The sequence below is a fragment of the Caulobacter sp. FV1ye6ST genome, from assembly GCF_058681225.1.
On record NZ_CM178733.1, the window covers coordinates 1174908 to 1232115 of the forward strand.

52 protein-coding genes and 1 riboswitch (2 of these 53 only partly in view) are annotated in these 57208 nt (G+C 68.2%); of the genes, 40 read left to right on the forward strand and 12 right to left on the reverse strand.

All coding sequences use genetic code 11. From position 1 onward, the window contains the following. The 4 genes from ACW175_RS05795 to phaH form a co-directional block, all read left to right on the forward strand. Nucleotides 1-157: the final stretch of a helix-turn-helix transcriptional regulator gene (locus ACW175_RS05795; protein WP_492103668.1), read on the forward strand. Its footprint begins 827 nt before the window's first position; 157 of the gene's 984 nt are visible here — the last part of the coding sequence; its start codon lies off the left edge, out of view; the stop codon is at nucleotides 155-157. Between the two features lie 10 nt (nucleotides 158-167). Further along, nucleotides 168-989, forward strand: coding sequence for a 23S rRNA (adenine(2030)-N(6))-methyltransferase RlmJ (rlmJ, locus tag ACW175_RS05800; RefSeq protein ID WP_492103669.1), 822 nt, complete (start codon nucleotides 168-170; stop codon nucleotides 987-989). Further along, nucleotides 986-2269 carry a chromate efflux transporter gene (chrA, locus tag ACW175_RS05805; RefSeq protein ID WP_492103670.1) on the forward strand — a complete coding sequence of 428 codons (1284 nt, stop codon included), beginning with the start codon at nucleotides 986-988 and terminating at the stop codon, nucleotides 2267-2269. Before rlmJ ends, chrA begins: the two co-directional genes overlap by 4 nt. A 90-nt stretch (nucleotides 2270-2359) precedes the next feature. Then, entirely contained in the window at nucleotides 2360-3079 is a 720-nt protein-coding gene (phaH, locus tag ACW175_RS05810) for a phasin PhaH (protein WP_492103671.1), read from the forward strand. Here phaH and ACW175_RS05815 read toward each other — a convergent pair. Next, a complete protein-coding gene (locus tag ACW175_RS05815) occupies nucleotides 3076-3393 on the reverse strand; it encodes a heavy metal-binding domain-containing protein (protein ID WP_492103672.1) in 318 nt (105 codons plus the stop codon). The genes phaH and ACW175_RS05815 overlap by 4 nt on opposite strands. A 181-nt stretch (nucleotides 3394-3574) precedes the next feature. On the opposite strand from ACW175_RS05815, the gene ACW175_RS05820 reads away from it, so the two are divergent. Beyond that, on the forward strand, nucleotides 3575-4039 hold the full coding sequence (locus ACW175_RS05820; RefSeq protein ID WP_492104902.1) for a DUF4112 domain-containing protein: 465 nt from the start codon (nucleotides 3575-3577) through the stop codon (nucleotides 4037-4039). Between the two features lie 42 nt (nucleotides 4040-4081). Further along, nucleotides 4082-4540 carry a DUF4112 domain-containing protein gene (locus ACW175_RS05825; protein WP_492103673.1) on the forward strand — a complete coding sequence of 153 codons (459 nt, stop codon included), beginning with the start codon at nucleotides 4082-4084 and terminating at the stop codon, nucleotides 4538-4540. A gap of 13 nt (nucleotides 4541-4553) precedes the next feature. Here the strand turns inward: ACW175_RS05825 and scpA are convergent, their stop codons facing one another. Both scpA and ACW175_RS05835 read right to left on the reverse strand, forming a co-directional pair. Further along, complete coding sequence (gene scpA, locus ACW175_RS05830; RefSeq protein ID WP_492103674.1) at nucleotides 4554-6707, reverse strand: methylmalonyl-CoA mutase; 2154 nt, start codon at nucleotides 6705-6707, stop codon at nucleotides 4554-4556. A 4-nt stretch (nucleotides 6708-6711) separates the two neighbouring features. Beyond that, nucleotides 6712-8103, reverse strand: coding sequence for a methylmalonyl-CoA mutase family protein (locus tag ACW175_RS05835; protein ID WP_492104903.1), 1392 nt, complete (start codon nucleotides 8101-8103; stop codon nucleotides 6712-6714). Nucleotides 8104-8357: 254 nt separating this feature from the next. Here ACW175_RS05835 and ACW175_RS05840 point away from each other — a divergent pair, with 254 nt between their 5' ends. From ACW175_RS05840 to ACW175_RS05860, 5 genes are all read left to right on the forward strand, one after another. Beyond that, the gene (locus tag ACW175_RS05840; RefSeq protein WP_492103675.1) at nucleotides 8358-9365 is read left to right on the forward strand and encodes an NAD(P)H-dependent flavin oxidoreductase; all 1008 of its coding nucleotides are present in this window, start codon (nucleotides 8358-8360) and stop codon (nucleotides 9363-9365) included. Nucleotides 9366-9469: 104 nt separating this feature from the next. After that, nucleotides 9470-10210, forward strand: coding sequence for a DUF2793 domain-containing protein (locus ACW175_RS05845; protein ID WP_492104904.1), 741 nt, complete (start codon nucleotides 9470-9472; stop codon nucleotides 10208-10210). Between the two features lie 33 nt (nucleotides 10211-10243). Then, a riboswitch (yybP-ykoY riboswitch) is annotated at nucleotides 10244-10354 on the forward strand. A gap of 84 nt (nucleotides 10355-10438) precedes the next feature. Then, nucleotides 10439-11014, forward strand: a complete 576-nt coding sequence (locus tag ACW175_RS05850) for a TMEM165/GDT1 family protein (protein ID WP_492103676.1) — start codon at nucleotides 10439-10441, stop codon at nucleotides 11012-11014. A 48-nt stretch (nucleotides 11015-11062) separates the two neighbouring features. Continuing rightward, a complete protein-coding gene (locus ACW175_RS05855; protein ID WP_492103677.1) occupies nucleotides 11063-14656 on the forward strand; it encodes a hydantoinase B/oxoprolinase family protein in 3594 nt (1197 codons plus the stop codon). Beyond that, entirely contained in the window at nucleotides 14641-15138 is a 498-nt protein-coding gene (locus tag ACW175_RS05860; RefSeq protein ID WP_492103678.1) for a low molecular weight protein-tyrosine-phosphatase, read from the forward strand. The genes ACW175_RS05855 and ACW175_RS05860 overlap by 16 nt, the downstream gene beginning before the upstream one ends. Nucleotides 15139-15189: 51 nt before the next feature. Here the strand turns inward: ACW175_RS05860 and pelA are convergent, their stop codons facing one another. The 4 genes from pelA to ACW175_RS05880 all read right to left on the reverse strand — a co-directional run bounded on the left by pelA (nucleotide 15190) and on the right by ACW175_RS05880 (nucleotide 19209). Further along, the gene (pelA, locus tag ACW175_RS05865; protein ID WP_492103679.1) at nucleotides 15190-16497 is read right to left on the reverse strand and encodes a pectate lyase; all 1308 of its coding nucleotides are present in this window, start codon (nucleotides 16495-16497) and stop codon (nucleotides 15190-15192) included. A 93-nt stretch (nucleotides 16498-16590) separates the two neighbouring features. Further along, nucleotides 16591-17754 carry a glutathionylspermidine synthase family protein gene (locus ACW175_RS05870; RefSeq protein WP_492103680.1) on the reverse strand — a complete coding sequence of 388 codons (1164 nt, stop codon included), beginning with the start codon at nucleotides 17752-17754 and terminating at the stop codon, nucleotides 16591-16593. Next, nucleotides 17754-18512, reverse strand: a complete 759-nt coding sequence (locus ACW175_RS05875; protein ID WP_492103681.1) for a PspA/IM30 family protein — start codon at nucleotides 18510-18512, stop codon at nucleotides 17754-17756. Before ACW175_RS05875 ends, ACW175_RS05870 begins: the two co-directional genes overlap by 1 nt. 25 nt (nucleotides 18513-18537) lie before the next feature. Beyond that, on the reverse strand, nucleotides 18538-19209 hold the full coding sequence (locus ACW175_RS05880; RefSeq protein ID WP_492103682.1) for a YjfI family protein: 672 nt from the start codon (nucleotides 19207-19209) through the stop codon (nucleotides 18538-18540). Between the two features lie 155 nt (nucleotides 19210-19364). On the opposite strand from ACW175_RS05880, the gene ACW175_RS05885 reads away from it, so the two are divergent. From ACW175_RS05885 to ACW175_RS05900, 4 genes are all read left to right on the forward strand, one after another. After that, a complete protein-coding gene (locus ACW175_RS05885) occupies nucleotides 19365-20012 on the forward strand; it encodes a YjfK family protein (RefSeq protein WP_492103683.1) in 648 nt (215 codons plus the stop codon). Between the two features lie 17 nt (nucleotides 20013-20029). Further along, nucleotides 20030-20443, forward strand: a complete 414-nt coding sequence (locus ACW175_RS05890) for a DUF350 domain-containing protein (RefSeq protein ID WP_492103684.1) — start codon at nucleotides 20030-20032, stop codon at nucleotides 20441-20443. A gap of 11 nt (nucleotides 20444-20454) precedes the next feature. Continuing rightward, nucleotides 20455-21090 carry a DUF1190 domain-containing protein gene (locus tag ACW175_RS05895; RefSeq protein ID WP_492103685.1) on the forward strand — a complete coding sequence of 212 codons (636 nt, stop codon included), beginning with the start codon at nucleotides 20455-20457 and terminating at the stop codon, nucleotides 21088-21090. A gap of 136 nt (nucleotides 21091-21226) precedes the next feature. Beyond that, a complete protein-coding gene (locus tag ACW175_RS05900; RefSeq protein ID WP_492104905.1) occupies nucleotides 21227-21721 on the forward strand; it encodes a hypothetical protein in 495 nt (164 codons plus the stop codon). A 10-nt stretch (nucleotides 21722-21731) separates the two neighbouring features. Here ACW175_RS05900 and ACW175_RS05905 read toward each other — a convergent pair whose 3' ends face one another. After that, complete coding sequence (locus ACW175_RS05905; protein ID WP_492103686.1) at nucleotides 21732-22469, reverse strand: copper homeostasis protein CutC; 738 nt, start codon at nucleotides 22467-22469, stop codon at nucleotides 21732-21734. A gap of 55 nt (nucleotides 22470-22524) precedes the next feature. Between ACW175_RS05905 and ACW175_RS05910 the strand changes: the two genes are divergently transcribed. From ACW175_RS05910 to ACW175_RS05950, 9 genes are all read left to right on the forward strand, one after another. Continuing rightward, nucleotides 22525-23553 carry a glycosylasparaginase gene (locus ACW175_RS05910; protein WP_492103687.1) on the forward strand — a complete coding sequence of 343 codons (1029 nt, stop codon included), beginning with the start codon at nucleotides 22525-22527 and terminating at the stop codon, nucleotides 23551-23553. A 101-nt stretch (nucleotides 23554-23654) separates the two neighbouring features. Continuing rightward, entirely contained in the window at nucleotides 23655-24518 is an 864-nt protein-coding gene (locus ACW175_RS05915) for a dienelactone hydrolase family protein (RefSeq protein ID WP_492103688.1), read from the forward strand. Between the two features lie 214 nt (nucleotides 24519-24732). Next, nucleotides 24733-25740 (forward strand): purine-nucleoside phosphorylase, encoded by a 1008-nt coding sequence (locus tag ACW175_RS05920; protein ID WP_492103689.1) that lies wholly within the window; start codon nucleotides 24733-24735, stop codon nucleotides 25738-25740. A 217-nt stretch (nucleotides 25741-25957) separates the two neighbouring features. Next, the gene (locus tag ACW175_RS05925) at nucleotides 25958-26311 is read left to right on the forward strand and encodes a MarR family transcriptional regulator (RefSeq protein ID WP_492104906.1); all 354 of its coding nucleotides are present in this window, start codon (nucleotides 25958-25960) and stop codon (nucleotides 26309-26311) included. 13 nt (nucleotides 26312-26324) lie between these two features. After that, nucleotides 26325-28343 (forward strand): FUSC family protein, encoded by a 2019-nt coding sequence (locus ACW175_RS05930; RefSeq protein ID WP_492103690.1) that lies wholly within the window; start codon nucleotides 26325-26327, stop codon nucleotides 28341-28343. Next, nucleotides 28340-28549, forward strand: a complete 210-nt coding sequence (locus tag ACW175_RS05935; RefSeq protein ID WP_492103691.1) for a DUF1656 domain-containing protein — start codon at nucleotides 28340-28342, stop codon at nucleotides 28547-28549. Before ACW175_RS05930 ends, ACW175_RS05935 begins: the two co-directional genes overlap by 4 nt. Nucleotides 28550-28551: 2 nt before the next feature. Then, on the forward strand, nucleotides 28552-29433 hold the full coding sequence (locus ACW175_RS05940; RefSeq protein WP_492103692.1) for an efflux RND transporter periplasmic adaptor subunit: 882 nt from the start codon (nucleotides 28552-28554) through the stop codon (nucleotides 29431-29433). Beyond that, the gene (locus tag ACW175_RS05945) at nucleotides 29430-30848 is read left to right on the forward strand and encodes an efflux transporter outer membrane subunit (RefSeq protein WP_492103693.1); all 1419 of its coding nucleotides are present in this window, start codon (nucleotides 29430-29432) and stop codon (nucleotides 30846-30848) included. The genes ACW175_RS05940 and ACW175_RS05945 overlap by 4 nt, the downstream gene beginning before the upstream one ends. A 55-nt stretch (nucleotides 30849-30903) precedes the next feature. Further along, nucleotides 30904-32883, forward strand: coding sequence for a TonB-dependent receptor (locus ACW175_RS05950; protein WP_492103694.1), 1980 nt, complete (start codon nucleotides 30904-30906; stop codon nucleotides 32881-32883). 6 nt (nucleotides 32884-32889) lie between these two features. Here ACW175_RS05950 and ACW175_RS05955 read toward each other — a convergent pair whose 3' ends face one another. After that, entirely contained in the window at nucleotides 32890-33540 is a 651-nt protein-coding gene (locus ACW175_RS05955; protein WP_492103695.1) for a Crp/Fnr family transcriptional regulator, read from the reverse strand. Nucleotides 33541-33668: 128 nt separating this feature from the next. On the opposite strand from ACW175_RS05955, the gene ACW175_RS05960 reads away from it, so the two are divergent. The 15 genes from ACW175_RS05960 to ACW175_RS06030 all read left to right on the forward strand — a co-directional run bounded on the left by ACW175_RS05960 (nucleotide 33669) and on the right by ACW175_RS06030 (nucleotide 50178). Beyond that, a complete protein-coding gene (locus ACW175_RS05960; RefSeq protein WP_492103696.1) occupies nucleotides 33669-35699 on the forward strand; it encodes a toll/interleukin-1 receptor domain-containing protein in 2031 nt (676 codons plus the stop codon). Next, entirely contained in the window at nucleotides 35699-36103 is a 405-nt protein-coding gene (locus tag ACW175_RS05965; RefSeq protein WP_492103697.1) for a hypothetical protein, read from the forward strand. The genes ACW175_RS05960 and ACW175_RS05965 overlap by 1 nt, the downstream gene beginning before the upstream one ends. An 11-nt stretch (nucleotides 36104-36114) precedes the next feature. After that, nucleotides 36115-37854, forward strand: coding sequence for an adenylate/guanylate cyclase domain-containing protein (locus tag ACW175_RS05970; RefSeq protein ID WP_492103698.1), 1740 nt, complete (start codon nucleotides 36115-36117; stop codon nucleotides 37852-37854). A gap of 275 nt (nucleotides 37855-38129) precedes the next feature. Then, nucleotides 38130-38324, forward strand: coding sequence for a hypothetical protein (locus ACW175_RS05975; protein WP_492103699.1), 195 nt, complete (start codon nucleotides 38130-38132; stop codon nucleotides 38322-38324). A 175-nt stretch (nucleotides 38325-38499) separates the two neighbouring features. Further along, nucleotides 38500-38850 carry a hypothetical protein gene (locus tag ACW175_RS05980; RefSeq protein WP_492103700.1) on the forward strand — a complete coding sequence of 117 codons (351 nt, stop codon included), beginning with the start codon at nucleotides 38500-38502 and terminating at the stop codon, nucleotides 38848-38850. Between the two features lie 75 nt (nucleotides 38851-38925). After that, complete coding sequence (locus ACW175_RS05985; protein WP_492103701.1) at nucleotides 38926-40740, forward strand: PAS domain-containing hybrid sensor histidine kinase/response regulator; 1815 nt, start codon at nucleotides 38926-38928, stop codon at nucleotides 40738-40740. A gap of 160 nt (nucleotides 40741-40900) precedes the next feature. After that, nucleotides 40901-41227: an STAS domain-containing protein gene (locus ACW175_RS05990; RefSeq protein WP_492103702.1), complete on the forward strand. Its 327-nt coding sequence runs from the start codon at nucleotides 40901-40903 to the stop codon at nucleotides 41225-41227. Continuing rightward, the gene (locus ACW175_RS05995; protein ID WP_099576301.1) at nucleotides 41224-41589 is read left to right on the forward strand and encodes a response regulator; all 366 of its coding nucleotides are present in this window, start codon (nucleotides 41224-41226) and stop codon (nucleotides 41587-41589) included. Before ACW175_RS05990 ends, ACW175_RS05995 begins: the two co-directional genes overlap by 4 nt. Further along, nucleotides 41586-43553 (forward strand): chemotaxis protein CheA, encoded by a 1968-nt coding sequence (locus ACW175_RS06000; RefSeq protein ID WP_492103703.1) that lies wholly within the window; start codon nucleotides 41586-41588, stop codon nucleotides 43551-43553. The genes ACW175_RS05995 and ACW175_RS06000 overlap by 4 nt, the downstream gene beginning before the upstream one ends. Nucleotides 43554-43564: 11 nt before the next feature. Beyond that, complete coding sequence (locus ACW175_RS06005) at nucleotides 43565-44050, forward strand: chemotaxis protein CheW (RefSeq protein ID WP_492103704.1); 486 nt, start codon at nucleotides 43565-43567, stop codon at nucleotides 44048-44050. Nucleotides 44051-44073: 23 nt separating this feature from the next. After that, nucleotides 44074-45759, forward strand: a complete 1686-nt coding sequence (locus ACW175_RS06010) for a methyl-accepting chemotaxis protein (protein ID WP_492104907.1) — start codon at nucleotides 44074-44076, stop codon at nucleotides 45757-45759. A 171-nt stretch (nucleotides 45760-45930) separates the two neighbouring features. Further along, a complete protein-coding gene (locus ACW175_RS06015; protein ID WP_492103705.1) occupies nucleotides 45931-47727 on the forward strand; it encodes a methyl-accepting chemotaxis protein in 1797 nt (598 codons plus the stop codon). Further along, nucleotides 47727-48212, forward strand: coding sequence for a chemotaxis protein CheW (locus ACW175_RS06020; protein ID WP_492103706.1), 486 nt, complete (start codon nucleotides 47727-47729; stop codon nucleotides 48210-48212). Before ACW175_RS06015 ends, ACW175_RS06020 begins: the two co-directional genes overlap by 1 nt. Nucleotides 48213-48224: 12 nt before the next feature. Continuing rightward, on the forward strand, nucleotides 48225-49082 hold the full coding sequence (locus tag ACW175_RS06025; protein WP_492103707.1) for a CheR family methyltransferase: 858 nt from the start codon (nucleotides 48225-48227) through the stop codon (nucleotides 49080-49082). 4 nt (nucleotides 49083-49086) lie between these two features. After that, nucleotides 49087-50178, forward strand: coding sequence for a protein-glutamate methylesterase/protein-glutamine glutaminase (locus ACW175_RS06030; protein WP_492103708.1), 1092 nt, complete (start codon nucleotides 49087-49089; stop codon nucleotides 50176-50178). 195 nt (nucleotides 50179-50373) lie between these two features. Here the strand turns inward: ACW175_RS06030 and ACW175_RS06035 are convergent, their stop codons facing one another. Next, nucleotides 50374-52098 (reverse strand): methyl-accepting chemotaxis protein, encoded by a 1725-nt coding sequence (locus ACW175_RS06035; RefSeq protein ID WP_492103709.1) that lies wholly within the window; start codon nucleotides 52096-52098, stop codon nucleotides 50374-50376. A gap of 156 nt (nucleotides 52099-52254) precedes the next feature. Further along, a complete protein-coding gene (locus ACW175_RS06040; protein WP_492103710.1) occupies nucleotides 52255-55284 on the reverse strand; it encodes a TonB-dependent receptor domain-containing protein in 3030 nt (1009 codons plus the stop codon). 282 nt (nucleotides 55285-55566) lie between these two features. Between ACW175_RS06040 and ACW175_RS06045 the strand changes: the two genes are divergently transcribed. Continuing rightward, complete coding sequence (locus ACW175_RS06045; protein WP_492104908.1) at nucleotides 55567-56178, forward strand: TetR/AcrR family transcriptional regulator; 612 nt, start codon at nucleotides 55567-55569, stop codon at nucleotides 56176-56178. 16 nt (nucleotides 56179-56194) lie between these two features. On the opposite strand, the gene ACW175_RS06050 is transcribed toward ACW175_RS06045, so the two are convergent. Further along, nucleotides 56195-57208: the 3' portion of a spinster family MFS transporter gene (locus ACW175_RS06050; RefSeq protein ID WP_492103711.1), read on the reverse strand. The gene runs 273 nt beyond the window's last position; only the last 1014 of its 1287 coding nucleotides appear in the window; its start codon lies off the right edge, out of view — the gene reads right to left on this strand; the stop codon is at nucleotides 56195-56197.

Sequence of the window (57208 nt, forward strand, 5' to 3'; positions counted from 1 at the left end):
CTCGGTTACAGTGACCTTCCGCGCCGGCGGCATGCGGGAGCTGGCCTGGCACCTCTTCACCTGGGGCGACGCCGTCGAGATCGTCGCGCCGCGAGTGCTGAAGGATAAGATGGTCGAGGAGCTGCGCGAGGCTGGTCGGGCGCACGGGGCGTGGTAGGAGCGGTCGCATGAACTACCGACACGCCTTCCACGCCGGCAACTTCGCCGACCTGCACAAGCACGCGATCCTGCTGGCCATGCTGTCGGCCTTGGGGGATCAGAGCGAGGCGCTCTCGGTGATCGATACCCATGCGGGGGCGGGCGGCTACGATCTCTCCGGCGAGATGGCCCGCCGCTCGGGAGAGGCCCAGGCGGGAATCTTTCGGTTGAAGGCGGCGGGCGATGCGCCGGCGGTGTTCGGTCCGCTGCTGAAGGCCGTAGCCGACATGAATGGCGGCAAGGATGGCGACCTCTATCCCGGCTCGCCGCTGCTGATGGCGCGCGCGCTGCGCAAGGTCGACCGCTATGTGGGCTGCGAACTGCGGCCGGACGACGTGGCGTTGCTGCGCAAGAGCCTGGCGCCGTACGCCAACGCCCAGGCCCTTGAGGCCGACGGCTACGCCGCCGCCGTGAACCAGGCCGGCAAGGGCGGCCGTCCCTTCATCGTCATCGACCCACCGTTCGAGCGGCCGGACGACTACCAGCGGATCGTGGCCACGGCTCGCGACGTCCTGGCCCGCGCGCGCGACGCGGCCCTGGCCATCTGGCTGCCGATCAAGGACCTGGAGACCTTCGACGCCTTCCTGCGTGGGATGGAAAGCGTCACGGACCGGCTGCTAGTGGCGGAACTCCGCCTCCGGCCGCTGACGGATCCCATGAAGATGAACGGCTGCGCGATGGTGATGATCGGCGCGCCGGCCTCGGTCGACGAGGCGGCGGCGCGGGCGGGCGACTGGATCGCCGCGCGCCTGGGCGAGACCGGCGGCCGTTCGCGCGTCTGGCGGACGTGACGAGCGGCCCGCCCAGCTTCGCAGAGGCCGTCCGCGTCTGGCTGAAGGTCGGACTGCTGGGCTTCGGCGGTCCCGCCGGCCAGATCGCGCTGCTGCATAGAGAAGTCGTCGAGGCCCGGGACTGGATCGATGACGAGGAATTCGCGCGGGCCTTGAGCTTCTGCATGCTGCTGCCGGGTCCCGAGGCGCAGCAACTGGCCACCTGGCTGGGCTGGCGGATGCACGGCGTCCGCGGCGGCGTCGCGGCGGGCCTGTTGTTCGTGCTGCCAGGCCTTCTCGTGGTGCTGGGCCTCTCGGCGCTCTATGTCGTCCACGGCCGATCGGACTGGGCCGGGCCGGTGCTGCTGGGGCTGAAAGCGGCGGTGGTCGCCCTGGTCCTGCGGGCTTTGCTGAAGATTGGCCAGCGCGCGATCAAGGACCGTACGGCGGCGGCCGTCGCGGGCGCGGCCTTCGCGATAATGGCCTTCACGACCCTGCCGTTTCCTTTGGTGATCATTTGCGCGGGCGCCGTGGGGTGGCTGACGGCCAAGGGCGGTGAAGGGGAGGCCGCTCCGCCGCCGCCGCCGCCGAAGGGGCAGGCGAGAACCGCGTTCATTTGTCTGGCGCTGTGGCTGGCGCCGATCGCCCTGGCGTGGCTGGTCGCGCCGAACTCCGTCCTGGCGTGGATGGGCCTGACCTTCGGCGGCCTCGCGGTCATCAGCTTCGGCGGCGCCTATGCGGCCCTGGCCTATGTCGGGCAGTCGGCCTCCGCGCTGGGCTGGCTGTCGGCGACCCAGATGCTGGACGGCCTGGGCTTGGCCGAGACCACGCCTGGGCCGCTGATCCTTTTCTTCGTCTTCGTCGGCTTCGTCGGCGCCTTCCAGACAGCGCCGGTCGACTGGGCCTGGGTCCTGGCCGTGCTGGGCGGGTTGATGGCGGCGTGGACGACCTTCGCGCCGTCGTTCCTGTGGATCTTCGCCGGCGGGCCCCTGTTCGAGCGCTGGGGGCGCCGGCCCAAGCCCGCCCGGGCGCTCGCCATGATCTCGGCCGCCGCCGTCGGCGTGATCGGCCAGCTGGCCCTGTGGTTCGCCATCCACCTGCTTTTCCGCGGCGGACAGACGATGGAGGTGGCGGGCCTGCTTAGCGTGATGCTGCCTGATCTCGGGAGCTTGAACTTGGCCGCCCTGGGCCTGACCATATTGGCGCTGGCGCTGACCTTCGCCACGCGTCTGCCGATGCTGGCGATGATCGGCGTGATGGTCGCGGCGGGCGCGCTGTTGAAGGTCGTTGGAGCAAGTTGACCTAAGGTCAAATTTTTGCGCTTGCGAACGAATTTTCCGTGTTATGCTGCATTGCAATAGATCGCGATTGCCAGCCCAACGGAGCGCGCCATGGTTTCGATCTTCTCCTTCCTTCCCGCCTACAAGACCGACAAGGTCGAGCCCGAGACCGCGCCCCACGTGGTGATCGGCGCCGCCTCGCCGCTGTGGTTTATGTTCGGCGGCGCGGCCGCGGCCGGCGCCACCTACTGGTGGTGGGCCAATCGTTGGCGCGAGGCGGTCAATCTCGAGTCGCTGATGGCCCTGGCGCCCGAGCCCGTCGCCCCGCCGGTCGAGTCCTTGGCCGTGCTGGAGGCGCCGCCGGAGCCTGTGCTTGAGGCCGTGACCGAACCGGTCGTGGACGCCGTCACCCTGGTGGCCGAGGCTACCGAGACGGTCCTCGATGCGACCCAGGAGACCGTCGAAGCGGCCGCCGAGCCGATTGTCGAGACCGTGGTCGCCGCCAACGAGGACGTGGCGGAGGCGGTGGTCGAGCCTGTCGTCGCGGCTGAACCGGTCGTAGCCGAGGCCGCCAACAGCGTCGTCGAGGCCGTCGAGGCGGCGCCCGCCGCCGTCGAAGCCGCGCTCGACGACCTGACCAAGCTGGTTGGCGTCGGCCCGAAGCTGGCCGCCTCTTTGGCCGAGCTGGGCGTGACCAAGTTCAGCCAGATCGCGGCCTGGACACCGGACGAGCTGGATTCGTACGACCAGCTTCTAAACCTCAAGGGTCGCGCCGTGCGCGAGGCCTGGATCGCTCAAGCCCAGCGATTCGCGGCGCCCGCCGAGGATTAAAGAACGACGGCCGTCCCGGACACCGAGACCATCATCATCTGGGCGTTCGGGCCGACGGTGTTGTAGTCGAGGTCGACGGCCAGGATGGCGTTGGCGCCGACCTTCTCGGCTTCCTTGACCAACGCCTTCATGGCGTCCTCGCGGGCGCGGGCCAGCACCCGCTCGTAGGACTTGGAGTGGCCGCCAATGAAATCGCGGATGGCCGCCATCAGGTCGAGCACGACATTCGCGCCCAGGATCGACTGGGCGTAGATCGCGCCCTTGTACTCCTGGACCGGGTGTCCCTCGATGAACGGCGTGGTGGTGATCAGCATCCGGGATTCCTGGCGCATCGTAAGGTTAACTTAGGCGCAAACGTCGCCGTCCGCGAGGGGCTCCCCAGAAAAGCGAGCCTTTCGATCACGACGTTCGCTCGAAAGGGGAATCTGGCGGTGAGCCCTTCCTGCGAGGCCGTGCTTGGGGCAGATTGCCCGCGTTTACCGCGTCCGGAGCCGCCTGGTGATCTTCGCGAAATCGCACGTCGAACTGCACAACATCCGCAACAACGTGGAGCGGGTGAAGAAGCTGTCCGACAACGTCGTGGGCGTCGGGCCTCTGGGTATCGGCCTGGACGGCCTGCTGACCTGGATCCCAGGGGCGGGTGAGCTCTACAGCCTGGGCGCGGGCGGCCTTATCGTGTTCGACGCCGTGCGGGCGCGGGCCGCGCCGATGATCGTCATCCAGATCTGCGCCATCATCCTGATCGACACGGTCGCTGGCTCGATCCCCGTGGCCGGCAAGGCGATCGACGTGCTTTTCACGGGCCACAAGTGGTCGGCTGACATGCTGACCAAGCACATGGACGACACGATCTATTTCGAGGGCTCGCGCAAGGACGTGCAGGGCACCCAGGAGTATCGCGACCTGCTGGCCAGCATCCAGGCGGGCAAGGAAAGGCGCCGCGTGGTTTTCCTGGGCTAGGCAACTTCACAACCAACTTGCGGGCGGAGCGTTCAGGGAAACATGACCGACGACATCTCCGTCTCCTCCGCCTATGCGGACAGCCACGCGGGCCGTCGCGCCAAGGCCCATCGTGCCTGGCGTTCGGCCGAGACGATCAAGCGCATCTCCGACCGACTGATCGGCATTGGCCCCATTGGCCTGGGCCTGGACGGCGTGCTGGCCTGGGTGCCAGGCGTGGGCCTAGTCTACGGCTTGGGCGCGGGCGGCCTGTTGATGTTCCATGCCGTCCAAGGCGGCGCGTCGGCGGGCACCTTACTGCGCATGGGCGCCTATCTGGCGATCGACAACATCTCGGACACCGTGCCCGGCCTGGGCTGGGCGATCGACACCCTGTTCCCCGGACACCTGATGGCCGCCAAGGCGCTGCAGAAGGACATCGAAGCCCGCCACGGCCTCCCCGAGGAGATCGCCTTCGAGCGCTCCCAAAAGAAGCGCGGCCTGTTCGGTCGCAAGACATAGCTGGACGAGAGGGCTACGCCGCCGTTTCCTGGCTGTAGCCGAGTTGGACGTTCAGCTTCTCCAGCACCTCGATGGCGGCCTCGGCGATGACCGTGCCGGGGGGAAAGATGCTCGCGGCGCCGGCGTCGAGCAGGGCCTGGAAGTCCTGGGGCGGGATCACGCCGCCCACCACCACGACAATGTCGGAGCGGTCGCGCCTGGCCAGCTCGGCCTTCAGTTCGGGCACCAGGGTCAGGTGTCCGGCGGCTAGCGACGAGGCGCCGACCACGTGGACGCCGGCCTTGATCGCCTCGTCGGCGGCCTCGGCGGGGGTCTGGAACAGCGGGCCGATCTCGACCTGGAAGCCGAGGTCGGCGAAGGCGCTGGAAATCACCTTCTGGCCGCGGTCGTGGCCGTCCTGGCCCATCTTGGCGACCATGATACGCGGCGGGCCGCCGTGGGCCTCGCGGAAGGCGGCGACCATGGCGCGGGCGCGCGCCGCCTTGGGGTCGGCGCCGGCTTCCTTGCCATAGACGCCCTCGATGGCCTGGATCACGGCGCGGTGGCGGCCGAAGACCTTCTCCATCGCCAGGCTGATCTCGCCGACCGTGGCCTTGGCGCGGGCGGCGTCGACGGCCAGGGCCAGCAGGTTGCCCGTCCCGCGCGCGCCGTCCTCCAGCGCCTTCAGCGCCGCCTCGGTCGCGGCCGGATCGCGCTCGGCCTTCAGGCGCGCAAGCTTTTCCAGTTGCTGGGCGCGGACCGAGCCGTTGTCGACCTTGAGCATCGGGATCACATCCTCGACCTCGGGCTTGTAGCGATTGACGCCGACCACGCTCTGACGATTGGCGTCGATCCGGGCCTGGGTCTTGGCGGCGGCTTCCTCAATGCGCAGCTTAGGGATGCCGCGCTCGATGGCCTTGGCCATGCCGCCGGCCGCCTCGACTTCCTCGATGTGCGCCAGGGCCTTGCGGGCGAGGTCGTGGGTCAGGCGCTCGACATAGTAGCTGCCGCCCCAGGGGTCGGCGACGCGGGTCGTGCCGCTCTCCATCTGCAGGAACAGCTGAGTGTTGCGCGCGATGCGGGCCGAGAAGTCGGTCGGCAGGGCCAGGGCTTCGTCCAGAGCGTTGGTGTGCAGGCTCTGGGTCTGACCGTTGACTGCCGCCATGGCCTCGACGCAGGTGCGCGAGACGTTGTTGAAGACGTCCTGGGCCGCCAGCGACCAACCGCTGGTCTGGCTGTGCGTGCGCAAGGACAGCGAGCGGTCGTCCTTGGGACCGAACTCGCGCTTCATCAGGCGCGCCCACAGCAGGCGGGCCGCGCGCATCTTCGCGACCTCCATGAAGTAGTTCATGCCGATCGCCCAGAAGAACGACAGGCGTGGCGCGAAGGCGTCGATGCTCATGCCGGCCGCGACGCCGGCGCGGGCGTATTCGACGCCGTCGGCCAGGGTGTAGGCCAGCTCCAGGTCGGCCGTCGCGCCGGCCTCCTGCATGTGATAGCCGCTGATCGAGATCGAGTTGAACTTGGGCATGTTCGCCGAGGTGAAGGCGAAGATGTCCGAGATTATCCGCATCGAGGGCGCGGGCGGATAGATATAGGTGTTCCGCACCATGAACTCTTTGAGGATGTCGTTCTGGATCGTCCCCGACAGCTTGTCGGGACTGACGCCCTGTTCCTCGGCCGCGACGATGTAGAGCGCCAGGATCGGCAGCACCGCGCCGTTCATGGTCATCGACACGCTCATCTTGTCGAGCGGGATGCCGCTGAAGAGCGTGCGCATGTCAAGGATCGAGTCGATGGCCACGCCGGCCATGCCGACATCGCCCTTCACCCGCTCGTGGTCGCTGTCATAGCCGCGGTGGGTGGCCAGGTCGAAGGCCACCGACAGGCCCATCTGACCGGCCGCGAGGTTACGGCGGTAGAAGGCGTTGCTGTCATCGGCCGTAGAGAAGCCGGCGTACTGGCGCACCGTCCACGGGTTGGTCACATACATGGTCGGGTAGGGACCGCGCACATAGGGCGCGACGCCGGGATAGCCGCCGGTGAAGTCCAGGTCCGCCACGTCGTTTGCGTCGAAGGCCGGGGCGACGGAGACACCTTCGGGCGTGTTCCAGGCCTCGCCTTCCGGCGCCGCGGCGGAGGCGACTTCCGCGAAGTCGATGGTGGTGAAATCGGGGAACTTGCTCACGGGCTCAGGCTCCCTCGAAGGCGGCGGCGAAGCGCACCGGCGTCAGGGCCGGGCAGTGACTGTCGGGGCCGGGCAGGCGAACGTCGGGACTGGCCACCGCGAAGGCGGCCGCGTCGGGTGTCTCGACCTCCGGCGCCTTGTCGTCGGCGTTGGGGAACACCGTGACCCCCAGGATCTTGCGGCTCTTGTCGGCGAAGGCGGCTTCCTGGAGGTCGCGAGTCCTGGAGACCGCGTCGGCGACCAGGCCGCTTTCCAGCGCCTTGATGATCCCGCCGGCCGCCTCGATGGCCTGGAAGCTGATCCAGGCGGCGTGGGCGATCTGGTCGGTCAGGCTATCAAGATACCAGGCCCCGCCGGCCGGATCGGCGACGCGGCCCAGATTGCTCTCTTCCATCAGGACGAGCTGGGTGTTGCGCGCCTGACGACGGGCGAAGGCGGTGGGCAGCCCGATGGCGTCGGTGAAGGCGTCCAGCAGGATGACGTCCGCCCCGCCGACCGCGCCGGCGAACCCGGCCGAGGTCAGGCGCAGCAGGTTGGTCCAGGCGTCGGCCTTGGCCAGCATCCGCCGCGAGGATCGGGCTTCGATGGTCGGAGGAACGGTGACGTCGCAGGCTTGCGTCAGTCGCGCCCAGATCGCCTTGGCCGCGCGGACCTTGGCGACGCCGGTGAAATATTCGCCGTCCAGGCTGACGCCCAGCACGATGCGGCCGAAGGCGTCTTCCATAGAGAGGCCCTGCCGGACCAGCGCCTTGGCGTAGGCGAGGGCGGACGCCGCCATCAACGCCAGCTCCTCGGTGTTCGAACCGCCGGCCTCATGCGCCGCGCGGCCGGTGGCCAGGAACAGGCTGGCCTTGACGTAGGTCTGGGCCAGGCGCGAGCCGACCGTTGCGGCGCTGAAGACGTGGCTCTCGATAGGGCCGGGACTGACGCCTATCTGGGCGAAGGCTGTCAGCGGATCCAGATGAAACGCCAGAGGCGCGTTCGGCGCGGCCTTGGCCAGAGCGCCCAGCCAGTCGGCGGCCTTCGGACCCAGATAGCCCGCGTCCAGGGCGACAGGGGCCAGGTCCAGCATCACGCCCGACAGCGCCGTGGAAAGGTTATCCGCCGAGCCGACGGCCACACCGTTCAGGCCGGTCGGATCGACCTGCAGCAGCACCGAGGCCGCGCCGTTCTCGAGATCGGTCAGGACGTCCTTGGCCGTGTGGAGCGGATCTGGGTGGGCCGCGCGCGTGCGCAGGTCCCAGGGGCGGTCGGGATCACGGGCGCGCAGGTCGCGGGCCACGGCGACGCCGTCTTCCGCGGTGTAGAGCGGCTGGATCGTCAGGCCGTCGGGCGTCTTGACCGTCAGGGCTTCATCGAAGCTCTGGCCCTTCAAGGTCTTCTCGACCAGGGCCATCCAGCGGGCGCGGGTCGCCGCGTCGCCTTGGGCGCCGAAGTCCTCGGCCAGGGGCGTGGTCGCCACGGTCAAAGCGTCTCTCTCCTGCGGTGCAGCATTTTTGTCTTTTGAACGGTGATGCGCTCCTGCCCTTACGGCCGTCAAGCCTCGCAACCGGTCTTCTCTCGCCTTGCATCCGAGCCAAACGCGCGTTTAATCTGATCGGTGATCACATATTCGGCGCCTCAAGCCGATCTCCAAAGGGGAACTTCTCCATGGCTCTGCCGCCGATCCTGCGCGACCGCCTGCGCCTGCCGGTCATCGCCTCGCCGCTATTCATCATCAGCAATCCGGACCTTGTCATCGCCCAGTGCAAGGCCGGCATCGTCGGGTCGTTCCCGTCGCTGAACGCTCGTCCGATCTCGCAGCTGGACGAATGGCTGCACCGCATTACCGAGGAACTGGCCGCCCACGACAAGGCCCATCCGGAGGCGCCGAGCGCGCCGTTCGCGGTCAACCAGATCGTCCACAAGACCAACAATCGGCTCGAGGAAGACATCGAGCTGTGCGTCAAACACAAGGTCCCGGTGGTCATCACCTCGCTGGGGGCCCGCGAGGATCTGAACCAGGCGATCCACTCGTACGGCGGCATCACCCTGCACGATGTCATCACCGACCGCTTCGCCCGCAAGGCCATCGAGAAGGGCGCTGACGGCCTGATCCCGGTCGCGGCCGGCGCCGGGGGCCATGCCGGCACCCTGTCGCCGTTCGCCCTGATCCAGGAGATCCGCCAGTGGTTCGACGGGCCGGTGGCGCTGTCGGGCTCTATCGCCTCGGGCCGTTCGATCCTGGCCGCCCAGGCCATGGGCGCGGACCTGGCCTATATCGGCTCGGCCTTCATCGCGACCGAAGAGGCCAACGCCATTGAAGGCTACAAGCAGGGCATCGTCGAGGGGCGGGCCGACGGCATCGTCTATTCGAACCTGTTCACCGGCGTGCACGGCAACTACCTGCGCGCGTCGATCGTCGCCGCCGGCCTTGATCCGGACAACCTGCCGGTCAGCGATCCGTCCAAGATGAGCTTCGGCTCGGGCGGCAACCAGGAGGCCAAGGCGTGGCGCGACATCTGGGGCTCGGGCCAGGGCATCGGCGCGATCGACAAGGTGCTGCCGGCCGCCGAACTCATCGCCAAGTTCGCCGAAGAGTACGAGCAGGCGAAGGCCGAGCTGGTCGCCAAGACGGCGCTTACCTCTGGAAATCACTTGGCTTTCGCCGCCGAATAGGCGGGTGAGTTACGGGGACGGAGCAGGCTTCGTCCCCGGCCTTCGCGGCGACGCGATTCTGGAAGCGAACTCAACCGCTTCCGGAGCCGCACATGCCCGATCCCATTTTCAGCGACGTCACGCCCCGCCTCGGCCTGCCCTATGTGGTGGCTGCCCAGGCCCAGAAACACATCCCCATAAATGAGAGCCTCGCCCGGCTGGATGGACTGGTGCAACTGGCCGTCGAGAGCTGTTCGGTCTCGGCGCAGCCGGCCAGCCCGCCGAGCGGTGGCGTCTGGATCCTGCCGGCCGGCGCCGCGGGCGCGGCCTGGGCGGCGCAGGCGGTCGGGGCGCTGATGCGCTTCGAGGCCGGCGCCTGGGAGGCGCTGACGCCGACCGAGGGCGTGATGGCCTGGGTCAAGGACGAGAACCAGATGGTCGCCTTCGACGGCGCGAGCTGGACGCCGCTGTCGGCCACCTTCCGAAGCCTCACCGCCGCCGCCTCGCCGGGCCTGGCTAACACCCGGCTGGAAATCCTGGAGCAGGAGGTGACGCTGTCCGGGGCCTCGACCGCGACCAGCATCGCCATCCCCAACCGCGCCATCGTGCTGGCGGTCTCGACCCGGACCACGGTCGCGATCACCGGCGCGGCCTCGTACAACTGCGGCGTCTCGGGCGAAGCGAGCAAGTTCGGTGGCTCGCTGGGTGTGGCCAAGAATTCCAGCAACATCGGGGTGATCGGACCGACGGCTTTCTACGCGGACACGCAGGTGCTGCTGACGGCGGTCGGCGGCAACTTCGTGGCAGGCAAGGTTCGGGTGGCGATCCACGTGCTGCGGTTCGACGCCCCCGCTTCCGCGGCCTGACGCGTTGACGGCGGCGGCTCAGGCGGCTACACGCCCCTCACCTTTGGGGAGTAGCCGCCCGCATCCATCAGCGGGCCCCGCCGTCAACATACTTGCTTTTTCGGAAGCATGGCGCGGGGAAGGGAAGCGAGTTCGAGCTTCCTTGGCGAGACCAATGGCGCCGATTTTCATCCGGGCCGGGTGGACGTCGACGCTATTGGCATGCGCCCGGCCCGGAGGATTATTTCAGTGGAAGCCCTGCTCGTCTCGACCCTGGTCGTGGCCATCGCCGAAATCGGCGACAAGACCCAATTGCTGGCCATCATCCTGGCCACGCGGTTCAAAAAGCCCGTTCCTATCATTCTCGGCATCCTGGTCGCCACCCTGGCCAACCACGCCTTGGCCGCCACGGCCGGCTACTGGGTGTCGGATTTCCTGAGCGGCGCCTGGTTCAAGTGGGCCATCGCCATCTCGTTCATCGCCATGGCCGCCTGGGCGCTGATCCCCGACAAGGCCGATGACGAGGAAGGTCAGGGCGCCAGCCGCTACGGCGTCTTCGTGACCACGGCCATCGCCTTCTTCCTGGTCGAGATGGGCGACAAGACCCAGATCGCCACCGTCGCCCTAGGCGCCAAGTTCCACTCGATCTTCTGGGTCGCCGCCGGCACGACGCTGGGCATGATGCTGGCCAACGTCCCGGCCGTTTACCTGGGCGAGGCCGCGACCAAGATCGTGCCGCTGAAGTACGTGCGCATGGGCGCGGCGCTGATCTTCCTGTTGCTGGGGATCTGGCAGGTGGCGGAGCTTACGGGGCTGTTGAAGTAGGCGTCCCAGCCGCTATGAGGGGATGGAGCCAAGGAGTTCCGTCCCCTCATGACCGCCAACCCTGATGTTCCGCGCGGCTGGGAATTCTGGATCGACCGGGGCGGTACGTTCACCGACATCGTGGCGCGGCGACCGGACGGGGCGCTGGTCACTCACAAGCTGCTGTCGGAAAATCCCGAGCACTATGCCGACGCCGCCGTGGCGGGCGTGCGGGCGCTGCTGCCGGATGGCGCGATCATCGACGCGGTGAAGATGGGCACCACCGTGGCCACCAACGCCCTGCTCGAGCGCAAGGGCGAGCCGACCGTTCTGGCTATTACCAGCGGCCACGCCGACGCCCTGCGGATCGGCTATCAGGCGCGGCCCAAGCTGTTCGAGCGCCACATCGTCAAGCCGGAAGCGCTCTACGACCGCGTCGTCGAGATCGAAGAGCGGATGAGCGTCGAGGGCCAGGTGCTGCGTCCGCTGGAAGAGGGCGCGGCGCGGGCCGGTCTGCGGGCGGCCTTCGATGAAGGCTTCCGGGCCATCGCCATCGTGCTGCTGCACGGCTTCCGTTTCACCGACCATGAGGCGCGGGTGGCGGCGATCGCGCGCGAGATTGGCTTCAGCCAGGTCTCGGTAAGTCACGAGGTCAGCCCGTTGATGAAGCTGGTCGGGCGCGGCGACACCACCGTGGTCGACGCGTATCTGTCGCCGATCCTGCGGCGCTATGTGGACCAGGTCGCCGACGCGCTGGGGCACGACACGCGCTTGCTGTTCATGCAGTCGAATGGCGGCCTGACCGACGCCCGAGCCTTCCGCGGCAAGGACGCCATCCTGTCCGGCCCGGCCGGCGGCGTGGTCGGCATGGCGCGGACCGCTGGGGAAGCGGGCTTCGACCGCGTCATCGGCTTCGACATGGGCGGCACCTCGACCGACGTCTGCCACTATGCCGGTCAGTATGAGCGGGCCTTCGAGACGGTGGTGGCCGGGGTGCGGATGCGCGCGCCGATGATGAACATCCACACCGTGGCGGCGGGCGGCGGCTCGATCTGTTCGTTCGACGGGGCGCGGCTGCGCGTGGGGCCGGCCTCGGCCGGCGCGGTCCCGGGACCGGCGGCCTACCGCCGGGGCGGGCCACTGACGGTCACCGACTGCAACGTCATGCTGGGCAAGCTACGGCCGGAGTTCTTCCCCAAGGTGTTCGGGCCGAACGCCGACCAGCCGCTGGATGCGGAGGCCGTCACGCGCGGCTTCCAGGCCGTGAGCGCCGAGATCGAAGCGGCGACCGGCAAGGCGATGACCCCTCAGGAGGTCGCCGAGGGCTTCGTCACCATCGCGGTCGAGAACATGGCCAAGGCCGTGCGGCAGATCTCGATTCAGCGCGGCTACGACGTCACCCGCTACGTCCTGGCCTGCTTTGGCGGCGCGGGCGGTCAGCACGCCTGCCTGGTGGCCGACGCTCTGGGCATGACCAAGCTCATGATACATCCCTTCGCCGGGGTGCTGAGCGCCTACGGCATGGGCCTGGCCGACCTGCGCCTGATCCGCGAGGAGACGGTCGAGCGGCCGCTGGATCTGGCGGATGACCTGGCCGACCGCGCGAAGGCTTTGGCCACCGAGGCCGAAGCCGCGCTCCGGGGCCAGGACGTGCCGATGGCCTCTGTTGAAACGGTCGCCAGCCTGAGGGTGAAGTACGCCGGCACCGACACGCCACTGGTCGTGCCGTTCGGTGATCGCGTCCGTCAGGACTTCGAGGCGCTGCACCAACGCCGGTTCGGCTTCACCTCGCCGACGACTGACCTGGTGGTCGAGACCCTGTCGGTCGAGGCGATCGGACATTCGGACGCCGGGGCGGAACCGGATTTCGCGTCCGGAGCGTCGAAGGGGAAAACCCCGCCGTTGGCGACCATCGAAACCCGGATGGCCGGCGCCCGCCACACCACGCCCGTCTTCGACCGCGAAGCCCTGGCCGTCGGCGTCGAGATCGTCGGCCCGGCCATCATCCGCGAAGCCACCGGCACGACGGTCGTCGAGCCCGGCTGGCGCGCGACCGTCGACGCCCACCTGAACCTGATCCTCGACCGCGTCGTCGCTCTGCCAGCCCGCAAGGCCATCGGGACCGAGGCCGATCCCGTCATGCTGGAGGTATTCAACAACCTCTTCATGGCCGTGGCCGAGGAGATGGGGTTCGCGCTGCAGAACACGGCCTATTCGGTCAATATCAAGGAGCGGCTGGACTTCTCCTGCGCCCTGTTCAGCCGCGACGGCGATCTGATCGCCAACGCGCCGCACATGCCGGTGCACCTGGGCTCGATGGGCGACAGCGTGCGGGCCATCCGCGATGCGCGCGAGCATGACGGGCGGGGCATGCGGCCCGGCGACGTCTACATGCTCAACGCCCCCTATAACGGCGGCACCCACCTGCCGGACGTGACGGTGGTCATGCCGGTGTTCGACGCGGCGGGCGCCCTGCTGTTCTACGTCGCCGCGCGGGGCCACCAGGGCGATATCGGCGGGATCACACCGGGCTCGATGCCGCCGACCAGCAAGACGGTCGAGGAAGAAGGCGTCCTGATCGAGAACTTCCTGCTGGTCGAAGGCGGGCGGTTTCTGGAGGCCGAGACGCGAGCGCTGCTCGCCTCGGGCAAATGGCCGGCGCGAAATCCCGACCAGAACATCGGCGACCTCAAGGCCCAGATCGCCGCCTGCGCGCGCGGCGCCGAAGCCCTGACCGGCATGGTCGCCGAGTTCGGCCAGGACGTCGTCGAGGCCTATATGGCCCACGTCCAGGACAATGCCGAGGAAGCCGTCCGTCGCGTGCTGGCGACGATGGAAGGCGGGTCGTTCGCCTATGAGCTGGACGACGGCGCGGTGGTCCGCGTGGCCATCACGGTCGACCAGCGGGCCCGCACCGCCCGCGTCGACTTCACCGGCACCAGCGATCAGGTCCCGACCAATTTCAACGCCCCGGCGTCTATCTGTCGGGCGGCGGCGCTCTACGTGTTCCGCACCCTGGTCGACGACGAGATCCCGATGAACGACGGCTGCCTGCGGCCGGTCGAGCTGGTCATTCCCGAGGGTTCGATGCTGCGGCCGCGCTATCCGGCGGCCGTGGTGGCCGGCAATGTCGAGACCAGCCAGGTGGTGGTCGACGCCCTCTATGGCGCGCTGGGCGTGATGGCCGGGGCGCAGGGCACGATGAACAATTTCACCTTCGGCGACGAGCGACGGCAGTATTACGAGACCATCTGCGGCGGCTCGGGCGCGGGGCCGGGCTTCGACGGGACCGACGCGGTCCAGACCCACATGACCAACAGCCGCCTTACCGATCCCGAGGTGCTGGAGACCCGCTATCCCGTGCTGGTCGAGGCATTCTCGATCCGGCGAGGCTCGGGCGGGCAGGGCGCGCATCGCGGCGGCGAGGGCGTGGTGCGCAGGATCGGCTTCCGCGAGCCGATGACCGCGACCTTGCTATCCAACCGCCGCCGCGTGCCGCCGTTTGGCCTGCGGGGCGGGGCTCCGGGCGCGGTGGGCAAGGCGTGGGTCGAGCGCGCCGACGGAACGGTCCAGGCGATGGCCGCCACCGATCTGGTCGAGGTCGGCGCGGGCGACGCGATCGTCATCAAGACGCCGGGCGGCGGCGGTTGGGGAGAAGCGTGATGGCCAAGGCGTCCGTACTGTTCGTCTGCATGGGCAACATCTGTCGCTCGCCCCTGGCCGAGGGCGCGTTCCGGGCGGAAGCCGAACGGCTGGGCCTGGAGGTCGCGGTCGACAGCGCCGGCACTGGCGGCTGGCACAAGGGCGATCCGCCGGATCCGCGCGCCATTGCCGTGGCGCGGCGTAACGGCGTCGACATCAGCGGCCTGAAGGCGCGCCAGGTTAAGCCCGACGATTTCCGGATCTTCACCCACATCTACGCCCTCGACCATGACAACCTGCGGGGCCTGCTGCAGGTCGCGCCGTCCGACGCGACGGCCGAGGTCGGGCTTCTGCTGGATCTGGTCGAGGGGCATCGGGGCCGGGCGGTGGCCGATCCTTACTATGGGGACGACGCTGGGTTCGACGTGACCTGGAGGGATGTGGTCCTGGCGGCGCAAGCCCTGGCGCGGCGGTTGGCGGACGAGGGCTGGGCCAGGGCCTGACCCTATCCAATCATCGCCGCGAAGCGGGGAAGAGCGGATAGGGTTCAAGGCCTAGGCGGCCGGGTGGCTCTTCGCCCAGCCCTCATAGGCCTTGATCGCCTTGGCCGGCGACGTGCCGAACCACGCATAGCCGTTGCGGCGCTCCAGCGAGAGTTCATTGGCGTTGTCGCGCAGGGTCTTGTCGCGCTCGCCAAAGACCGGCTTGCCTGCGGTGTCGTAGTACCGCGACCACAGCGGGCCCGCGCCCGGCTGATCGACCAGCCGGCGGCCTTCGGGGTCGCCTTTTCCGCCGATCCAGGCCTTTCCCATGATCGCGGCGCCCTTCAGCCAGGCCACGCCCGCATGGACAGCGGCCACTTCGGCCGGGGTCGGGTCGGGCAGGCTCATCAGATAGACCAGCAGGTCGGCGCTCTCGCCCGTCGACAGGGCCGGCGGCTCGAAGTTGCGGCCGGCGACCGGGGCCAGGGTGAACGGATCGGCCTGCTGGCCCCAGATCGTCAGCTTGCCGCCGACGCGAATCTGCGAGGCGACGATGACCTCGCGACCCTTCCGGGCCGCGACGCCGGCCTTGGCGCGGAGATCGGCGGGCACGAAGGCGAAGTCGGCCTTGGCTTCCGAAACCTCGGTCAGCAGATCGGCGGCCTCGGAGACGGCGTTGTCGTTGAAGGTGACCGCGTCGTGGTAGCCGCCCTCCAGCGGCCAGACCTGCGGCCAGCCGCCGTTCGGGAACTGGGCGGCTAGGAGGTAGCGCACGCCCTTCAGGAAGCTCTTCCGATAGGCCTCGCCGTCCTTGCCGGGCATCTGGCCGGCGACCTTGGCCAGGAAGCGCATCTCGGTGATGGTGGCGTTGTTGTCCAGCGTGCCGACATAGCCCCACTTCGGGTCGCGGGCGGCGTCGAAATCGGCCTCGCTGAGGTGCTTGGAATTGTTGTCGGCGTGCCAGGGCTGGCCGGGCAGGCGCGGAGCGCCGGTGCGGTCCTGGTTCTTGCTCCAGCCGCCGGCCGGGGTCTGGAAGCTCACGATGACGTCGGCGATGTGGCGCGCCTCGGGCGAGGCGTACCAGCCCGCCTCCTTGTCTAGGACCATCCCGTTGTCGCCATGACCAGTCGGCGGTGACGGCGGGGCGGCCTGTCCGGGCTTCAGCTCCGCGGCCAGGGCGGCGCGGTCGGCCTTTTCCTGGGCGGTCGAGCGGTCGAGATAGGCCTTCCACGCCGGCTGCTGGGCGGCGGGCAGCTTGGCGATCCGTTCAGCGGTGATCGGCTGGGCCGGGACATTGGTCCCGATCACGCTGGCGAAGACCGGTGCGGCCAGCAGGCTGGCGGACAGGAACAGGCCGATCATGGCGGTGCGGTGGGTCATCTGGACGTCTCTCCCCGGCAGGCGTCGTTGTCGTTGACCGCCTTGTCTCACGGGAATGATACCGGTTTCCTACCGGTATGAAACGGGTTGAAATCAGCCCTCGATGATGTGCGGGATGAACCGCGAGCGGTCCCGAGTCACCTGGCCGCGATCCTCACGTACGCCGATGCCGGCGGCCTGGTCGCCGATCACCCAGGAACCGACCACCGGATAGTTCACGCCGAACTTCGGCGGCGGTTTCAGTTCCTGGCGGATCCAGCCTTCCGCGCCATAGCCCTGGTCGAGCACGCGGCCCCTGCGGCCGTCCTTCCAGAGCTCGACATTGGCGCCCTCGCGGCTGAACAGCGGCTTGCGGGCGTAGCTGTTTCCTAGTCGCTCGACCTTGGGGTCGTCGTCGAAATAGGTCTCGAGCAGGTTCGGGTGGCCTGGATGGCGCTCCCACAGCAGCGGCAGCAGCGCCTTGTTCGACAGCACCGCCTTCCACGGCGGCTCCAGGAACAGGGTCTTGGAGCCCGCGATATTGGCCGCGTATGGCTCGCGCAGCATGTCCTCCCAGGGGTACAGCTTGAACATCGCGCCGACGATGTAATTGTCCTGGTCGATGAAACGGCCGTCGGCGTCGAGGCCGATCGCCGTCATCGGCACGAACTTCGGCTCCAGACCGGCTAGCCGAGCCATGTCCTCCAGGAAGCGCACGGTCTGGCGATCCTCGACGAAGTCCGGATCGCTGGCGAAATGGACGAAGCCGCCATTCGGGAAGATCGCCTTGAAGCGCTCTGCCAGTTGGTCGTGCAGGCTGTTGAACTGGTCCGTGGTTGCCGGCAGCAGGCCCTGCTGGATCAGATCCTCCAGCCACAGCCACTGGAACACGCCTGCCTCATAGATGCTGGTCGGCGTGTCGGCATTGTACTCGTAGAGCTTGGGCGCTCCCGCTCCGTCGTAGAAGAAGTCGAAGCGGCCGTAGAGCGACGGATCACGCGCCCTCCAAGAGGCGGCGACCAGGTCGCGAGACGCTTCGGGGATTTGCAGGCGCGCCATCAGGGCGTCGCTCTTCACCGCGTCGTCGACGAGGTCGAGACACAGCTTGTGCAGCGCCTCCGTCGCGGGCTCCAGATGGCCCTCGACCTCCTCCAGCGTGAAGGCGTACGCGGCGCGTTCGTCCCAGTAGCGACGACCGTCGGCGTGATGCCAGGTGAAGCCGACCGCCTCGGCCTTGGATTTCCAGTCGGGCCGAGGCGTCAGGGTAAGGCGGCGCATCAGGCGTCCGAACCGTCCTTGTTGACCTTGACCTTGTCCTCGATGGCCAGCATCGGGGCGGGCAGAGCCTCGTCCTTCGGGGTCATCAGGCGGGCCAGCACGTCCTCGGCGCCGCCACCGCCCGGCAGGATGCCGGCGGCCGCGAGCTTGGCGTCGAGATCCGCGCCGGTCTTGCGGTCTTCCGACTCGCTGTGCAGGCGGAACTGCTCCTCGCGGACCGATTGGCGCTCCTTGATGCGCTTCAAGCTATCGGCGGCCGAGCCGACGACGCCGCTGGCCGAACCCGAGCGCGAGATGACCGCGGCCTGAGCCTTCTGGACGCTCTCGTTGACCTTCACGATCTCGATTTCGCGGCGCAGAGCTTCGACCTTGGTGTCGGTCTGGGCGATGATCGTGCGCAGCTTGTCCTCGGCCGTGCGCAGTTCCGTCATCTGCGTGGCCTTCTGGCCGGCGTCCTTTTCGAGGTCGGCGATGCGTTGCGCCACTTCCAGGGCCAGGGCCTGGTCGCCCTTGTTCATCGCCGCGCGGGCCGAGGACTCGTACTTGCGCGACTGGTCGGTCAGCTGGGCGACCTCGGTCTCCAGGCCGCGGCGACGCGCGACCAGCTTGGCCAGTTCGTCACGGGCCCTGCCCTGAGCGTTGTCGGCGTCGCGGATTTCCTGGTCCAGGATCCTCAGGGCGTTGGCGTCCACGATGGTCTGCGCGCCGTCATGCGCGGTCCCACGGAACAGGGCCGAGAGCTTGCTCCAGATCGACATCAGTTAAGTCTCCAGGTCCGATTCTTTAGGCGGCCGACGCGCGGCTTTTTTCGAAGGTGTCGCGCAGGTCGCTGGCGGCGGCGATGGCGTTATCCGCCAGGGTGCGCAGCTCGATGATCAGCGTCTGCAAGGTGGTCTTGGACGAGATCTCGCCCATCAGCTCATAATAGTCACGGCCGTCGACGCTGGTGATGCCGAAATTCGATAGCGGCACGATCTTCTGGGCCTTGAGCAGGAACTCGTTGAAGGCCGCGCGGTCGCTCTGCTCGTCGCAGGGCCACAGCAGGGTCGAGACGACCAGCTGCAACGCGCCGCCGCTGACATATATCGGCAGGTCGCCGAATTCATTCATCACGACCTGCAGCACGGGCTCGACGCCCTCGACGACGGTGATGGTCATCTCGTCCGGGCGCACGAGGGCGCTTTCCACCAGCGCGTCGCGCAGGCTGTGGATCGTCCAGGCGGTGTCGATAACGGAGTCCATGTGTCTGACGCCCTTGGGGGGATGGGGGTTGGTTGCCAGGGTCGGCCCACGGACCGACTCGACGACGATCGCTTGAACGGCCGAAAGGATGTCGGGCTTGCATGCCGCCGGCGCCCAGACTTCGATCTTCACGAAGCCGGCGTTCCGGCGGGCCTCACGCCACGCTCGTGTTCTTTCAGCGGCCTGGGCGCTTCGGGTCGGTTTGGCAGGCATGCGTTACATGTACGCATAACATGTACGCTTGACAAGGCGTGGTTCGGCGTCATCCTGCGACCGACTTCACCCGAGGGCAAGTAGCGTTCGGGCGCTTTTGGCGTCGCACCACAAATAGGCGACGCGACCAGGATTTTGAGGGCTCGCGCACCGCGATGTTCGGAAAGCTTTTCGGCAACAAAGGCGGCGAGACCAGGTCCGCTCTGCCCGTGATCCGCAATGTCACGATCGGTCGGACCGTGGTGCTGGATCCGCTGGCCTGGCGACGGTTCGGAGCCGAGACCAAGTTCGCCCTCGACCGCGACACGCTGGAGATCACCGCCCAGGGACTGATCCAACTGAACGACGGCGCGTTCGTGCACCGCTTCTATACGGACGACGAGATCCTGTTCCAGGTCGTCTCGGACGACCGGGAGGGCCAGAAGGCCAATGACTTCACCGTCTTCATGCCGTGGGCCAGCGAATATCCGGCCGACCGCGCCGATCGCGACCTGTGGGCCCAGCGCCTGCGCGCCCGCGCGTTCCAGCCCGAGGGGCTGCCCGCCTATGCCCGCCTGTGGTTCGGTGAAGAGGCCGCCGAGCAGGATCCCGTGACCCTCTGGGAAGACGTCTACTACAACCGCGACGCCGAGCGGCCCGACCGTCGGCTGTTCCAGACCACCATGCTGTTCAACCGCGACCTCGCCGGCGGCGACGGGCGCGAGCTCTTGCTGGCGCTCACGCTGGAGCCCGAGGACAGCAAGGACGTCAGCCACGAAATGATGATCGGCCTGCCGCTTTCGGTGGGTGAGTTCCGAGCCTAGGTAGGGGACAAAGCCAGATGTTCGACTTCACCGGATTCCAGGAAGGCGCGACGGCGTTCCTGCTGGCCTTTGTCGTGGCCGGCCTGTTCACGATCGCCTTCAAGTACATCTACCAGTGGGTCACCCCCTACAACGAAAAGGCCCTGATCCGCGCGGGCAACAACGCCGCGGCCATCGCCCTGGCCGGCGCGCTGATCGGCTACGCCTTGCCTCTGGCCTCCGCCCTGAGCCATACCGTCAGCTTGCCCGAGCTCGCCGCCTGGGCGACCTTGGCGGGGATTATCCAGATCGCCGCTTTCACCGGCGTGCGTCTGGTCGCCTTGCCCGACGTCAAGGCGCGGGTCGAGGCCAACGAGGTCTCGATCGGCATCTATCTGGCCGGTATCTCGATCTCGGTCGGCCTGCTCAATGCCGCCTGCATGACCGTCTGAGGACCAGAGCGATGACCATGCGCAAACGCTCGAACTCTCTGAAACTGACCACCATGCTGGCCGGCGCCACGGCCCTGACCCTCTCCGGTTGCGACGACCCCGGCGGCCAGGCCAGCTGGGATCCGAACAAGGGCGAGCAGGTCGAGGCCTTCAGCTACAAGACCCTGGAAGAGTGCAAGGCGGCCAACGAGGTCTCCGACGCCCAGTGCGACACCTCCTACGCCGCCGCCCAGAAGGACGACGCCAAGGACGCCCCGCGCTACGAGGCCCGCGCCTCGTGCGAGGAGGTCTATGGCGCCGGCAACTGCGTTCCGCGCAGCTACAACAACGGCGGCAACTTCTTCACACCCCTGTTGGCGGGCTTCGTGATCGGGCAAATGCTGGACGGCGGGTATCGCGGCACGGGCCTCTATCGCCGCGACGACCGCTATGGCGGCGGCTACTATTCGACCTGGGGCGGACACCTGGGCCGCGACTATGGCACCGGCCGCACGACCATCAGCAAGTCCAGCATCGACCCGCCGGACGCGATCCGCAACGCTCCGCCCAAGGTTCAGACCCGCACATCGGTGGTCTCGCGCGGCGGCTTCGGCGGTGGCCGCAGCTATGCCCACAGCGGCGGCTACAAGGGCGGCTTCGGCGGCTAAGTCGCCCTGACGCAATTTTGAGATTGACTCGCAACTAGGCATCCCGTCTAGTTGCGATGTGTTCGCAAGAACGCGTCGGGCCGCTCACCGAGATCGGTTCGCCACGGCGGGTGTCGGCCCCCTGCTTGGCGAGGAGATTTCCGGCGTGCGGCCCGACCCTTTCTCAGAAACACACCTGAACCATTGCGGCCCGGTCGGCCTGGCCGACGGCGAGCGGATCCTGCTCTGGATGCTTCGGCAGTGGGTCACCGCCCGCGTGCTGGGTGAAGAACCCGGCCAGCGGCTGTCGAAGAAGGCCGGCGCCCTTGTCTCGGCCCGCGTGGCCACCGCCTTCATCCTGATGATGAGCGCCATAGAGGGCCAGGTCCGCCGTCCGCTCTGTGTCTCCGCGCCGTGCTGCGAAGGCTATGCGGACGACGAGCAGCGCCTGATCACCGCCTGCGGCGTCTGCCCCGCCTCGCCCGAGATCGCCGGCCGGCTGATCGAGGGTCTGGTGATCACGCCCGAGAGCGTGACGGTGATGGCGCGGTTCCTCAACGCGGCTCTGGCCAATGACGGGATGGCGCTGCCGATGCGGTTCGATGAGCCGGAAGTTTCAGCGCCTCCGACACGCCCGCCGACCCTGCACTGACACCCGCCGGCTAGAGCGCTCTGAGAATCCGCGCCGCTTCAGCCACGGCCGCCTCATCGGTATCCCGCAGCTCCGGCGGCACGAAGCCCATCTCACCCAGCTTCGAGCCAGGCGCGGCGCCGGGGATCGGCTTGCCGAAGGAGCCGTGCACCTCGCGCGCGCCGGTCCGCCGCACCAACTCGGCCAAGTTCGACGGGCGCACGCCCGCGCCGGCCAAGATGGAGATCCGGCCGTCGGCCTGCAGGACCAGCTCGGCGATCTGTTCCGCGCCCGCCTGGGCCGTCAGCGCGCCGCCCGAGGTCAGGACCCGCTCGAAGCCCAGGGCGATCGCCGCCTCCAACGCCACAGGCATGTCGGGGACCAGATCGAACGCGCGGTGCAGGGTCATGCCCAGCCCCCGGCTGTGCTCGACCAGCACCTCCAGCGCGGCGAGATCCAGTTGGCCGTCGGGCAGGTTCGCACCGATCGTCACGCCCGCGAGCCCGTATTGCCGCACGGCGTCGATGTCGCGCCGGATGTGGTCCAGGTCGCCGGCGTCGTAGCAGAAATCGCCATTGCGAGGGCGGATCATCGGATAGACCGGGATCGGCGCCTCCGCCGCCTGGGCCATCAACCCGGGGGCGGGGGTCAGGCCCTGGAGCGCCAGGGCCGAGCACAATTCGATGCGATCCGCGCCACCAGCGATCGCCGCCGCCAATCCGGCGGGCGTGTCGACACAGACTTCCAGAAGAATGCGGTCGGTGGTCATGGTCTGGTTCCGGAGCGTGCTAGGGATTCGCGCGGTCTTGTTGGAGCACACGAGCATGATGAATCGTAGAGGCCTGATCGGCGCTTCCCTGGTCGGATCGGCGATGCTGGGCGCGAAGGCGTCCGCCGCGGAGACTGTCACCAAGCTGGACGGCCCGTGCGTCATTTCCACCTGGGACTTCGGCGTCGCCGCCAACCAGGCGGCCTGGGCCGTGCTGGCCAAGGGCGGCCGGGCGCTTGACGCCGTCGAGGCCGGCGCGCGCATCCCCGAGCAGGACCTCAAGAACCACAGCGTCGGCCGTGCCGGCTATCCAGATCGAGACGGCCACGTCTCGCTGGACGCCTGCATCATGGACGAATTGGGCAACTGCGGCGCCGTCGCGGCCCTGGAGCACATCGCCCACCCGATCTCGGTGGCCCGCAAGGTCATGGAGAAGACACCGCACGTGATGCTGGTCGGGGCCGGCGCCCTGCAGTTCGCGCTGGAGCAGGGCTTCCCCCGCGAGGAGCTGCTGACGCCTGAGTCCAAGATCGCCTGGGAGGCCTGGAAGAAGGAGGCCAAGTACCAGCCCACGGCCAACAGCGAGAACGCCGACTACGGCAAGACCTCCGGCCAGCTGGGCACGCCGGGCGGGGCCAACAATCACGACACCATCGGCATGCTGGCCATCGACGCCAAGGGCGACATTTCCGGCGCCTGCACCACCAGCGGCATGGCCTGGAAGATGCGCGGCCGGGTGGGGGACAGCCCGATCATCGGCGCGGGCCTCTATGTCGACAACGAGGTCGGCGGCGCCACCTCGACCGGCGTCGGCGAGGAGGTGATCCGCAATGTCGGCAGCTTCCTGGTCGTGGAACTGATGCGTCAGGGACGCTCGCCCGAGGCCGCCTGCCGCGAGGCCGTCGAGCGCATCCTCAAGAAGAAGCCAAACGCCAAGGCATTCCAGGTCGGCTTCCTGGCGGTCAACAAGAAGGGCGAGGTCGGGGCCTGGGCCATCCAGAGCGGCTTCAGCTACGCCCTGTGCGACGGCAAGAAGCAGGACCTCTTGTTACCCGGCAAAGCCACGTACCAACTCACCTCCTAAAGTGGGCCAGCAAGGCGACCTGCGGGTCGCCTTGGAAAGAGGGTATGCGGCCGGCGAACGTGGTTATAGCGTGCCGGCCCAACCACTCGGAGGAGACCGCCATGTGCGATGACGACATCCACCCAGGCCTCGTGCACGATCCCCGCCTTTCGCGTCGCGCCTTCGGCCTGCTGACGGTCGCGGCCACCGGCGCCGCCACGGTCGCTCGCGCCGACGACACGGTCGAGGAGAAGGACGTCGAGGTGAAGACGCCGGATGGCGTGGCCGACGCGGCGCTGTTCTATCCCAAGGCCAAGGGCAAATACCCGGCGGTGCTGCTGTGGCCCGACGTCATGAGCCTGCGGCCGGTGTTCCGCGACATGGGCCGCCGCCTGGCCGCGGCGGGCTATGTCGTGCTGGTCCCCAACCTCTACTATCGGGTCAAGAAGGCGCCGGTGGTCGAGGGGACGTTCAACTTCGCCAACCCCGACGACCGCGCCAAGCTGACGCCGCTGCGCGCCTCGGTGACCACGGAAGGCACGTTCAAGGACGCGGCGGCCTACATCGCCTTCCTGGATGCGCAAGCCAAGACCAACAAGGCCAAGAAGGCCGGCGTGCAGGGCTACTGCATGGGCGGTCCGCTGTCGTTCCGTACGGCCGCCGCGGTCCCGGCCAGGATCGGCGCGGTCGCCAGCTTCCACGGCGGCGGTCTGGTTACGGACAAGGAGGACAGCCCGCACCTGCTGATCCCCAAGACCCGGGCCGCCTACCTGATCGAGATCGCCGACAACGACGACAAGCAGGACCCCACCGCCAAGGACAAGCTGAAGGCCGCCTTCGACGCCGCCAAGCTGCCGGCCCAGGTCGAGGTCTTCGCCGGCGCCGCTCACGGTTGGACGGTGAAAGGCAGCCAAGTCTACAACGAGGCCGCCGCCGAGACGGCCTGGAGCAACCTGCTGGCGCTGTACAAGAAGGCGCTGGTCTAGGAACGTCGCGTCGCGCCTCGCTCGCCGGACAGTGGAGGGAGGCGCGACGAACAGCCTCGAAATCGCACAGAGAGCAGGCAGGACCTGTCCTCGCGACGGGGACTCCACCGCCTCGTCGTCGTGTATATTGACGCCTACGGACGATGCATCGATAGCGTCGAGCCATGACTGACACCGCCGCCCGACAAGACGTGCAGACCGCCGGAGCCAAGGCGTGAGGCTGCTGGTCGCCGTTCTCGCCGTGCTCGCCCTCGCGGGCGGCGCCAAGGCGCGTGTTCCCACCCCCGCGACCGCGCCGATCAAGGTCAAGGTCTTCGTCGCCGCCATGTTCGAGATCGGCGAGAACACCGGTGATCGCGCGGGCGAGTTCCAGCCCTGGTACGAGCGCTATTGGCGCCAGAGCGCGCCCAAGATCGTCAAGGGCGCTCTGAAGCCCGTCTACTGCAACCCCGAGGGGGTCTGCGGCTCGACCCTGGGCATGGGCAAGGTCAACGCGTCGGCCTCGATGCAGGCCATTCTGCTGGATCCGGCCTATGACTTCTCACAGACCTATTTCATTCTCAGCGGCGTCGGCGGTACGCCGCCTTCGCGCGGGACGATCGGTGACGTCTCCTGGGCGACCTGGCTGGTCGACTATGACCTCGGCCATCGCTGGGCCCCCGAAGAGAACACGCCCGGCGCGCCGACCTTCATGCCGCGGGCCGGCTACGAGGAGTACCGCCGCTTCAAGCTCGACCCGATCCTGGTCGGCTGGGCCGTGCGCTTGTCCAAGGGCGCTCCCATGCAGGACAGCGACGACGCCCGCCGCTACCGCATGCGCTATGCCGACGCCCGGGCGCGCGCGGCGCCGTCGGTGATGGTCGGTACGCATATGACCGGCGACACCTTCTTCCATGGCCCCGGCCTGTCGAAGGAGGCGCAATCCATCGCCAAGCTCTACGGCGCCGACGACTATGTGATCACCGAGATGGAGGCCGCCGCCCTGGCTCTGGTGATCAAGCGACAGTGGGGAACGGGGCGCATCCTGAGCCTGCGCGGGGCTGTCAACTTCGACCAGGGCGCGCCGGGTGAAACAACCCTGCAGCACCTCGACCCCGCGCCGGGACAAACCGCCGGCGGCTTCGCCGAGACGGTCGCCAATATCGGCGTGGTCGGCGCGCGCGTCGTGGACCACATCGTCGCCGACTGGCCGCGCTGGCGGGACGGCCCACCGCCTCTCTGAGCCGCCTCTCGACGCAGGGCGCACGACAGCAGCGGCGCGGCCCTTGCGATCAGATAGGTAGGATGCTATCTAAATTAGATAGGAAGCTACCTATCTGATCGATCGTTGTTCCATGACTTCCATTCGCACCCTCGACGAACGCGCCTTCGCCCAAGGCCTGCTGCGCCTGGCGCGGATCTATCGGCGCGAGGTCAATCGCGCCCTCGCCGCTCACGGGATCTCGGACGCCAAGGCCATGCCGGTGCTGCACATCGCCCGCGCGGGCGGCGGGATGCGCCAGGGCATGCTGGCCGAGGAGATCGGGGTGGAGGGGCCGTCGCTGGTTCGAATCCTCGACCAGTTGAGCCAGGCCGGCCTGGTCGAGCGTCGCGATGATCCTTCCGACAAGCGCGCCAAGACCCTGCACCTGACGACCGAGGGCCAGGCGCTGGCCGCCGTGGTCGAGGACGCCGTGCAGGTGGTGCGGGCTCAGCTGCTGGCCGACGTCGGCGACGCCGATCTCGCCGCCGCCGTACGCACCTTCGCCGCGTTCGAGGCCGCGCTTAACGCCGCGGCCGGGCAGGGAGCGTAAGAGCGCTTCCGCCATGCTTCCCAAGTTCGATCGGCATACGCTGCTGTTCTCGGCGAACAGCTTCGCGGCGGCGATGCTCGCCCTCTATATCGGCTTCGCCCTGGGCCTGCCGCGCCCGTACTGGGCGATGACCACGGCCTATATCGTCAGCCAGCCGCTGGCCGGCGCCGTGCGCTCCAAGGCCGTCTATCGCGTACTCGGCACCCTGCTGGGCGCGGCGGCGGCCGTTGCGTTCGTGCCGGCGCTGGTCAATGCGCCGGTGCTCCTGGTCCTGGCCCTGGCCCTGTGGGTCGGCGGCTGCCTGACCATCTCGTTGCTGGACCGCACGCCGCGTAGCTACCTGCTTATGCTGGCCGGCTACACCGCGGCGATCATCGGGTTTCCGAGCGTCAACCAGCCCGGCGCGATCTTCGACATCGCCGTCTGGCGGGTGGTCGAGATCGGCCTGGGCATCGTCTGCGCGACCCTGACCCACAGCCTGATCTTCCCGCGTCCGGTCGGCGCCGTCCTGAAGGCGCGCCTGTCGACCTGGCTCGGCGAGGCCGATCACTGGGCGCTGGACGTCTTGAGGGGCCAGGACGCCCAGGCCATCGCCCGCGACCGCCGCCACCTGGCCGCCGCCGCCAGCGAGATCCGGATGCTGGCCGTCCATCTACCGTTCGACACCTCGCGTCTGCGCGAGACGACGGGTGTCGTCCGCGCCCTGCACGAGCGCATGCTGCTGCTGATCCCGCTGCTCTCGGGTCTGGCCGACCGCATGGAGGCCCTGCGCGAGGTGCGCGACGCACGTGTCCGCGCGGCCTTGAACACTGTGATCGCCTGGATCGAGGCCGGCTCGCCGCGAGAACAAGGCCTGGATCTGATCGAGCGCCTGAATGACCTGGCCGCCCATAGGCGCGGCGCGAGCTGGTCGAGCCTGCTAATCGAGAGCCTGCTGGTGCGTCTGTCCGAAACCGTTCGCGCCTTGGCCGAGGGCCACGCCCTGATGGCCCGGCTCGACAATCCCGATGCGCCGCTGTCGCCGGGGTTGGACGCCTCAACGCGCGCCAAGGGCATGCGCCCGATGCACGCAGACCTGCCCCTGGCCCTGTTATCGGGCAGCGCGGCGGTGATCGCCATCGTGCTGGCGAGCGCCACCTGGATCGTGTCAGGCTGGGGCGACGGCGCCTCGGCCCCGGTGATGGCGGCCGTGTTCTGCTGCTTCTTCGCGGCGATGGATGACCCGGTGCCGGCCATCAAGAGCTTTGGCCTGTTCACCCTGGCCTCGCTGCCGCTGTCGGCGCTCTACATGTTCGCCATCCTGCCGGCGATCGACGGCTTCCCGATGCTGATGATGGTGATGGCCCCGCCGCTTCTGTTCATCGGCCTCTATATTCCCGATCCCAAGCGGATGGGCGCGGCCCTGGCCATGCTGATCGGCTTCTGCAACGCCCTGACCCTGCAGGAGACCTTCAGCGCCGACTTCGCCAGCTTCCTGAACGGCAATCTCGCCCAGTTCGTCGGCCTGCTGTTCGCGATCATCGTTACCGCCGGCCTGCGTTCGATGGGCGTGGACGCCAGCGCGCGCCGGCTGCTGGTCCGTACCTGGCGCGGCCTGTCCCGCTTGGCCCGCGCGCGCCAAGCTCCCGAGCCGGCCGCCTTCGCCGCCATCCTGGTCGATCGGCTGGGCATGCTGACGCCCAAGCTGGCCGAGGCGGGGGCTCACCAGGACTTCGTCGGCGTCGACGCGCTGCGCGACCTGCGGGTGGGCATGAACCTGGTCGCCGTCCAGACCGCTCGCCCGGACCTGCCGTCCAAAAGCCGGGACCAGTTGGACGCCGCCCTCGACGGTGTCGGCGACCACTTCGCCGCCCTGGCCGCCGGCGAGGCGCGCAAGCCCAGCACGGACCTGCTGACCCGCATCGACGACGCCCTGCGCGGCCTGTCGATCGCCCCCGCCGTCTCGGCCGTCCAAGGTCTCTCTGGCCTGGTGGGCCTGCGCCGCAACCTGTTCCCGGAGGCCCCGGCCTTCGTTCTGGAGATTGCCCGATGATCGGCGAATTCGCCATCGACGGGGTCTTCCTGTCGTCCGTTCTGGTCTCGGCGGTGATCGCCCTGGCCGCCTCGTTCGTCCTGCGGCGCGTGCTGTCCAAGGTCGGAGCCTACCGCTTCGTCTGGCACCCGGCGCTGTTCGACACCGCCCTGTTCGTCATCCTCTGGGCTGTCGTCGTGACGGTCCCTTCGCCCTTGAAGCCTTGATCATGCCCCCGCTGAAGATCCTTCCGCCGACTATCGCCCGCGTCGCCGTCACCGGCGCCATCGTCATCGCCGCCCTGGTCGGCGGCAAGGCGCTGTGGACCCACTACCAGGTCGATCCCTGGACCCGCGACGGCCGCGTCCGCGCCGATGTCGTGCAGGTGGCCCCTGACGTCTCGGGCCTGGTCACCCGGGTCGACGCCGTTAACGACCAGACGGTCAAGGCCGGCCAGCCGTTGTTCTATGTCGACCGAGATCGGTACGCCCTGGCCCTGCGACAGGCCGACGCCGCCGTCGAGGCCCAGCGCGTCATGCTGGCCCAAGCTCGCCGCGAGTTGGCGCGCAACCGGGCGCTCGGCGAGCTGGTCGCCGGCGAGGTCACCGAGCAGAGCCTGTCCAAGGTCGAGCAGTGGCAAGCCGCGCTGTCCCAGGCTGTGGCGGCTCGCGACGTGGCGGCGCTGAACCTGCAGCGCACGGTCGTGGCCGCGCCCACCGACGGGTTCCTGTCGGACCTCACCTTGCGCACGGGCGACTACGTCACCGCTGGCAAGCCGGTGCTGGCGCTGATCGACAGCCGTTCGTTCCGGGTCGAGGGCTATTTCGAGGAGACCAAGCTGTCGTCGTTGCGCATCGGTCAGCCGGTGACCGTCAAGGTGATGGGCGATGACCGGCCCTTGAAGGGCCACATCCAGTCGATCGCCGTCGGCATCGAGGACCGCGACCGCGCCGCCAGCGGCAACCTGCTGCCCAACGTCAACCCGACCTTCAGCTGGGTGCGCCTGGCCCAGCGGGTGCCGGTGCGGGTGGCCCTGGATCAGACGCCGCGCGACCTGCGCCTGATCGCTGGCCGCACCGCCACCGTCGCGGTGGTGGGAGCCGGTCGATGAGCCCCCTCAAGGCGTTTGCGGTCGCCAGCTCGCTGCTGGCCCTGGCGGCCTGCACGACGGTCGGTCCGAACTACAGGCTGCCGGAAGAGGCCAAGATCAACGCGCCAACCGCGCAAGGCGCGTTCATGGGCGCGAGCACAGCGCCGGTCAGCCAGGACCCGGTCCCGGCCGGCTGGTGGAAGCTCTATGACGACCCGGTCCTGAACGGCCTGGTCGAGGAGGCGCTGAAGGCCAATACCGACCTGCGCGTCGCGGCCGCCAACCTGGCCCGCGCCCAGGCCATCGCCGGCGAGGCCGACGATGCGGGCGGCTTCAAGGTCGGGGCCTCGGCCGCTGCCATGCACAGCCGGGAGTCCGGCGAACAGTTCCTCAAGGCCGAGCCGCTGCCGGTCGAGAACCTGGCCGATGTCGGGGTGAAGGTCTCCTATCAGGTCGATCTTGTCGGCCGCATCAAGCGCGCCGCCGAGGCCGCTCATGCCGACGCCGAAGCGTCGCAAGCAGCCCTCGATCTGGCCCGCGTCAGCGTCGCCGCCGATGTCGCTCGCGCCTATGTCGAGGCCTGCGCCAACGGCCATGAGCTGGCGGTGGCGCAGAAGACCTTGGATCTTCAGAGCCGTAGTCTGTCGGTCACGCTGAAGCTGGTGAAGGCCGGTCGCGGCGCCGCGGTCGATATCACCCGCGCCCAGGCCCAGTTGGACCTGTCGCGCGCCAGCCTGCCGACCTTCCAGAGCCGTCGCCGCGCGGCGCTGTACAGGCTGGCTACGCTGACCGGCAAGCCGCCGGCCGAGTTCCCCAAGGCGGTCGAGGCCTGCGTGGCGCCGCCGGCCTTGGCCAGACCCATCCCAGTGGGCGATGGAGCATCCCTGCTGAAGCGTCGCCCCGACGTACGCCAGGCCGAGCGGGCCCTGGCCGGCGCCACGGCCCGGATCGGCGTCGCCACGGCGGCGCTCTATCCGAACATCACCCTGGGTCTTGGCGCGGGCTCGACCGGTTTGCTGGCCGACATCGGCCAGGCGCCGGCCAACCGCTGGGGGCTGACCTCGCTGATCAGTTGGACCCTGCCGGGCGAGGGGGAGCGCGCCCGCATGCGCCAGGCCGAAGCCGGGGCCGACGGCGCTCTGGCCCGGTTCGACGGCGTGGTGCTGACGGCCCTGCGCGAGACCGAGACCAGTCTCGACGTCTACGCTCATGACCTGCGGCGCCAGGCCGCCTTGAAGGCCGCCCGGGATCAGGCCGCCTTGGCCGAAACCCAGGCCCAGATGCTATACCGCGCCGGCCGCAGCCCCTACCTGACGGGCCTCGACGCCCAGCGCGCCTTGGTGCAGTCCGAGGCCGCCCTGGCGGCGATCGATAGCCAAGTGGCGGTCGATCAGGTGAACCTGTTCCTGGCCCTGGGCGGCGGGTGGGAACGATAGCGGCGCGGCGAGGCTTTGGGCTAAGCATAGCCCTTCGCCACAGCAGAGTTCGCCCGTGCCGCTTGACGCCCAGCCGCCCTCGATTTCCCCGGTCGTCGTCGCGGCGCCGCGGCTACTCCCGCTGGCCGGGCAGGAAGCCTTTTCAACGGCCTACTATGACGCGGCCGAGTTGGCCGCCCAGGCGCGGCTGGACGACGTGCTGAAGACCACGCCGGGCGTGTCGCTGTTCCGCCGCACCGGCAGCGACGCGGCCAATCCGACCATCCAGGGGCTGTCGCTGCGCGCCGTCGCCCCCTCGGGCGCGGGCCGGGCGCTGGTCACCCTGGACGGCGCGCCGCAGAACGATCCGTTCGGCGGCTGGGTGATCTGGACCGCGCTGCCGGGCGAGGGTCTTTCCGGCGCGACGATCGTGCGTGGCGCCGGGGCGGGGCCTTATGGGGCCGGCGCCCTGACCGGCGTGGTCGCCCTGCACGAACGGGCGGCCGGCGGCGGTCTGACGAGCTTCACGGTCGAGGCCCGCGAGCGCGACGGCTGGCGCGCGGCGGGGACTTTCGGGGCCGAGCACCTACTGCTGACCGCCAGCGGTTCGCGCACCGGCGGCTATCGGCCGATCAGAGGCTCGGCGGCGGGCGCGGCCGACACGCCTACGACCCTGCGGGACGGCTCGGTCGCCGCTCGGATCCAAGGCGACCTCGGCGAGGTGCGCTGGGCCATCCGCGCCGGCGCCTACCAGGAGAAGCGCGACGCCGGCCTAGTCGGCGCGCGGTCCAACGCCAACGGCGGCTCGTTGACCGCGACCCTCGCGGGCGACGCCTGGCGTGTGCAGGCCTGGGTTCGCCGGAGCGATCTCGAAAATACGTCCGCCGCCGTCGCCGCCGGCCGGGTCGGCGCGACCCCGGCCAACGACCAGTACTCGACCCCGGCCAGCGGCTACGGCCTCAACACCGCCTGGCAGGGCGCGCTGGGGGAGTGGACGTGGGAGCTGGGCGGTGACGCCCGGATGACCGAGGGCAGGACCCACGAGCTTTTCCGCTACATGGCCGGCGCGTTCACCCGCCAGCGCACGGCCGGCGGCCGGACCCTGGTGGGCGGGGTCTATGCCGAGACCGCCTGGAACCGACCGGATTTCTCCCTGGTCGCCGGGGCGCGGCTGGACGGTTGGCGCTCCTATGACGGCGTCCGGCGCGAGCGGGACACCGCCACCGGCGCCCTGACCCTGGACGCCCCGCCGGCCAACGCCTCGGGCGCGACGCCGACGGGGCGCATCGGCGTGCGGCAGCGGCTTTCGGGCGAGACCTGGGTGCGGGCGGCGGCCTATGCTGGCTTCAGGCCACCGACGCTGAATGAGCTGCACCGGCCGTTCCGGGTGGGCAACGACGTCACAGAGGCCAACGCCGGCCTGAAGCCCGAGACCCTTTACGGGATCGAGGCCGGCCTCTCGGGTGATGGCGTCGCGAGGTGGAACCTCGGGGTCTTCTACAACCAGGTCCAGGATCCGATCACCAATGTCACGATCGGCATCGGCCCCGGGACCTTCCCGATCGCCGGCTTCATCCCGGCCGGCGGCGTGCTGCGTCAGCGTCAGAACGCTGGACAGATCAACGCCTATGGCCTGGAAGGCGACATCGCCGCCGACCTGTCGCCCGCCTGGACGGTGCGCGCGGCCTTCTCGGCGACCCATGCTCGCGTCGACGGCGGCGCGGCGGTCGCGCAGCTGACCGACAAGCGTCCTGCCCAGGCGCCGGCCCTGACCGTCACCGCCGGCGCGCGCTGGCGGCCGTTGGAACGCCTCAGCCTCGATGCGGACCTGCGCTACGAGGGCAAGCGGTTCGAGGACGACCTGAACCAGCGCGCGCTGAAGGCCGGGACCAGCGTCGACTTGCGCGCTGGCTGGAAGCTCTCGCCCGCGACCGAGGTCTACCTCGCCGCCGACAATGCGCTCGACGCCAACCTCGCGGTCGGTCAGACGGCGGACGGTGTCACCAGCTATTCGGCGCCGCGCACGGTCTATGTGGGCTTCGCGCTCAGGCGATAGCCTGAGCTAGACCTCGCCGCCGATCCGCTCGATCTCGGCGGCCAGGGCCGGCAGGTCCAGGACGTGCAGGGTGCGGCCGGTCTGTCGGACGATCTCCAGGCTGGCCAGACGATTGAGCTCGCGCGTCACCGGCTCGCGCTGGCTGCCCAGCAGGGCGGCGAGTTCGGCGTGGGTGGGGCAGGGGTGGATGACGCCGGTCTGGCCGTCGTCGCTGCTGGCCGTGGCCAGGCGCAGGATCTCGATGTCGACGCGGCAGGCCACCGAGACGGCGGTGAGTTCGAACAATCGGTCCGTCAGCGAGCGGGTGAGCCCAGCCATGTCCTCCAGCAGCGCGCGCATGAAGCGCGGCGAGTCCTCGAACAGGCGGCGGACAAGGCTCTGGGGCAGACGGGCGAGCCGGGAGTCCTCGACCGCGACGATGTTGGCCGAGCGCGGCAGGCCGTCGATGGCCGAGATCTCGCCGAAATAGCCGCCGGGCGTGATCCGGCGATAGCCGACCTCGCGCCCCGACTTGGCGTATTGGTTGGCGAGTAGCGCGCCGTCGAGCAGCAGATAGATGCCGCCGTCCTGGTCGCGGCGCTGCAGGATCATCTCGCCCTTGCCGTAGGACCGATGCTCGATCGACGGCGCCAGGGTTTCGATCTCCTCGCGCGACATGTGCCGGAAGATCCTGTTCGCTCGATAGTCTTTGGACGGTTGCTCGAACATCGTATGGCTGACGGTACGCGGGGGCGATGATGGAATCACGGTCATCGGGTACGCTCCTACCGTCGATGGGGCGACGCATGAACAGCCGACAGCGGTACAAGGCCTTTATCAGCTATAGTCATCGCGACCGCAAAGCCGCCGAATGGCTGCATCGGGCGCTGGAGACCTATCGCGCGCCGCGCGCCCTGGCGAGCGCTGGCCGGTCCTTGCGGCCGATATTCCGTGATCGGGACGAACTGAGCGCGTCGGCCGACCTCAACCAGGTCATTCGCGACGCGCTGGACCTGTCCGACGCCCTGATCGTGCTGTGCTCGACCGCGTCGGCCGCCTCGCGCTGGGTGGACCAGGAGGTGGCGCACTTCCTGACGGGGGGAGGATCCCAGCGGATCCTCTGCGTGATCACACCCGACACGCCGTCCACGACAGCGTTGGCCGACATTCTGCCGCCCTCGCTGCGCGCGGCTTTGCCTGAGGGCGTGGAGCCCCTCGCCGTGGACCTGCGCCCGGACGCCGACGGCAGGCGCCTGGCCAGGCTGAAAATCGCCGCCAGGCTGCTCGGCGTCAGCCTTGACCGGCTGGTCCAGCGTGACGCCCGCCGCCGACTGCGGGTGATGGCCGCCTTCACCAGCCTGGCCATGGTCGTGACCCTGGGTATGGGAGCGATGACCGTCGTGACCCTGAAGTCTCGCCAGATCGCCCGGGAGCAGCGCGACGAGACCGAGGCCCTGGTCGCCTACATGCTGGGTGATCTGCGCGAGCAGTTGGAGCCCGTCGGGCGCCTGGACCTGCTGGATGGGGTCAGCGCCAAGGTGCTGGCCTATTACGGCAAGGCGCGCACGGACCGCCTGGATGACAAGGCCCTGGCCCAGCGGGCCAAGGCTCAGACCCTGCTGGGTACGATCCGCGAGCAACGCGCCGATCTGGCCGGGGCCCAGGACGCCTTCGGTCAGGCGGCGGCCACCACCCACGCCCTCGTGGCGCGCGACCCAAAGAACGGCGACCGCATCTTTGACGAGGCCCAGAACGTCTTCTGGCTGGCCTACATGAAGTGGCGGCGCGGCGACTTCGTCGGGGCCGAGCAAGGGCTGAAGCGCTACGACGCACTGGCCCAACAGCTTGTGAAGCTGGACCCTAACCGCGCCGAGTGGCGGGTCGAGGTCGCCTACGCCCGTAGCAATCTCGGCACGCTGCAGTTCGAGCAGGGGCGGCCGGCGGACGCCTTGGCGGCCTTCCGCGGCGCCTCCGGCGTGTTCGACGCCGAGCTGGCCCGCACGCCCAAGGACAAGACCCGGATCAAGGACGCGGCCAACAACCACGCCTGGATCGCCGACTCCCTGCTGCGGCTGGGCCGGACACGCGACGCCTTCGTCGAGCGCGAGCGGGCGTCGAACCTGCTGGCCCGCGCCGCGGCGGCCGACCCTAGCGACAAGCGCTTGGCGGCCAAGGACGTGGCGACCCAGTTCGCGCTCGCGCGGCTTGAGGTGGACCTGGGTCACATGGCCCAGGCTCGCGCTCGCTCGGAGGCCAACCTGCGCCGCCTTCATGCGCTGGCCGCCCTTGATCCGACCAATGCTTGGTGGCGCGAATATCTGGTGGTCGGGCAGCTGGATGCTGTCGAGATCGCCTGCTGGTCGGGCCGACTTGCCGAGTCCCGGACGGCGCACGCCGACGCGGCGGCGGGTCTCGCCAGGCTGAACGCCGGCGAAAAGGACAAGGCCTGGCGGGCGGACTTGGAGGGACGCTTGGCGAAACAGGCCGTCATACTGGCGCAGCGGAGCGGTGATGAGAGCGGAGCGCGCAAGCTGGCCTTGGCGCTCTTGGAAGCGCTGAAGGCCGGCAAGCCGGACGAGACCGCGGAGCTGGAAGGCTTCGCGCGACTGGCGGCGGGACAGCCATCCGAGGCTGTAGCGGTGCTCACGCCGAAGCTCGGCTCCATGTCACCCGGCAGCCGCGATGTGCTGGCGCGCGCCTACCTGGCCACTGGGCGTCGCAACCAGGCCGAGAACATCGTGCTGGAACTCAAAAAGGCGGGCTATGAACATCCCGCCATGCTTGCCTTTTGGCGAGATTCGCCTGCAGGTCGAAATTCAACGTCGGAGGGAAACTGATGTCTGATACTACGCCTAGAAAGATCATCGAATTCGTCATTGGGTTGGACGCCAACTTCAATTTCGTCAACGTCGTGGACCCTGAGAACCCGGTTCCGCTGCGTACGCAGCTGACCGAGCGCAGCTTGTTGGTGTTCACGCTCAGTGATCAGCTCATCAAGGCGGGCTGGACGTTCCAGAGCCGCCCAATTGAGGTGGATCGTGATTTCGGGGTCAATTTCTCCAGCTTCGTCTGGGTGAACCACACCTATGACGACAAGCTAGCCGTGCACTCCAGCTTCAAGCTGATCTACGAGTGCGCTCGCATGGGCGAATATACCTACAGCCTGTTCATGCAGGACGCCCACGAGCAAAAGATCACGCTTGATCCGGTCTTCGACAACGGCACGGGTCACGTTCCCTGATCGCGAAGGCGGTGTTCGACGGGGAGCAAGTCGCCGCGCTGATCGGGCGCGGCGAGATTCTGGCCGCCTATGACATCGCCCACGCCGCCCTGGAGGCGGGGGAACGCACGCATGAAATCGCCTATACGGCCGTGCTCTGTCTGGCGCGCGCCGGAGCCGTCGATTTCGCGCGAGCCGAATATGTCCGTCTCGGCCTGGCGGAGGCGGAGGATCACGCGGACGCCGTCGCCCTGGGCGCGCGCCTTCTCAAGGACGTGGCCCTGGCGGCGCGCGGACCGCGCCGCGTCGCCTTCGCCAAGGCCTCGCTGCGCCGATACGAGGCGCTCTCCCGCCGCTTCGGGGGGCTATATGGCGCCATCAACGCCGCGACGCTGACCCTGATGGCCGGGGACCGGGCCGGAGCCGCCGCCCGGGCCGCCGCCGTGCTGGCGACGCCGCCGGCGACGGGCCTGGAAGGCGAGGGCGCCTATTACGAAACCGCCAGCCGCGCCGAAGCCTGGTTTCTGACCGGCGACCAGGGGGCCGCGTGCGAGACCCTAGCGACCGCCATGGCGTCCGCGCCGCGCGCCTTTGCCGCCCACGCCTCGACTCTGCGTCAGCTGGAGATGCTGTGCCGCGAGACCGGCGCGGAGTCGGGCTGGCTGGCGCCGTTCCGGCCGCCCGTCTGCGCGCACTTCACCGGCCACATCACCAACGTGCCCGAAGAGGCCTTGCGCCAGCGGATCGACCAGGTGTTGCGCGAGCAGCGCGTCGGTTTCGCCTATGGCGGCCTGGCGGCGGGCGCGGACATCATCTTCGCCGAGGCGCTGCTGGACGCCGGGAGCGAGCTGCACGTCGTTCTGCCCGTGAACCGGGCCGCGTTCGTCGAGGTGTCGGTGGCGCCGTTCGGCGACGACTGGGTCCCGCGCTTCGAGCGTTGCCTCGCGCTCGCCACCTCGATCCGCTACGCCTCACAGGACCCCTATCTCGGCGATGAGCAGGTGTTCGCCTATTCCAGCCAGTTCGCCATGGGCTGCGCGGTGCTGCGCTCCGAGACCTTGTCGACCGAGGCGATCCAGTTGGCCGTCTGGGACGGTTACGCCGCGCCCGGGCCGGCCGGCGTCTCCGCTGACATGGCCTATTGGGCGGACAGCCGGCGGGGGCTCGCGGTCATCGAAGTCCAGCGTCCGCCGCCCTGTCCGTCGCGCTGGGCGTCGCCGTCGGCGGGGGCGGAGCGGCGCGCCATGAAGGCGATGCTGTTCGCCGACGTCAAAGGCTTCGGCGCCCTGCGCGACGATCAGATCCCGGCCTTCATCGAAGGCGTGATGGGCCGCATGGCCGAGACGGTCGAGAGCCTGGCCGAGCGGCCTTGCCATATCGAGACGTGGGGCGACGGCCTGTTCCTGGTCTTCGAGCAGCCGATCGACGCGGCCCTGGCGGCGCTGGCGCTGCTGGAAGCGCATCGGGCGCTGGACCTCAAGGCCCTGGGTCTGCCGCGTGGCCTTGGCCTGCGCATCGGCGGACACTATGGTCCCGTCCATCTGAGGACCAATCCGCTGACCAAAGCCCCCGCGGTGATCGGAGCCCACGTGGTTGTGGCCGCGCGCATCGAACCGGACGTCGCGCCGGGCTCGGCCTATGTCAGCGAAGCCTTGGCCGGGGCGCTGGCGACCTTCCACGGCGATCTTGTCCGCTGCGGCTATGTCGGCCGCACCCAAGGGCGCAAGGGCTTCCCCGCCACGCCGATCTTCAGCCTCGCGCGCGCGCTGTAGGCGTGTCCAGTTCGCGCCTGGGGCGCGCTGGATCCGATCGTAAACTTTCCCGAGAGAAACCGTAATTTTTTCCGATGTGCATATCCGCACATCCAGACCGCCCCCTCACCGAACATGGTTCGGCTGTCGACCGCGACAGGCTGCAACCCATTCTCTGGATCAAGCCTTTCGCCGGCCGCGTGAACCGACTGGGGACCCGGCCACCCGCCGGTCGGGTCCTCTTTTTCGAAGCCTTACCCTGGTCGGAGACCCGACCTCAGAATAGGAGCCGCGCCGTGCACTTCGACGACATCTTCTCCGACGCTTCGTCCTCCCCGGAAACCGGCAAGACCTTCCTGCGCCACGCCCTGCGCGTGTGGGCTCGCGAGAACGGCGTGGCCGACGAGCAACTGCCCGGCGTGGTCCACAACATCCTGGACTTCGCGGTTGGCTCGCTGCGCGGCCAGCCCCAGCAAGGTCTCAACGCCTGACATTCCGCCTGTTTGGCGGCGCGACCTTGTCGTCCCGGTGTGGGGCATTGGGGACGGCAAGCCGACGGAAGCGCGCGTGTGCGGACCGCATGGGCCTCCGTCGCGAAGGACCCGAGCGGTAGCGCCGCTCGGGTCCTTCTCAACGTTCGATACTAAAACGCACCGGAGCCAAGACATGCTGGCCTTGCTGAGCCTCTTCGACAGCCCGATCTTTCGTCTGCTGGCGGAGATCCTCGCTGTGGCGCTGCTGCCGACGGTGGCGTTCCTGGTTCTGCGCCTGCTGGACGCCGAGGTCCGCCTGGCCCGGTCGCGGCAGGTCGCCGGCGACCTCTCCGCCGAGCGCGATCGAATCCTGGCCGAGCTGGCTCTTACCCGCGAGCGCCTGGCCGAGGCCCGCCAGGCGGCGGGGCGAGCCCAGGCCGAAGCCGCCGAGCGCGAAGTGCGCCTCAAGGCGCTGGCCAAGGTCCATCGCGAGCTCGGCGAGCGGCCGATGATCGTCGCCAGCTTCCGCGACGCCGGTGTGTGACAGGACGCCAACCCGACGTTAACGCCGATGGGCGTTATCTAGCCGAGCGTGGATTGGACCGCGCGGGGGCGGCGCTTGAACTGTCTTTGGAGCCTGGAACGGGACGGCCGCATTCAGCATATGGATGACGGCGCGGAAATTTGCTCCGGCGCCACTCTGGCCGAGTCGCGCGGCAAGCCCTGGCGAGACTACTGGCCCGAGCAAAATCGTTTCTCTGTCGACCGCGCCGTGGCCTCGGCCGCCCAGGGACGGGTCGCCCGCTTCCGCACCTTCGATGCTCGCGGCGGAGCGGCGCGCACCTATCAGGACACGACGGTCACACCGGTCTGTGACTCGGACGGCGCGGTCACCGCGCTGGTGGCCGTCTCGCACGATGTGACCGCCGAGGTCGAAGCCGAGGCGCTGATGCGCTCGGTCGTCCAGTCGCTGCCGTCACCGCTGACGGTGACATCGGCGCGGAGCCGGCGGTACGTCCTGTGGAACCGCGCGGCCGAAACCCTTTTCCGGGTCGACGCCGACGACGCCCTGGGGCGCACGCCCGAGGAACTGTTCGATCCCGACCTGGCCAAGGCGATCGTGGTCGATGATCCCGAGGCTCTGCGGACGGGAGAGACCCATATCGCAGCCGGCGTCGCCATGCCGCAAGCGCTGGGCGGCGGGGTATTCGACATCAAGTCGCTGGCCACCTTCGACGACCAGGGACCACGCCACGTCATCTGCCTGGGCGAGGAGATCACGGAGCGGCTTGAGCAGGCCAAGGCCCTGCGCGCGGCGCTGGACGCCGCCGAACGGGCCAGCCAGGCCAAGAGCGCCTTCCTGGCCAATATGAGCCACGAGGTCCGCACGCCGTTGCACGGCATCGTCGCCGGCGCCGACATACTGGCGCGCGCCGCCCTCGACCCGAAGGCGCGCGAGCTTGTCGACATGATCCGCGGCTCTGGCCGGACGCTGGAGCGCCTGCTCGATGACCTGTTGGACGTCGTGCAGATCGAGGGCGATCGTGTCCGCATCGTCGACGGACGCTTCCATCTCGGCGAGTTGCTGCGGTCAATCGCAGCTATGGCGCGGTTGAGCCTGGGGGAGGGCGACGTCAGCTTCTCGGTCGTCCTGCCGTCGGAGTTGGACGGCGAGCTGATCGGTGACGGTGTGCGTCTGGGCCAGGTGATCGGAAACCTGGTGCGCAACGCGGTCAAGTTCACCGAGCGCGGCGCGATCACGCTGACGGCGACTCCCGCGACTGGCGATCGCGTCCGCTTCGAGGTCGCCGACACCGGCATCGGGTTCGACGCGGCCGACAAGGCGCGGCTCTTCGAGCGCTTCCAGCAGGCCGACGCCTCGATCACCCGCCAATTCGGCGGTATGGGTCTGGGGTTGTCGATCTCTAGCGACCTGGTTTCGCTGATGGGCGGGGTTCTGGACTGCGAGAGCACGCCAGGCCACGGCGCGCGGTTCTGGTTCGAGCTTTCTCTGCCGTCCGCCGTGCCCGGCGGCGTGTGCGGATCCGCGCCGGCGGCTCAGGAGCGGGCGCTGAGGGTGCTGGTCGCCGACGACCATCCGGCCAATCGCCGTATCGTCGAGCTGATGTTGGCCGAGGCCGCGGAGGTCACCTGCGTCGAGAACGGCCTTGAGGCCGTGCGCGCCTACCTCGCCGAGCGGCCCGACGTGGTGCTGATGGACATGCAGATGCCGGTCATGGACGGTCTCTCGGCGGTCAGCGAGATTCGACGCCTGGAAGCGGTCGGCGGCCAGGAACGCCGGCCGATCTTCATGCTGACGGCCAATGCCGGCGACGAGCATGTCCGGGCCAGTCTGGCGGCCGGGGCGGATCGCCATCTTCAGAAGCCGATCACCGCGGCCAGCCTGTTCGGCGCCCTGCAGGCCGTGCTGTAGGCGAGCATCGTCTCGCGCGCGGGGAAACCTCGCGTTGCGGACAGTATGTCGCAGCCCTGTTGGTTGCTGAATTTACCCTAATTTAAGCCTGGCAGTAGCAATTTGTGTCGCAGGTATAGAACCGTCTGTCGGCGGGCTATATTTGCGTGCAGGGGTGAACATGTCAGGCGAACTTCAGAGTTCAGCTGTCCGTTTTTCGGATAACGTGACTATCTCAAATATTGCTAGCGCACGTGATATTTTGCTCGAGGCTTTCGAGCGCAACAAATCTATCACCATCGAAATCGACGGCCTCGAAGAGGCGGATCTGACCTTCATCCAACTGATCGAGTCCGCTCGGCGGTCCGCCGCGGAAGGTGGGTGTTCGATCCAGTTGCGAGAGCCCGCCCAAGGCGCGGTTCTGCAGGTCCTGCAGCGAGGCGGTTTCCTGAATCCCGACGACCGGGATCGGACGAACTTCTGGCTTCAAGGGGCGACTGAACAATGACCGCGATCCTAACCGTCGATGACTCGGCCTCCATTCGCGCGGCTATCAAGATCGCCCTGACCGGCGAAGGCTACGGCGTCACCGAGGCCGCGCACGGCGCCGAGGGGCTGGACAAGGCCTCGGCCGGCGGCTTCGACCTGATCGTCACCGACCTGAACATGCCCGTCATGGACGGCCTGACGATGATCCGGGAGCTGCGCCAGCGCCCCGCCGGCGCGGGCGTGCCGATCCTGTTCCTGACCACGGAATCCGACGCCGACGTCAAGGCTCAGGCCAAGGCGGCCGGCGCCACCGGTTGGCTGACCAAGCCCTTCGATCCAGAGCAACTCGTCCGCGTCGTCAAGAAGGTCCTCGCCAAATGAGCGGCCTGGATCCCATCGAGACGTTCCGCCAAGAGGCCCAAGAACTGCTGGAGCAGGTCGAGCAGGGCCTGCTGGATCTGGCGCGTCGTCCGGGGGATCGCGCGCTCATCGACACCATCTTCCGGGGCCTGCACACCCTGAAGGGCTCCGGGGCTATGTTCGGCTTCGACGCCCTGGCGGCCTTCACCCACCACTGCGAAACCGCTTTCGACCGAGTCCGCAAGGGCGAGGTCCCGGCCTCGCCGAGCCTGGTCTCGGCGGTCCTGGCCGCCCAGGACCACATGCGGGCGCTCGCCGAAGGATCGCCCGTCGTCGAGGGCGCCGGCGAGGCTTTGCTGGCCGACCTGCAGGCCGCCATCGACGGCGGCGAGACGGCGCCCACCGCCGCGCCGACCGAGCAGGGCCTGAACGTCTTCCGGATCCGCTTCAGCCTGCCGGCCGACGCCCTGATCAACGGCGCGCGCCCGCTGCCGCTGCTGGATGAACTGCGCGACCTGGGCGATGCCCGCGTGCGGGTCATCACCGACGACGTCCCACCGCTGGCCCAACTGGTCCCGGCCGAGTGCCGCCTGGCCTGGGAAGTCCTGCTGACCACCAAGCATGACCGGGACGCGATCGACGACGTCTTCATCTTCGTGATCGACGAGATGACGCTTGAGGTCGAGGACCTCACCGCGGCCGCTGTCGATTCGAAAGTCGACGCGCCGGCCGTCGCTGTCGACGCCGTTCACGAAGACGTCCCGACCGCGGCCAACGCCCCGGCCGATGCAGGCCGAGCGGCTTCAAAATCCGGGGACACGGTCCGCGTTCCCGCTGAGCGCCTTGACGAGATGATGGACCGCGTTGGCGAACTGGTCATCGCCCAGTCGCGTCTTAAGCAACTGGCCGCCTCGTCGTCCGACGTCGCCCTGCGCGCCGTGGCCGAGGAAATCGAACGCCTGGCCGGCGAGATGCGCGACACCATGATGGTTGTGCGTATGGTGCCGATCGCCCAGCTGTTCGGCCGCTTCCGTCGCCTGATCCACGATCTGGAACGCGACACCGGCAAACAGATCGAGCTGTCGACCGAAGGTGAGACCACCGAGCTGGACAAGACGGTGATCGAACGTCTGGCCGACCCGTTGATCCACCTGATCCGCAATTCCGCCGACCACGGTCTGGAAGGCGTCGAGCAGCGCGCCGCCGCCGGCAAGCCGACCGTCGGCAAGATCATGCTGGCCGCGCGCCAGTCGGGCGCCGAGGTGGTGATCACCATCACCGACGACGGCCGGGGCGTAGACCGCGACCGCGTCCGCGCCAAGGCCGAGGAGAACGGCCTGATCCAGCCGGGTCAGGTGCTGAACGACAACGAGCTGCTGCAGCTGATCTTCGCGCCCGGCTTCTCGACCGCGGCGGCGATCACCAATCTGTCGGGCCGCGGCGTCGGCATGGACGTGGTCAAGAAGACCATCGAAGGCCTGCGCGGTTCGATCGAGATCAGCAGCACGCCCGGTGAAGGCTCGGTGGTGTCGCTGCGCATTCCGCTGACCCTGGCCATCATCGACGGCCTGCTGATCCGTGTCGGCTCTGGCCGCTATGTGATCCCGCTGTCCACCGTCGAGGAATGCGTCGAGCTGACCCCGGTGCAGGACCTGCGCTCCACGGGGCGCAGCCTGATCACGCTTCGCGACGAGCTGGTGCCGTTCATCCGCCTGCGCGAGCAGTTCGCGACCGGGACCCTGCCCGACCCGCACCAGAAGATCGTCGTGGTCGCGACCGGCCAGGACCGCGTGGGCCTGGTCGTCGACCAGATCCTCGGCGACCACCAGACCGTGATCAAGCCGATGTCGGCCTTCCATCAGGACGTCGGCGCCTTCTCGGGCGCGACGATCATGGGCGACGGCGGCGTGGCCTTGATCCTGGACATCGCCGCCCTGGTCAGCCTGGGCCAACGTCACGACGCGCAAATGCGCGCGGCCGGGTGAGGGGAAAGACGATGACTCACGAAACCATCGAGGCCCTGACCTTCGACCTGCAGGGCGAGACCTTCGCCCTCGAGGCCGGCTATGTGCGCGAGGTCCTGGACCTGTTGCCCGAGACGCCGGTTCCCGGCGCCCCGCCGTTCGTCGGCGCCGTGATCAACTTTCGCGGCCGGGTGATCCCGCTCGTCGATCTTCGCATGGCCTTCGGCATGACCGTCGGCGAGACCACGATCGACAACCGCATCGTCGTCATCGAGCACCCGCTGGACGGGGAACCGACCTTGATCGGCCTGCGCGCGGACAAGGTTCACGAGGTGACCTCGATCACCGCCGACACCACCGAGGAGGTTCCGCGCGTCGGCATGCGCTGGCGGGCCGACTTCATCCGCCGCCTGGTTCGCCGCAACAACGACGTGATCGTGCTGCCAGACCTGGACCAGATCTTCGCCACCCGGGGGCAGTCGGCTCCCGTCACCACCCTCCACGCTGCTCAGCGTTGATCGTCCCGGAGTTCACCATGCGTATGACCATCAAGCTCCAGCTCGGCCTGGCCTTCGGGTTCGTGATCGTCCTGCTGCTTATCGGCAACGTCTTCGGCGTTACCAACCTGGGCAAGACGAACGCGGCTCTCAACGACATGGTCGACGGCCCGGCAGAGCGCCTGGAGGTCGCCCAGCAGCTGAACATCCACCTGCTGAACGCCGTGCGCGCCGAGAAGAACATGATCCTCGTCGGCTCGCCCGAGGAGGTGAACAAGCTGGAGGCGTCTGTCGAAAAGGAGCGCCAGGCGTTCGACGCCTTGCTGACCAAGGCCGAGGGTCTGGCCACGGCCGAGGGCAAGCCAAAGTGGCAGGCCCTCGGCGGCGCCTTCGATCAGATGATGGACATCCACGGCCGCGTATTGTCGCTGGCGCTGGCCGATAGCGACGCCGCCGCCACCGTCCTGTCGATGGGCGAGGGTCGCAAGGCCGTTGTCGAGGCCGGCGCCCGCGTGGAGGAACTGGTCGAGCTGTCGAAGGCCCAACTGGAAACCGCGACCGCCAAGGCTGACGCCGATTTCGCCACCACCCGCAACATGCTGATCGGCCTGTCGGTCATCTCGCTGCTCGGCGCGGTCGGCGCGGCGCTCTACATCTCGATGGCGGTCAGCAAGGGCCTGAACCGCGCCTCGGAGGCCGTCAGGATGGTGGCCGATGGCGACCTGACCCAGTCGGTCGAGATCACCACCCGCGACGAGATCGGCGACCTGCTGGGCCATGTGAACATCATGATCGAGCGCCTGCGTGGTGTGGTCGCCGACGCGATCTCTGCCTCGGAGAACGTCTCGGCCGGCAGCCAGGAGCTTTCGGCGACCTCGGAGCAGATGAGCCAGGGCGCCACCGAGCAGGCCTCGGCCGCCGAACAGGCCTCGGCCTCGATGGAGGAGATGTCGGCCAACATCAAGCAGAACGCCGACAACGCCGCCCAGACCGAGAAGATCGCCCGCCAGTCGGCCGTCGACGCCGAGACCTCGGGCATGGCCGTCAACAAGGCGGTCGATGCGATGCAGACGATCGCCGAGAAGATCACCATCGTCCAGGAGATCGCCCGCCAGACCGACCTGCTGGCCCTGAACGCCGCCGTCGAGGCCGCCCGCGCCGGCGAACATGGTCGCGGCTTCGCGGTCGTCGCCTCGGAAGTGCGCAAGCTGGCCGAGCGCAGCCAGACGGCCGCGTCCGAGATCAGCGCCGTGTCGTCCGACACCGTCAAGGCGGCCCAGTCCGCTGGCGAGATGCTGACCAGCCTGGTGCCGAACATCCGCAAGACCGCCGAACTGGTCGCCGAGATCAGCGCCGCCTGCCGCGAGCAGGACATCGGCTCCAGCCAGATCAACGAGGCCATCCAGCAGCTGGACAAGGTCACGCAGCAGAACGCCAGCGCCTCCGAAGAGATGTCCGCGACCTCGGAAGAGCTCGCCGCCCAGGCCGAGGAGCTGCAAGCGTCGATCTCCTACTTCCGTACCGACGCGCACGGCGGGCATCGCGCCCCCGTCCGCAAGGCCGCCCCGGCCAGGCGGCCGGCCCCGACCGGCGCGGTCCGCAAGCCCTCGGCCAAGCCGGCGGCCACCCGCCCGGTCGCCGCCCAGCAGGCCCGCGTGGCCGGCTTCGCGCTGGACCTGACCAACGGCGGACCTGACGCCGACGACGCTGATTTCAAGCAATACGCCTGATCCGTTCCTGAACTCACGGACCGGCGGCTTACCGAGCCGGTCCCGCCTTTCCACCCAGACCCAGTAACCAGCGTAGGCAACCTCCACCACACCTAGCGGACCGCGGCCAGTCCTCGGCGACCGTCATATTGATCTCATCTTTCAATCCTGAGCCGAAACAGGGGCTTCTCCATGCGTGCAACTATCAAGGTGAAACTGGCTGGCGCCTTCGCCACCGTCTTGCTGATCTTGGCGCTCATGGGCGTCGTCGGCATCATGAAGATGAGCTCGATAAACGATCAGTCGACGATCATTTCCGAGAACTGGCTGCCGAGTGTCGATGCGATCCGTAGTATCGATACGGCTACATCTGACTTACGGATCCAGCAATATGTCCACGTGGTCTCGACTGATCCCGCGACGATTGCCAATCAGGATCGAGAGATCACCTCGATGCTTGAGAAGATAAAGAAGCTTCGTGACAGGTACGAGAAGCTGATCTCCTCGACCCAGGAGCGCGATCTATATGGTCAGTTCTCCGAAAAATATGAAAGATATATTCAAGTTTCGGAACGTATGCTTGCCCTCTCGCGAGGCAATCAAAATGTCGCCGCTGTTCAGGCTATGAGTGACAACAAGGCACTGTACGACGACATGTCTGCAGACTTGGCGAAGTTGGTGAAGCTCAACATTGATGGCGGCGCGGCCGCCAGCGCCGAGGGCGACAAGGTATTCGCCGATGCACGGGCCTTGTTCATCGGACTGGTTGTCCTGGCGCTGGCCATCGGTTCGATCGCGGCCCTCTGGATTTCCAGGACCGTCACGATGGGCCTGCGCAAGGTCAGCGTGGCCATAGACGCGGTGGCGATCGGCGACCTGGAAAAGGACGTCGTGGTGACGACCAACGATGAGATCAAGGATCTGGTCGATACGGTCAACCGGATGACGGCGAACCTCCGCGAAACCGCGATGCTGGCGGACAAGGTCGCCGATGGCGATCTGACCGTTCGGCCCAAGCCCCTGTCGGACAAGGACACCCTCGGCCTGGCGCTGGAGCGCATGGTGGAACGCCTGCGCGGCGTGGTCGCCGACGCCATCGCCGCCGCCGATAACGTCTCGTCCGGCAGCCAGGAGCTTTCGGCGACCTCGGAGCAGATGAGCCAGGGCGCCACCGAGCAGGCCTCGGCCGCCGAACAGGCCTCGGCCTCGATGGAGGAGATGTCGGCCAACATCAAGCAGAACGCCGACAACGCCGCCCAGACCGAGAAGATCGCCCGCCAGTCGGCCGTCGACGCCGAGACCTCGGGCATGGCCGTCAACAAGGCGGTCGATGCGATGCAGACGATCGCCGAGAAGATCACCATCGTGCAGGAGATCGCCCGCCAGACCGACTTGCTGGCCCTGAACGCCGCCGTCGAGGCCGCCCGCGCCGGCGAGCATGGTCGCGGCTTCGCGGTCGTCGCCTCGGAAGTACGCAAGCTGGCCGAGCGGTCGCAAACCGCCGCGTCCGAGATCAGCGCCGTGTCGTCCGACACCGTCAAGGCGGCGCAGTCCGCCGGCGAGATGCTGACCAGCCTGGTGCCGAACATCCGCAAGACCGCCGAGCTGGTCTCCGAGATCAGCGCCGCCTGCCGCGAGCAGGACATCGGCTCCTCGCAGATCAACGAAGCCATCCAGCAACTGGACAAGGTCACCCAGCAGAACGCCAGCGCCTCGGAAGAAATGTCGGCGACCTCTGAAGAGCTCGCGGCTCAGGCCGAGGAGCTGCAGGCCTCGATCTCCTACTTCCGCACGGAAGCCGCCGACCGTTCGACGCAGCGTCGGCCCGCCCCGCGCCCCGTCGCCGCCAAGCGCTCCGCCACTCCGGCCGCGCGCAAGCCGGCGCGAAACACGGTGGTCGGCCAGCAGGCCCGCGTCGCCGGCTTCGCGCTTGACCTCACCAACGGAGGTCCCGACGACGCCGACGCCGATTTCAAGGAATATGCCTGATGAGCGGCTCGACTGAACAGTTCGTGACCCTGGGCCTGGGGGCCGAGGTCTTCGCGGTTCCCGTGGCCTATGTCCGCGAGATCCTGGACTACGCCAAGCCGTTCGGGATCCCCGACGGTCCGGCCTATCTGCTGGGCCTGACCGACGTGCGCGGTCGCGGCGCGCCGACCCTGGACCTGCGTCTGAAGCTGGGCCTCCCCGCCGTGCCGCCCGACGGCGCGACGCGGATCCTGGTGGTCGATGTGCCGGTCGAGGACCGTACCTTGTCGCTGGGCCTTGTCGCCGATCGGGTGATCGAGGTGATCTCGTTCGCGGAAAGCCAGATCGAGGCCTCGCCGGACATCGGCGTGCCGTGGCGTTCGGACTACATCCGCGGCGTCGTGCGCCGCGACGCCGCCTCGGGCAAGGGGGGCTTCGTGGTCATCTTCGATCTCGCCCGCCTGTTGACCAGCCAGGACGCCGCCTACATCGCTCAAGCCGCCTGATCGGATCCCTTAGTGTCGCAAGCCGCGCTCGCACTCCAACCTGTCACGATCAGCGAACCGCTCAGCGCCCGCAACTTCACGCGGCTGGCCGAGTTCATCCACGGCTACAGCGGCATCAAGATGCCGTCGAACAAGAAGACCATGCTGGAAGGGCGCCTGCGCCGCCGGATGCGGGTCAATCGCTTCGAAAACGTCAATGACTATTGCCGCTTCCTGTTCGAGGACGGCGGCTTGGAAACCGAGACGATCCACCTGATCGACGCGGTGACGACCAACAAGACCGAGTTCTTCCGCGAGCCGGTGCACTTCGACTTCATGGAAAAGACGGTCCTGCCCCAGTTGGCCAAGACCCGCCGGCACTTCCGTGTCTGGAGCGCGGCGGCCTCGACCGGGGCGGAGCCCTACACCCTGGCCATGGTGCTGGACGAGTTCTGTTCCGGGCGGCGCGGACTGGACTATTCCATCCTGGGCACGGACATTTGCACCGAGGTGCTGCAGCAGGCGATCGCCGGCCGCTTCGTGGAGTCGATGATCCAGCCGGTCTCGATGTCCCGCCGCCAGCGGTACGTGATGCGGGCCAAGGACGCCTCGCGCGGCGAGGTGCGGATCGTTCCCGAACTGCGCAGCAAGGTTGCGTACGGCCGTCTGAACTTGATGGACGAGAGCTATCCCGTCGAACAGCAGATGGACATCATCTTCTGTCGTAACATCCTGATCTATTTCGACAAACCTACCCAGGCCAAGGTACTGGAGCGGCTGTGCCGCCACCTGGCGCCCGACGGCTATCTGTTCCTGGGTCACTCCGAATCCATCGTGGGCATTGATCTGCCGCTGCGGCAGATCGCCAACACCGTCTTCCAGAAGGGCTAGGCCCTTGGCCCGCAAGATTCGCGTCCTGATCATCGACGATTCCGCCACCGTCCGGCAGACCCTGTCGGCCGTCCTGGAGTCCGACCCTCAGATCGAGGTGATCGGCGTCGCCTCCGACCCTTTCGTGGCCGCCAGGCGAATCCGCGACGATATCCCCGATGTCATCACCCTGGACGTCGAGATGCCGCGCATGGACGGCATCACCTTCCTGCGCAAGCTGATGAGCCAGCATCCGATCCCGGTGGTCATGTGCTCGTCGCTTATCGAGGCCGGCTCGGAGACCCTGCTGCAGGCCCTGGAGGCTGGCGCGGTCGATATCGTGCTGAAGCCGAAAATCGGGGTCGCCGATGCTCTGATGGAGTCGCGGATCCGCATCTGCGACGCGGTGAAGGCGGCCGCCAGCGCTCGCGTGGCTGGTGCTCGACGCCCCCCGGTCGCCGTGTCGCGTCCGATCCACGAGCCCGAGAAGAAGCTGACCGCCGACGCCATGCTGCCCCCGCCCTCGGGGAGAGCCATGGCCAAGACGACCGAGGCCATTGTCTGCATCGGGGCCTCGACCGGCGGCACCGAAGCCCTGCGCGCGGTGCTGGAGGACCTGCCGCCGGATTCGCCGGGCATCGTCATCGTTCAGCACATGCCCGAGAAGTTCACCGCCTCCTTCGCCAAGCGGCTGGACAGCCTGTGCGCCGTCTCCGTCAAGGAGGCCGAGGACGGCGACACCGTGCTGCGCGGCCGGGTGCTGATCGCGCCTGGCAACAAGCACACGATCCTCGAGCGCAGCGGCGCCCGCTACTACGTCACGGTCAAGGACGGTCCGCTGGTGACCCGCCACCGGCCCTCGGTGGACGTGCTTTTCCGCTCGGCCGCGCGCTCGGCCGGCTCCAACGCCGTGGGCGTGATCATGACGGGCATGGGCGACGACGGCGCGCGCGGCATGAACGAGATGAAGCAGGCCGGCGCCTATACGATCGCCCAGGACGAGGCGACCTCGGTGGTGTTTGGCATGCCCAAGGAAGCCATCGCGCTGGGCTGCGTCGACCGCGTCGCGCCGCTGCACGCGCTGGCCAAGGAAATCCTGAAGGCTTCGAGCCGGTAACGCCGCTCGAAGTTCAGATATCCAGCTGAACTTCCCTCCCGCCCGTGTGGCGGGAATTCGTAGTTTAGCCGACACGTGAGGCGCATTGGCGGGCTAGCCCGCCTCACCCACGCCCTTGCGGCCAAGAGGGAGGTTCCCGCCACCCGGGCGGGAATGACGGGAGTATTTGGGGGGAGGGAGCTCTAGGAAGGTGGCCTAGAACAGCAGGTCGTCGTCCTCGACGGCTTCAGCTTCCGCCGGCCCTTCGATCGCCGCAACGTCAAGTCCGTCCGTGAGCGCGGCATGGACTTCGCGTTCCTGGGCCATGGTGTAGCAGCGGGCCAGGTCGGCCAGCAGCGGCGACAGCGCGCTCATAAGGTCGTCGACGTGAACATCGCCGGATAGGCTCTCCAGTTCAGCGACGGCCAGGTCGAGATGGTCGCCGACCTGCCGTTTGAAGTCGAAACGGGCTGCGGCGCGGCGGAGCATCTCGACGACGTCGGCCCCCTGGCGGGCCGCGTCGACAAGGTCGCCTTCGACGGCGTCGCCGGTCTTGCGGATGCGGCCGACAGCGTCGCGCAGGGCGTGGGCCGCGCCGGCCGCGCCATCCTGGCCCTCGGCGGAAGGCTGGGCGTCGGCCGAAGCGGAGAGCGATTTCAGAGCCGTCAGGGTGCGGGCGGCCGAGGTTTCCAGATGGCCGGCATGGGCGCGCAGCTCGACGGCGATGACGCCCAGGGGCTTGCCTGTGTCGCCGATCCGCGAGCACTTCAGCGTGGTGTTCAGCGCCATCATCTGCACGTCGGCGCGCATGTTCTGGATGGCTTCGATCTGGGCGGCGAGCTCTCGGGCCGAACTGGCGGCCGATCGGCTGACCGTCTCGGCCTGCCGGGCGCCGGCGTCGATGTCGTCGACCAGGGCAAAGGCTTCGCCGACGCTGGTTTCCAGGCCGCGCAGGAAGCTGCCGTCCTTCTCGGAACCCCCTTGGGCGTGGTCGCGCAGGCGCAGGATCTCGCTGGCGTCGCCGGCGATGGCGGCGACGCTCTGACCGATACGCGAGACGTCGCGGTGGAAGTCCTCGATCGTGGCCTTTAGCTGGGCGGCCAGCAGACGATGCACGAAGGCGTCCAGCCGCTCGCGCGCCTCCGCGGAGAAGGCGCGGGCCGGGGCCGAGGTCCGCAGCAGCGTCAGGCCGTGCTGGACGTGCTCGATGCGCTGGCGGGTGATGTCGCCGATCTGCAGGGCGGCCAGGGCCGAGCCGATCTTCTTGCGGACGTCGCGGACCAGTTCGCCCACGCGGGTGGTGATCTGGGCGATCTTGGCCTGATGGTCGGCGATGGCGGCGGTCTGGCTGACCAGGGCGTCGGGCACGGCCGGAAGCAGGCCGTCGCAGCGGCGGCGCAGCTCGTCCTCGTGGCCCAAGGCCGCGCGCAGGGCGCCGTCCATGCTGGAGAGATCGTTGCGGAAGGTGTCCAGTTGGGTGCGGCCCAGCTCGATGCAGTCGCAAATCTCCTGGGCGAAGATCGCGAACTCCGGACCGGCGGCGGCGATGCCCCCCGAGGTGATCTTGATGTTGACGCCGAAGACCCGGAGGTAGGCCAGGTGCTGGCGCATGTCCTCGATGCAGGTGGTCAGGGCGTCGCCGGCGCTGACCAAGGCGCCCAGGCGGTCGCGGCGCGCGTGCAGGGTCGTGGGCAATTCCCGCAACTGGTTGGAGGCTTCGCCCAACTGGCGGGTCGCGGCGGCGACTTCCTGGCCTTCCAGGCCCTCGCGCATCCGGTCCAGAGCGGTGATCAGGGCGCTGGTCCCGTCCACGACCTGCGAAAGGACGTCGCCGACCTCGACGAAGCGGCCTTCGATCGCGCCACGCGCGGTTTCGAGGCGCGCGTGAGCCCCGCCGTCACCCGCGTGGGAAGCCGAAAACGCCGGGGATGAAAGGGCCATGAGCTCGCCGTGTGAACCGTGGCCGGCACCTTCCGCCACAATGTGCGAATTTGGCGTAAAGGCCCGCAATGGTGGCAATTTGTCGCCCCCGGAAAGAAGGACGGCGGACAGCCAGAAGCCGCCCGCCGCGAGAGTGGGGAACAGGGAGCGCCGTACCTAGAAGGCCTTCTTGACGCCCAGCTCGATGGTCCGGCCCAAGGGATTACCGGTCCAGGGGTCGTAGCCGAACTCTTCCTGGGCCGGCGGCGGATCGCGATCGAAGATGTTCGCGACCGTCGCGGTCAGGGCCATGTCCTCGCCCAGCTGCAAACGATAGGTGAAGTCGGTCGTCACCCAGGCCTTGCCGTTCTCGCCGTACTGGACGCCAGCCCGCTCATCGACGACGGCCGAGACGTAGTTGACGCCCAGGCGGAAGTTCTGGCGGCCGAGGCCATAGTTGACGCCGAGATTGGCGCGCAGCTTGGGGGCGGCCTGGGCGAAGGTGGCGAAGTTCAGCGTGCCCAGGCGGTCGTCGCCGGTGGAGATGGTCACGCCGTCCAGGGTCGTCGGACCGGTCTTCAGCTCGGTGACGCGGGTGGCGGTGAGGTTGACGTCGAGATCGCCGGGGCCGACCGGCAGACCGTAATTGGCCTGGATGTCGAAGCCCTTCGTCGTCTGGCCCGGGCCGTTGCCGTAGCGGGTCGAGACGGCCGAGAAGGTCCCGACCCCGCTCATGCCGACCGCGCAGCCGCTGTTGAAGGTGATGCGGGCCAGCAGAGGCTGCTTGGCGGCATCGCATGTGGTGATCGTGCCGCCGGCGCCGTTGAACACCAGGCTGGCGATCTGGTTCGGGTCGGCGACCTGACCGATCTGGTCCTTCGTCCGGATGTCGAAGTGGTCGACGATCAGGCGGAACTTGTGATCGTCGCGGAAGCCCCTGCTTGCCCAGATCGCGCCGATATTGGCGGTCTTGGCGGTCTCGGGCTTGAGGTTGGCGTCGGTGACGAACTGCGCCGCCAGCCAGTTGCTGGCCGCCACCGTATAGGTGCGCGCGGCGACCGTTATGGCGCCCGGCGTCACGCCCAAGGGCGGGGTCTGGTAGTTGGTGCCGTAAGAGCCACGCAGGGTCAGCGGACCCCAGACCTTCCACTTGCCCGACACCTTGTAGACGGTGGCGCCGAGGTCGTTGGAGAACCTCTCCTTGCGGGCCGCCAGCTGGATGTCGACGGTCGAGAATAGCGGAATCTGCAGCTCGCCGAACAGCGAGTACTGGCTCTGGTCGGCCTGGGCCGGCAGGGTCGGCGCGAACAGGACGAACGGCCCCGGTGCGTCCGGCGTGCAGCCGCGGAAGTTAGGGTCGTTGGTCGGGAGGGGATTGGCCGGAAGGTTCGGCGAGCCCGGGCCATTGGCGCTGGTCGTACCGGCCGGCCACTCGCACTGCACCGTACCATTGTTGAAGGGGCTGGAGACGATCTGGCGGCTCTCGAACGAGCGGTACTGGGCGCCCAAGGCCCAGCCCACCTCACCGCCCGGCAGCTTGAGGCCCGACAGCCCGTTGAACACCAGGTCGGCGGTGAAGTTGTTGGACTTGGTCTCGACGGCGCGCGGATCGAACATCCAGAGGGACAGGTCCTCGGGGTTCTCGTGGCCGGCGATGTAGTTCGGGTTGGCCAGGCCGCGCACCGGCTGACCCTTGAACGAACTGGAGAAGGGGTTCCAATACTGGCAGCCGTTCTTGCCGGCGGCGGCCGCGTTCTGGGTGCCGAAGCGGGTCGGATCCAGGTCGACGGCGTGGCAGTTCGATCCGCCGAAGCCGTTTAGCGCCTCCTGCAGGCGATAGCCGATCGTGTCGGCGTGGGTGTTGTAGTTGTAGGCGTCGTTATAGGTCAGGGCGAAGTCGTAGCCGACCGCCTTGGCGAACGGCGCGAGGTCTCCGAGGTCGCCGGTGATCCCGGCCGAGACGCGCCAGACCTTGTTGTCGATCTTGTCGGCCACGCCGAAGCCGTCGCCGCCGGAATAGTACGGATTGCCGCCGTGGCCGAAGAGCCGGTAGGTGATCGGCGTGAAGCCCGAGGCCCCGACGATGCCGTTCTTGGCGGCGAACTCGGCCGCGAACGGGTTGCTGATCGGCACGTAGAACTGGTTGACGGCGCCGGTCGTCAGGGCAGGGCCGCGAGACACAGGCTGGGCCGGCGAGCCCATCACCTGCGGTAAGGTCACGCGCCCGTAGGAAGCATCCATGTGGAACTTCATGCTGTCGGTGATCTGGGCCTTCAGCTGAGCGTAGAGCCGATAGGTGTCTTGGTTCTCCACCAGCCGGTAGTACGGGATGTAGTTATAGGCGCAGGTGTAGGCGTTGTCGTAGCGCCCCCCTACGGCCGCGCAGCTCTGCGGCGTGAAGTCGGAGACGATGCCGCCCAGGTTCGCGCCCCACTCGCCGGTGTCCGTGGCGGTGGGAACCGCGGGCAAAGGGCCGCGCGGCTGCCAGCCCGTCAGGTTGGTCAGCGTCGACCACGGGGCGGGGTTGTAGCCCGTACCCGGGGTCAGCGAGGCCTTGGTGAAGTCGCGTTCCAGCGTGTTCAGGCGTGAGCGGTGCTCGTATTCGGCCGAGACCAGCAGGTTGACGCGGTCCTCGCCGATCCCGCCCATCACGCCGACCGAATAGTCGCCTTTCGAGCCCTTGATGTGCTTGTACTGGGCCTGGGCCTGCATGCCGACATAGTGGTCCAGGGTGATGAAGTTGACGACACCGCCGGTGGCGTCGGCGCCGTAGATCACCGCCGCGCCGTCCTTGAGGATCTCGGTGCGGGCCAGGGCGATCGAGGGGACGTTGGCGGTGTTCTGGTTCATTCGCCGGCCGTTCAGCAGGACCAGCGTCTTGTCGGCCCCCAGGCCGCGCAGGTTGTAGTTCACCGAGCCGACCAGGGCCGGGCCGCCGAAATAGTAGGACTCGCCTGTCGTCGGGCCCGAGATGGTCAAGCTCTTGGCGAACTCCAGCGCCGTCGGCGAGCCCTGCTTCTCCAGCTGTTCCTGGGAATAGACCTCCACGGGGAGGGCGGCGTCCAGCGCCGAACCCCGGATGTTGGAGCCGGTGACGATGATCTCCTCGACCTGGGTGGAGGGATCGTTGGTCGTCTTTTCCTGACTCCGGGCCTGGCCCGCAAGGCCGGCGATCCCGATCAGCAGCGCGACTCCCGACGCGCTCATAAGCCCAATTCTCATGTGGCGAACCCTCCCGTTGAACGAGTCTCTAACGCTCATTCTCACAAGAGTGAGTATTGTAGCGCCACTTCGGTCTCGTCAATGATCATTGTTCGCTGACCTGCAAGCGGGGACGTGGACGCGGCGATTGCCGTTACGGGAACGATTGACAGGGGCGCGCCGCGCCGACTACGCGGCGAACGGTAGGACCAGGAGGACGGTTTGGCAGGAGCCACCGCGGAAGAGGCCAGGGAGCGTCCGCGCACCAAGGCCGAGCAGCGCGCCCAGATGCTGGAGCAGATCCTGGACGCGGCCGAGTACCTGTTCTCGCAGAACGGACTCTATGGCGTGACCCTGCGCGACGTCGCCGTGCGAGTGGGCATCCACACGACGCTGCTGAACTACTACTACAAGGACAAGGCCAACCTGTTCGAAGCCGTGTTCGCGCGGCGGGCCGGGGTCACGTCCGGACGGCGAATGATCGCTATGGAGCAGTACGAGCAGGCGGTCGGCGACAAGCCCACGGTCGAGGGCGCGCTGCATGCCTTCCTCGATACCGATCTGGATCTCTACTACCAGGGCGGCGAGCACTGGATGAACTACGGGGCCTTCTGCGCCCGGGTCAGCAACACGCCCGAGGGCGCGGCGCTGATGGACGAGCACTTCGATCCCGTGGTCCTGAAGCTGGTCGGCATCCTCAAGCGCGCCCTGCCGGACTACGCCGACGAGGAGATCTTCTGGGGTTACCACTTCGTGTCGGGCGCCCTGATGAACACCTTGGCGCGGACGGGGCGGATAGATCGGCTGTCGAGCGGCCTGTGCCACTCCGACGACTTCCCGGCGATCAAGAAGCGGATCGCGCGGTTCATGGCGGCGGGCTTCATCGCCCTAAAGGAATGAAGCCCGCGCGCGGTTGTTAAGCCTGCTCGGCCCGGCGGAATATCCGGGCCAGCCACAGGAACAGCCCGATGGCGATCCCATAGAACGGGACCAGGGTGTAGAGCGCCATCTGCAGCGAGTTGTGCGGATGGCTGCCTTTGAAGAAGTCGCTGGCCGCGCCGACATAGGTCGGGCCTAGGCCCAGCCCGATGAAGTTCATGACCAGCAGCAGCAGGGCGCCGGACATCACCCGCTGGTCAGGCCGGACCTCTTCTTGGACCAGCGCCACCGACGACGACAGGTAGAAGTAGTTCAGGAAGGTCGGGCCGATCAGCAGGGCCAGGGCCAGCGGCCAGGTCGGGGCCCAGACGAAGCCGACATAGAACGGGATCGCGAGGCTCAGGGAAATGACGGGGGCCATGGCGTAGACGACCTTGGACTTCTTGCGGAAGCGATCGATCACCCGGCCCGAGACGAAGATGCCGGCGCTCATGCCGATGCCGACGACCAGGGCGTACCAGACGGCCACTTCGCCGAGCGCCATGCCCTTCTCACGCATCAGGAACAGGGTGGTGAAGTTGCCCAGGCCATAGGTGACGAACTGGGTCGCGCCGCTGCCCAGCGCGGCCAGCACCAGGGTCGGACGCGAGAAGAACATCCTCAAGGTCGACCAGAAGCCGGCCCTGGCGACCTTGATCTCGGTCCCGTCCAGGCCGCCGCGCGGCGGCTCCTTGACCAGCAGCGGCAGGACCACGGCGGCGACCAGGCCGACGACGCCCAGAATCACGAAGGCATAGCGCCAGTTGAAGGCCGCCGCGATGGCCGCGCCGAACGCTATCCCCAAGCCCGCGCCGACGGGCGGACCCAGGTTGTAGATGCCCAGCGCGGTGCCGCGTCGGCCGGCGGGGAAGTAGTCGGAGATGATCGCGTAGGAGGGGGGCACGCCGCCGGCCTCGCCGAAGCCGACCGTCATCCGCGCGACGGCGAACTCGCCATAGCCGCGCGACAGGCCGCAGGCGACGGTCGCCGCGCTCCAGACGCCGCAGGCCAG

What these genes read in the sequence shown, in the direction of transcription:
- ACW175_RS05995 (WP_099576301.1), top strand. Translation starts at nt 41,224, where the DNA reads ATGACCGCGATCCTAACCGTCGATGACTCGGCCTCCATTCGCGCGGCT.
- ACW175_RS05895 (WP_492103685.1), top strand. Translation starts at nt 20,455, where the DNA reads ATGACCATGCGCAAACGCTCGAACTCTCTGAAACTGACCACCATGCTG.
- ACW175_RS05940 (WP_492103692.1), top strand. Translation starts at nt 28,552, where the DNA reads ATGCCCCCGCTGAAGATCCTTCCGCCGACTATCGCCCGCGTCGCCGTC.
- ACW175_RS05930 (WP_492103690.1), top strand. Translation starts at nt 26,325, where the DNA reads ATGCTTCCCAAGTTCGATCGGCATACGCTGCTGTTCTCGGCGAACAGC.
- ACW175_RS05945 (WP_492103693.1), top strand. Translation starts at nt 29,430, where the DNA reads ATGAGCCCCCTCAAGGCGTTTGCGGTCGCCAGCTCGCTGCTGGCCCTG.
- ACW175_RS05875 (WP_492103681.1), bottom strand. Translation starts at nt 18,512, where the DNA reads ATGTCGATCTGGAGCAAGCTCTCGGCCCTGTTCCGTGGGACCGCGCAT.
- ACW175_RS05915 (WP_492103688.1), top strand. Translation starts at nt 23,655, where the DNA reads ATGTGCGATGACGACATCCACCCAGGCCTCGTGCACGATCCCCGCCTT.
- ACW175_RS06040 (WP_492103710.1), bottom strand. Translation starts at nt 55,284, where the DNA reads ATGAGCGCGTCGGGAGTCGCGCTGCTGATCGGGATCGCCGGCCTTGCG.
- ACW175_RS05855 (WP_492103677.1), top strand. Translation starts at nt 11,063, where the DNA reads ATGACCGCCAACCCTGATGTTCCGCGCGGCTGGGAATTCTGGATCGAC.
- ACW175_RS05960 (WP_492103696.1), top strand. Translation starts at nt 33,669, where the DNA reads ATGAACAGCCGACAGCGGTACAAGGCCTTTATCAGCTATAGTCATCGC.
- ACW175_RS05840 (WP_492103675.1), top strand. Translation starts at nt 8,358, where the DNA reads ATGGCTCTGCCGCCGATCCTGCGCGACCGCCTGCGCCTGCCGGTCATC.
- ACW175_RS06010 (WP_492104907.1), top strand. Translation starts at nt 44,074, where the DNA reads ATGACCATCAAGCTCCAGCTCGGCCTGGCCTTCGGGTTCGTGATCGTC.
- ACW175_RS06005 (WP_492103704.1), top strand. Translation starts at nt 43,565, where the DNA reads ATGACTCACGAAACCATCGAGGCCCTGACCTTCGACCTGCAGGGCGAG.
- ACW175_RS05935 (WP_492103691.1), top strand. Translation starts at nt 28,340, where the DNA reads ATGATCGGCGAATTCGCCATCGACGGGGTCTTCCTGTCGTCCGTTCTG.
- ACW175_RS06000 (WP_492103703.1), top strand. Translation starts at nt 41,586, where the DNA reads ATGAGCGGCCTGGATCCCATCGAGACGTTCCGCCAAGAGGCCCAAGAA.
- ACW175_RS06020 (WP_492103706.1), top strand. Translation starts at nt 47,727, where the DNA reads ATGAGCGGCTCGACTGAACAGTTCGTGACCCTGGGCCTGGGGGCCGAG.
- phaH (WP_492103671.1), top strand. Translation starts at nt 2,360, where the DNA reads ATGGTTTCGATCTTCTCCTTCCTTCCCGCCTACAAGACCGACAAGGTC.
- ACW175_RS05965 (WP_492103697.1), top strand. Translation starts at nt 35,699, where the DNA reads ATGTCTGATACTACGCCTAGAAAGATCATCGAATTCGTCATTGGGTTG.
- ACW175_RS05955 (WP_492103695.1), bottom strand. Translation starts at nt 33,540, where the DNA reads ATGTCGCGCGAGGAGATCGAAACCCTGGCGCCGTCGATCGAGCATCGG.
- ACW175_RS05980 (WP_492103700.1), top strand. Translation starts at nt 38,500, where the DNA reads ATGCTGGCCTTGCTGAGCCTCTTCGACAGCCCGATCTTTCGTCTGCTG.
- ACW175_RS05890 (WP_492103684.1), top strand. Translation starts at nt 20,030, where the DNA reads ATGTTCGACTTCACCGGATTCCAGGAAGGCGCGACGGCGTTCCTGCTG.
- ACW175_RS05910 (WP_492103687.1), top strand. Translation starts at nt 22,525, where the DNA reads ATGATGAATCGTAGAGGCCTGATCGGCGCTTCCCTGGTCGGATCGGCG.
- ACW175_RS05880 (WP_492103682.1), bottom strand. Translation starts at nt 19,209, where the DNA reads ATGCCTGCCAAACCGACCCGAAGCGCCCAGGCCGCTGAAAGAACACGA.
- ACW175_RS05835 (WP_492104903.1), bottom strand. Translation starts at nt 8,103, where the DNA reads ATGGCCCTGGTCGAGAAGACCTTGAAGGGCCAGAGCTTCGATGAAGCC.
- ACW175_RS05905 (WP_492103686.1), bottom strand. Translation starts at nt 22,469, where the DNA reads ATGACCACCGACCGCATTCTTCTGGAAGTCTGTGTCGACACGCCCGCC.
- ACW175_RS05815 (WP_492103672.1), bottom strand. Translation starts at nt 3,393, where the DNA reads ATGCTGATCACCACCACGCCGTTCATCGAGGGACACCCGGTCCAGGAG.
- pelA (WP_492103679.1), bottom strand. Translation starts at nt 16,497, where the DNA reads ATGACCCACCGCACCGCCATGATCGGCCTGTTCCTGTCCGCCAGCCTG.
- ACW175_RS05825 (WP_492103673.1), top strand. Translation starts at nt 4,082, where the DNA reads ATGACCGACGACATCTCCGTCTCCTCCGCCTATGCGGACAGCCACGCG.
- rlmJ (WP_492103669.1), top strand. Translation starts at nt 168, where the DNA reads ATGAACTACCGACACGCCTTCCACGCCGGCAACTTCGCCGACCTGCAC.
- ACW175_RS06015 (WP_492103705.1), top strand. Translation starts at nt 45,931, where the DNA reads ATGCGTGCAACTATCAAGGTGAAACTGGCTGGCGCCTTCGCCACCGTC.
- ACW175_RS06035 (WP_492103709.1), bottom strand. Translation starts at nt 52,098, where the DNA reads ATGGCCCTTTCATCCCCGGCGTTTTCGGCTTCCCACGCGGGTGACGGC.
- ACW175_RS05990 (WP_492103702.1), top strand. Translation starts at nt 40,901, where the DNA reads ATGTCAGGCGAACTTCAGAGTTCAGCTGTCCGTTTTTCGGATAACGTG.
- ACW175_RS06045 (WP_492104908.1), top strand. Translation starts at nt 55,567, where the DNA reads ATGCTGGAGCAGATCCTGGACGCGGCCGAGTACCTGTTCTCGCAGAAC.
- ACW175_RS05885 (WP_492103683.1), top strand. Translation starts at nt 19,365, where the DNA reads ATGTTCGGAAAGCTTTTCGGCAACAAAGGCGGCGAGACCAGGTCCGCT.
- ACW175_RS05870 (WP_492103680.1), bottom strand. Translation starts at nt 17,754, where the DNA reads ATGCGCCGCCTTACCCTGACGCCTCGGCCCGACTGGAAATCCAAGGCC.